The 57671-nt window shown below is 38.8% G+C and carries 53 protein-coding genes and 1 pseudogene (2 of these 54 running past the window's edge); 24 read left to right on the top strand and 30 right to left on the bottom strand.

Features of this window, described 5'->3' with window-relative positions:
- The 3 genes from AC1M86_RS01685 to AC1M86_RS01675 form a co-directional block, all read left to right on the top strand.
- Positions 1-1053 carry the 3' end of a fimbria/pilus outer membrane usher protein gene (locus AC1M86_RS01685; protein ID WP_481607137.1) on the top strand. It extends 1461 nt beyond the left edge of the window, so the window shows 1053 of its 2514 coding nt (coding positions 1462-2514); its start codon lies off the left edge, out of view; its stop codon occupies positions 1051-1053.
- A complete protein-coding gene (locus AC1M86_RS01680; protein ID WP_481607100.1) occupies positions 1050-2057 on the top strand; it encodes a fimbrial protein in 1008 nt (335 codons plus the stop codon). Before AC1M86_RS01685 ends, AC1M86_RS01680 begins: the two co-directional genes overlap by 4 nt.
- Before the next feature lie 102 nt (positions 2058-2159).
- Positions 2160-2432: a hypothetical protein gene (locus AC1M86_RS01675; protein ID WP_481607099.1), complete on the top strand. Its 273-nt coding sequence runs from the start codon at positions 2160-2162 to the stop codon at positions 2430-2432.
- A gap of 89 nt (positions 2433-2521) precedes the next feature.
- Here the strand turns inward: AC1M86_RS01675 and AC1M86_RS01670 are convergent, their stop codons facing one another.
- Genes AC1M86_RS01670 through AC1M86_RS01650 form a run of 5 tightly spaced genes read right to left on the bottom strand, consistent with a single transcriptional unit; the run spans position 2522 to position 7161 of the window.
- The gene (locus tag AC1M86_RS01670; RefSeq protein WP_481607098.1) at positions 2522-3310 is read right to left on the bottom strand and encodes an ABC transporter ATP-binding protein; all 789 of its coding nucleotides are present in this window, start codon (positions 3308-3310) and stop codon (positions 2522-2524) included.
- A complete protein-coding gene (locus AC1M86_RS01665) occupies positions 3307-4323 on the bottom strand; it encodes a FecCD family ABC transporter permease (RefSeq protein WP_481607097.1) in 1017 nt (338 codons plus the stop codon). The genes AC1M86_RS01670 and AC1M86_RS01665 overlap by 4 nt, the downstream gene beginning before the upstream one ends.
- 1 nt (position 4324) lies before the next feature.
- Positions 4325-5362 (bottom strand): FecCD family ABC transporter permease, encoded by a 1038-nt coding sequence (locus AC1M86_RS01660; RefSeq protein ID WP_481607096.1) that lies wholly within the window; start codon positions 5360-5362, stop codon positions 4325-4327.
- A 1-nt stretch (position 5363) separates the two neighbouring features.
- A complete protein-coding gene (locus AC1M86_RS01655; RefSeq protein ID WP_481607095.1) occupies positions 5364-6314 on the bottom strand; it encodes an ABC transporter substrate-binding protein in 951 nt (316 codons plus the stop codon).
- A 37-nt stretch (positions 6315-6351) separates the two neighbouring features.
- A complete protein-coding gene (locus AC1M86_RS01650; RefSeq protein ID WP_481607094.1) occupies positions 6352-7161 on the bottom strand; it encodes a siderophore-interacting protein in 810 nt (269 codons plus the stop codon).
- Positions 7162-7393: 232 nt separating this feature from the next.
- Here AC1M86_RS01650 and AC1M86_RS01645 point away from each other — a divergent pair, with 232 nt between their 5' ends.
- Complete coding sequence (locus AC1M86_RS01645; protein WP_481607093.1) at positions 7394-8716, top strand: condensation domain-containing protein; 1323 nt, start codon at positions 7394-7396, stop codon at positions 8714-8716.
- A 37-nt stretch (positions 8717-8753) separates the two neighbouring features.
- Here AC1M86_RS01645 and AC1M86_RS01640 read toward each other — a convergent pair whose 3' ends face one another.
- Positions 8754-9524, bottom strand: a complete 771-nt coding sequence (locus AC1M86_RS01640) for an SDR family oxidoreductase (RefSeq protein WP_481607092.1) — start codon at positions 9522-9524, stop codon at positions 8754-8756.
- A 160-nt stretch (positions 9525-9684) separates the two neighbouring features.
- Between AC1M86_RS01640 and AC1M86_RS01635 the strand changes: the two genes are divergently transcribed.
- From AC1M86_RS01635 to epmA, 7 genes are all read left to right on the top strand, one after another.
- On the top strand, positions 9685-10920 hold the full coding sequence (locus AC1M86_RS01635) for an isochorismate synthase (protein WP_481607091.1): 1236 nt from the start codon (positions 9685-9687) through the stop codon (positions 10918-10920).
- Positions 10917-12581, top strand: a complete 1665-nt coding sequence (locus AC1M86_RS01630; protein ID WP_481607090.1) for a (2,3-dihydroxybenzoyl)adenylate synthase — start codon at positions 10917-10919, stop codon at positions 12579-12581. Before AC1M86_RS01635 ends, AC1M86_RS01630 begins: the two co-directional genes overlap by 4 nt.
- Before the next feature lie 15 nt (positions 12582-12596).
- A complete protein-coding gene (locus AC1M86_RS01625) occupies positions 12597-13241 on the top strand; it encodes an isochorismatase family protein (RefSeq protein WP_481607089.1) in 645 nt (214 codons plus the stop codon).
- 2 nt (positions 13242-13243) lie between these two features.
- Complete coding sequence (locus tag AC1M86_RS01620; protein WP_481607088.1) at positions 13244-13477, top strand: phosphopantetheine-binding protein; 234 nt, start codon at positions 13244-13246, stop codon at positions 13475-13477.
- A 119-nt stretch (positions 13478-13596) separates the two neighbouring features.
- A complete protein-coding gene (locus AC1M86_RS01615; protein ID WP_481607087.1) occupies positions 13597-14763 on the top strand; it encodes a type III PLP-dependent enzyme in 1167 nt (388 codons plus the stop codon).
- 110 nt (positions 14764-14873) lie between these two features.
- Positions 14874-15941: a 4-phosphoerythronate dehydrogenase gene (locus AC1M86_RS01610; protein ID WP_481607086.1), complete on the top strand. Its 1068-nt coding sequence runs from the start codon at positions 14874-14876 to the stop codon at positions 15939-15941.
- Positions 15938-16918 (top strand): EF-P lysine aminoacylase EpmA, encoded by a 981-nt coding sequence (epmA, locus tag AC1M86_RS01605; protein WP_481607085.1) that lies wholly within the window; start codon positions 15938-15940, stop codon positions 16916-16918. The genes AC1M86_RS01610 and epmA overlap by 4 nt, the downstream gene beginning before the upstream one ends.
- Positions 16919-16930: 12 nt before the next feature.
- On the opposite strand, the gene AC1M86_RS01600 is transcribed toward epmA, so the two are convergent.
- Positions 16931-17392, bottom strand: coding sequence for a GNAT family N-acetyltransferase (locus AC1M86_RS01600; protein WP_481607084.1), 462 nt, complete (start codon positions 17390-17392; stop codon positions 16931-16933).
- A gap of 159 nt (positions 17393-17551) precedes the next feature.
- Here AC1M86_RS01600 and AC1M86_RS01595 point away from each other — a divergent pair, with 159 nt between their 5' ends.
- Positions 17552-18178: a LysE family translocator gene (locus AC1M86_RS01595; RefSeq protein ID WP_481607083.1), complete on the top strand. Its 627-nt coding sequence runs from the start codon at positions 17552-17554 to the stop codon at positions 18176-18178.
- Positions 18179-18213: 35 nt separating this feature from the next.
- Here AC1M86_RS01595 and AC1M86_RS01590 read toward each other — a convergent pair whose 3' ends face one another.
- From AC1M86_RS01590 to AC1M86_RS01555, 8 genes are all read right to left on the bottom strand, one after another.
- On the bottom strand, positions 18214-19452 hold the full coding sequence (locus AC1M86_RS01590) for a multifunctional CCA addition/repair protein (RefSeq protein WP_481607082.1): 1239 nt from the start codon (positions 19450-19452) through the stop codon (positions 18214-18216).
- A gap of 79 nt (positions 19453-19531) precedes the next feature.
- Positions 19532-21811, bottom strand: coding sequence for an NADP-dependent malic enzyme (locus AC1M86_RS01585; protein WP_481591306.1), 2280 nt, complete (start codon positions 21809-21811; stop codon positions 19532-19534).
- A gap of 133 nt (positions 21812-21944) precedes the next feature.
- Entirely contained in the window at positions 21945-24809 is a 2865-nt protein-coding gene (locus AC1M86_RS01580) for an EAL domain-containing protein (RefSeq protein WP_481607081.1), read from the bottom strand.
- Positions 24810-24977: 168 nt separating this feature from the next.
- Complete coding sequence (locus AC1M86_RS01575) at positions 24978-25688, bottom strand: 16S rRNA (uracil(1498)-N(3))-methyltransferase (protein ID WP_481589727.1); 711 nt, start codon at positions 25686-25688, stop codon at positions 24978-24980.
- A 100-nt stretch (positions 25689-25788) separates the two neighbouring features.
- Positions 25789-26625 carry a methylenetetrahydrofolate reductase [NAD(P)H] gene (gene metF, locus AC1M86_RS01570; protein ID WP_035266512.1) on the bottom strand — a complete coding sequence of 279 codons (837 nt, stop codon included), beginning with the start codon at positions 26623-26625 and terminating at the stop codon, positions 25789-25791.
- A gap of 76 nt (positions 26626-26701) precedes the next feature.
- Positions 26702-28084: an adenosylhomocysteinase gene (ahcY, locus tag AC1M86_RS01565; RefSeq protein ID WP_481588499.1), complete on the bottom strand. Its 1383-nt coding sequence runs from the start codon at positions 28082-28084 to the stop codon at positions 26702-26704.
- A gap of 212 nt (positions 28085-28296) precedes the next feature.
- Positions 28297-28530, bottom strand: a complete 234-nt coding sequence (locus tag AC1M86_RS01560) for a DUF6500 family protein (protein ID WP_092766004.1) — start codon at positions 28528-28530, stop codon at positions 28297-28299.
- Between the two features lie 60 nt (positions 28531-28590).
- Positions 28591-29085, bottom strand: coding sequence for a DUF2938 family protein (locus tag AC1M86_RS01555; protein ID WP_481607080.1), 495 nt, complete (start codon positions 29083-29085; stop codon positions 28591-28593).
- Between the two features lie 71 nt (positions 29086-29156).
- Between AC1M86_RS01555 and AC1M86_RS01550 the strand changes: the two genes are divergently transcribed.
- Both AC1M86_RS01550 and AC1M86_RS01545 read left to right on the top strand, forming a co-directional pair.
- Positions 29157-29534, top strand: a complete 378-nt coding sequence (locus tag AC1M86_RS01550) for a MerR family transcriptional regulator (protein ID WP_481607079.1) — start codon at positions 29157-29159, stop codon at positions 29532-29534.
- Positions 29535-29618: 84 nt separating this feature from the next.
- On the top strand, positions 29619-30122 hold the full coding sequence (locus AC1M86_RS01545) for a cysteine peptidase family C39 domain-containing protein (RefSeq protein WP_481607078.1): 504 nt from the start codon (positions 29619-29621) through the stop codon (positions 30120-30122).
- 133 nt (positions 30123-30255) lie between these two features.
- On the opposite strand, the gene AC1M86_RS01540 is transcribed toward AC1M86_RS01545, so the two are convergent.
- Positions 30256-30768, bottom strand: coding sequence for a tetratricopeptide repeat protein (locus AC1M86_RS01540; RefSeq protein ID WP_481607077.1), 513 nt, complete (start codon positions 30766-30768; stop codon positions 30256-30258).
- A 292-nt stretch (positions 30769-31060) separates the two neighbouring features.
- Between AC1M86_RS01540 and AC1M86_RS01535 the strand changes: the two genes are divergently transcribed.
- On the top strand, positions 31061-32659 hold the full coding sequence (locus AC1M86_RS01535) for a bifunctional 3-(3-hydroxy-phenyl)propionate/3-hydroxycinnamic acid hydroxylase (RefSeq protein WP_481607076.1): 1599 nt from the start codon (positions 31061-31063) through the stop codon (positions 32657-32659).
- Positions 32660-32736: 77 nt separating this feature from the next.
- On the opposite strand, the gene AC1M86_RS01530 is transcribed toward AC1M86_RS01535, so the two are convergent.
- The 4 genes from AC1M86_RS01530 to AC1M86_RS01515 form a co-directional block, all read right to left on the bottom strand.
- Positions 32737-33630 (bottom strand): LysR substrate-binding domain-containing protein, encoded by an 894-nt coding sequence (locus AC1M86_RS01530; protein ID WP_481607075.1) that lies wholly within the window; start codon positions 33628-33630, stop codon positions 32737-32739.
- 156 nt (positions 33631-33786) lie between these two features.
- The gene (locus AC1M86_RS01525) at positions 33787-34125 is read right to left on the bottom strand and encodes a DUF3325 domain-containing protein (RefSeq protein WP_481588494.1); all 339 of its coding nucleotides are present in this window, start codon (positions 34123-34125) and stop codon (positions 33787-33789) included.
- 5 nt (positions 34126-34130) lie between these two features.
- Entirely contained in the window at positions 34131-35909 is a 1779-nt protein-coding gene (locus AC1M86_RS01520) for a PepSY-associated TM helix domain-containing protein (protein WP_481607074.1), read from the bottom strand.
- A 3-nt stretch (positions 35910-35912) separates the two neighbouring features.
- Positions 35913-36266, bottom strand: coding sequence for a hypothetical protein (locus AC1M86_RS01515; protein ID WP_481607073.1), 354 nt, complete (start codon positions 36264-36266; stop codon positions 35913-35915).
- A 163-nt stretch (positions 36267-36429) separates the two neighbouring features.
- Here AC1M86_RS01515 and rutD point away from each other — a divergent pair, with 163 nt between their 5' ends.
- From rutD to AC1M86_RS01480, 7 genes and pseudogenes are all read left to right on the top strand, one after another.
- Positions 36430-37224 carry a pyrimidine utilization protein D gene (gene rutD, locus AC1M86_RS01510; protein ID WP_481607072.1) on the top strand — a complete coding sequence of 265 codons (795 nt, stop codon included), beginning with the start codon at positions 36430-36432 and terminating at the stop codon, positions 37222-37224.
- Between the two features lie 300 nt (positions 37225-37524).
- On the top strand, positions 37525-38637 hold the full coding sequence (gene rutA, locus AC1M86_RS01505) for a pyrimidine utilization protein A (RefSeq protein WP_481607071.1): 1113 nt from the start codon (positions 37525-37527) through the stop codon (positions 38635-38637).
- Complete coding sequence (gene rutB, locus AC1M86_RS01500; protein ID WP_481607070.1) at positions 38634-39383, top strand: pyrimidine utilization protein B; 750 nt, start codon at positions 38634-38636, stop codon at positions 39381-39383. Before rutA ends, rutB begins: the two co-directional genes overlap by 4 nt.
- Positions 39384-39416: 33 nt before the next feature.
- Entirely contained in the window at positions 39417-39797 is a 381-nt protein-coding gene (gene rutC, locus AC1M86_RS01495; protein ID WP_035265663.1) for a pyrimidine utilization protein C, read from the top strand.
- A 70-nt stretch (positions 39798-39867) separates the two neighbouring features.
- On the top strand, positions 39868-40407 hold the full coding sequence (gene rutF, locus AC1M86_RS01490) for an NADH-dependent FMN reductase RutF (RefSeq protein ID WP_481607069.1): 540 nt from the start codon (positions 39868-39870) through the stop codon (positions 40405-40407).
- A gap of 28 nt (positions 40408-40435) precedes the next feature.
- Positions 40436-41806 (top strand): annotated as a pseudogene (gene rutG / locus AC1M86_RS01485) (pyrimidine utilization transport protein G).
- Between the two features lie 13 nt (positions 41807-41819).
- Complete coding sequence (locus AC1M86_RS01480; RefSeq protein ID WP_481595591.1) at positions 41820-42686, top strand: NAD(P)-dependent oxidoreductase; 867 nt, start codon at positions 41820-41822, stop codon at positions 42684-42686.
- Between the two features lie 71 nt (positions 42687-42757).
- Here the strand turns inward: AC1M86_RS01480 and AC1M86_RS01475 are convergent, their stop codons facing one another.
- From AC1M86_RS01475 to lipA, 4 genes are all read right to left on the bottom strand, one after another.
- Entirely contained in the window at positions 42758-43141 is a 384-nt protein-coding gene (locus AC1M86_RS01475) for a carboxymuconolactone decarboxylase family protein (protein ID WP_179998434.1), read from the bottom strand.
- Positions 43142-43190: 49 nt separating this feature from the next.
- Positions 43191-44372 (bottom strand): thiolase family protein, encoded by a 1182-nt coding sequence (locus tag AC1M86_RS01470; protein ID WP_481607068.1) that lies wholly within the window; start codon positions 44370-44372, stop codon positions 43191-43193.
- 258 nt (positions 44373-44630) lie between these two features.
- Entirely contained in the window at positions 44631-47105 is a 2475-nt protein-coding gene (locus AC1M86_RS01465) for an acyl-CoA dehydrogenase (protein WP_481607067.1), read from the bottom strand.
- A gap of 282 nt (positions 47106-47387) precedes the next feature.
- Positions 47388-48401 (bottom strand): lipoyl synthase, encoded by a 1014-nt coding sequence (gene lipA / locus AC1M86_RS01460; protein ID WP_035265671.1) that lies wholly within the window; start codon positions 48399-48401, stop codon positions 47388-47390.
- 210 nt (positions 48402-48611) lie between these two features.
- Here lipA and sthA point away from each other — a divergent pair, with 210 nt between their 5' ends.
- On the top strand, positions 48612-50027 hold the full coding sequence (sthA, locus tag AC1M86_RS01455; RefSeq protein WP_035265673.1) for a Si-specific NAD(P)(+) transhydrogenase: 1416 nt from the start codon (positions 48612-48614) through the stop codon (positions 50025-50027).
- A gap of 71 nt (positions 50028-50098) precedes the next feature.
- On the opposite strand, the gene chrA is transcribed toward sthA, so the two are convergent.
- Together chrA and AC1M86_RS01445 are read right to left on the bottom strand one after the other, a co-directional pair.
- Positions 50099-51304: a chromate efflux transporter gene (gene chrA / locus AC1M86_RS01450; protein WP_481607066.1), complete on the bottom strand. Its 1206-nt coding sequence runs from the start codon at positions 51302-51304 to the stop codon at positions 50099-50101.
- 124 nt (positions 51305-51428) lie between these two features.
- Entirely contained in the window at positions 51429-52292 is an 864-nt protein-coding gene (locus tag AC1M86_RS01445; protein WP_481607065.1) for a pirin family protein, read from the bottom strand.
- Between the two features lie 99 nt (positions 52293-52391).
- On the opposite strand from AC1M86_RS01445, the gene AC1M86_RS01440 reads away from it, so the two are divergent.
- Positions 52392-53318 (top strand): LysR substrate-binding domain-containing protein, encoded by a 927-nt coding sequence (locus tag AC1M86_RS01440; protein WP_481591323.1) that lies wholly within the window; start codon positions 52392-52394, stop codon positions 53316-53318.
- Positions 53319-53446: 128 nt separating this feature from the next.
- On the opposite strand, the gene AC1M86_RS01435 is transcribed toward AC1M86_RS01440, so the two are convergent.
- The 4 genes from AC1M86_RS01435 to AC1M86_RS01420 form a co-directional block, all read right to left on the bottom strand.
- Positions 53447-54661, bottom strand: coding sequence for an MFS transporter (locus AC1M86_RS01435; protein WP_481588481.1), 1215 nt, complete (start codon positions 54659-54661; stop codon positions 53447-53449).
- A 140-nt stretch (positions 54662-54801) separates the two neighbouring features.
- The gene (locus AC1M86_RS01430; RefSeq protein WP_092766024.1) at positions 54802-55953 is read right to left on the bottom strand and encodes an OmpW/AlkL family protein; all 1152 of its coding nucleotides are present in this window, start codon (positions 55951-55953) and stop codon (positions 54802-54804) included.
- 163 nt (positions 55954-56116) lie between these two features.
- Complete coding sequence (locus AC1M86_RS01425) at positions 56117-57187, bottom strand: OmpW/AlkL family protein (RefSeq protein WP_092766025.1); 1071 nt, start codon at positions 57185-57187, stop codon at positions 56117-56119.
- A gap of 233 nt (positions 57188-57420) precedes the next feature.
- Positions 57421-57671, bottom strand: the end of a protein-coding gene (locus AC1M86_RS01420) for an OmpW/AlkL family protein (protein ID WP_481607064.1). The gene runs 838 nt beyond the window's last position; 251 of the gene's 1089 nt are visible here — the last part of the coding sequence; its start codon lies beyond the right edge, outside the window; it ends in the stop codon at positions 57421-57423.

The raw sequence follows: 57671 nt of genomic DNA, 5'->3' as shown, positions 1-57671 counted from the left end.
AAGGGGGTAAGCTCAGGTCATGTAGGTAAGCAGAGAAGTGAGTTTACCATCACGTTAAACCAAGGATTACCAAATAATCTAGGCAATTTCTATGCTACAGGTTCTTGGAGTGATTATTGGAACACCAACCAAAAGTCTAAACAATATCAAGTTGGCTACAGTAATACTTATAATTTGCTGACGTATGGTTTATCTGCCATTAAACGAGAATTAGAAAATAATAATACGAATATTCGTAGCAGCGATACGGAGTATATGCTGACGCTTTCTTTGCCGCTCACATTTAAAAAGAGTGCTTTAAATCTAAGTTCAATTACCACGCAAGATCGTATTAATGTAGGTGCGAGTGGTACAGTGGGCGAAAAATTCAATTACGGATTTTCGACTTCTGCGGATTATGGCAATAATCCAAGTTTTAACACTAACGTACAATATCGAACAAATTATTCAACTCTTGGTGCGTCTTATAGTTTGGCGGATCAATATCAACAAATGTTAGTCACAGCCCGAGGCAATGTAGTTGTACACCGTGATGGCGTACATTTTGGACCAGATCAGGGGCAAACGATGGTCTTAGTCTATGCCCCTGAAGCCTCAGGTGCAAAAGTAAATAATTCGACAGGTTTAGAAATTAATAAATCTGGTTATGCGATTATTCCTTATGTCACACCATATCGTCTGAATGACATTAGCTTGAACCCTGAAGAGATGTCGACAGATGTAGAATTAATGCAAACAAGTCAAAGAATTGCACCTTATTCAGGCGCGATAACGAAAGTGAATTTTGCGACTAAATCAGGGAAGGCAATTTATATCAAAAGTGCGCTAAAAGATGGACAGTCTTTACCATTTGCAGCAGAAGTATTCAATTCTAATCAAGAAAGCATTGGTTTAGTTGCTCAAGGTGGTTTGGTTTATGTCAGAACCGCAGCACTCAAAGATACTTTAAACATTGTTTGGGGTGATGAGCCAGATGATCGTTGCCAAATCCAATATGATGTCACTGCGCATCAGTCTGAAAATATGATTACGACAGAGGCACTATGTCAATGAAAACTAAGATTTTAATAGGTGCTGTTGTACTCTCAGGTTTTGCCATAACTTCTGTTCAAGCAGCTTGTACACCTCAAGCTAACTTTAGAACAGTTGATATTAGCATGGCTGTTGGCAGAGTCGTAGTCAGACCATCTGATCCAGTAGGCCGAGTTTTAACCAAAAAAACGTTTCCAATTTCACCGAATGGTTCAAGTATTCGGTGTGATCGAAATCCTGTAAATATTAATGCAAGACTGATTCAAAATGGTCAGTTGAGTCCCGCTGGGGATTCAGTTTATGAAACCAATATTCCAGGTATTGGGATTAGGCTTTATCGTGAAGCCGCAAATAATCAAAATTTTTCAGGTTATTATCCATACTCTCGTAGGTTAACGGCTAATACAACTTATAACTTAGATAATGGTTTTTTTGTTGTCGAAATTATCAAAACTGCAGTGAATACGGGTTCAGGTGTAATAGCACCGGGACGTTATAGTACTTATTATGTAGAGGGCTATCCTCAGCAAGCTTTTTTAACCAGTACAGTATACGGTAATGCGATTACGATTGCTTCAAGTTCATGTGAGATCCAAGGAAATATCAATAAAACGGTGAATTTACCTACAGTAAATAAATCTGATTTTAAAGGTGTTGGATCTACAGCGGGTGAGCAGGCATTTGATATGAATATCTTATGTAATGGTGGAGATAATCCGACGAGTGTGACAGAAACAAACCGAATTAGCCTAAGCTTTGATTACACTTCAAATGGAAATAATTCAATCGTAAATGATGCAGCGTCAAATGTCAGAGCCAAAGGTGTAAATACACAATTAATTTCCAATTATCAAAATCAAGATAAAGTTATTACTCAAGGTGAGCCAATACAACTTGGCACCGTGAGCTCGAATCAAACGGTTCAATATAACTTGCCATTGAAAGCACGCTATATCCAAGTTGAAAACCAAGTAGAACCTGGTCGTGTGAGAGGTCAGGCAACGGTCACAATCCAATATCAATAGTGATATGTAGTTCACATTAACAAAAAATATTTAATTTATAATATTGTTTTAACTATATTTTTATGTAAATTTAAAGATCGTATGCTTTATTGGGGAAAGGCAATGCGATCATTATTTATACTTATTCTAAATATGGTCATTTCGGTGCACGTCGTGCATGCTCAAAATATTGAATTTCAAGGTTCAGTCATTGAAAATTATAGCTGTTCTGAAAGTTCTTTAGAAAAATATTGTATTGAATTACATGAACTCATTCAGCAGTTAAAAGATCATCAAGTGACTCAAGATGATCGTTTAAGTTTAGATCATTATGTGGTTCAAGTAAGCAATGTAAATGGGCAAGATAAGAAAATGATTTCAGTTTATTACCACTAATTAATCTCAAAAGCTTGCAATGGAATAATGCTCTTCCATAAGAAATCTACGTTGTCATTAATGGAGATGGATTGAATTGGTATTGAAGATTAATCACCAAACTTATTTGGGATGACCAGTAACCTTTTTTTGAGTTGATCATCTTCAACCAGTCTGACTTCAGCATCTAAGTTATAGAGTTGATGGACTAATTGCTTTGTTAGAACATCTTCTGATTTTCCTTGTGCAATGATTTGACCATTTTTCATGGCAACTAGAAAATCGGCACAGCGTGCAGCAGTGGCTAATTCATGTAGAACCATCACTATGGTTTTACCTTGTGAGGCTAGAGAGCGGACTAAATTTAAAATATCGGCTTGATGACCGATATCGAGCATACTGATTGGTTCATCTAAAAGAATTAAAGGAGTTTGTTGTGCGAGTACCATTGCGATCCATGCACGTTGACGTTGACCTCCTGATAGATTACTTAAATTTTGATTTTTTAATTCGCTTAAATGGGTCGCAGACAAAGCGTCATCAATCGCTTTTTGGTCCTCGATGTTGAGTCGTTTAAACCAACCTTGATGTGGAAAACGACCGAAGCTTACTAACTGCTCAACTGTCATGCCGTTGGGTGCAGTTACATGCTGTGGAAGTAATGCAAGTTGTTTAGCGAGCAACTTTTTACTGAGTATATTCAGTTGATTTTTTTCCCAAATGACTTCGCCTTGATCATATGGATGAATTTGAGCAATACATTTTAACAAGGTCGATTTTCCACAGCCATTTGGACCAATGAGGACGATGACTTGACCCTGCTGAAATTCAGCATTGATACCCTTCAAAACTTGATGATGATTATATCCAGCACTTAATTGATTGATGATTAAACTCATGTACGACTCATACTTCTAGAATGACGATATAACAACCACAACAACAGTGGACCACCAACCATGCCACTAATAATGCCTGCGGGAATTTCGACAGGGGCAAGCAAATTTTTTCCTAGTAAATCGGCACATAAAACCATTAATGCACCAATACACATGGTTGGAAAAATCGGAAATAAATGATGAGAAAATGATTTAAATGCGATGATTGGTGCGGCAATAGCCACGAATCCAATGGGGCCTGCAATACTGACAGCGGTCCCAGCGAGAAACGCAGCAATAATAATGAGCATCAGTCTAATTATAGGTAAGGGTTCTCCTAGACTATCAATGACAGAATCAGGGAGAACCATTGCACTAAATAGTCGCCGCCACAGCACAATAATACTGACAAGCAGCATGATAAAAATCGAAGTTGGTAGCAAGATGCTGTAGCTTCGACCAATCAAACTACCACTACTAAAAATTAAAATATTACTGGTGTGCATTACTGGCAGTGTCGCAAGGATAAGGTCAAAACTGGCTTTCATGAGTGTTGCAATTCCGACCCCGATGACCAAAATACGATACCCCTGTGTTCCTACGCCGCCTGAAGCAATTAAAATAAAAAAAACACAGAAGATCGCACCCACTAATGCTTGCCACCATTGACCTAACATACTAGAACTTGAGAGGAGAATGGTGAATGCCAAAGCAAGCACTGCACTGTCACTGATACCAAAAACATCTGGGCTCGCAAGAGGATTTTTGGTGATAATTTGAAGAATGAGACCAGATAAGGCGAGTGCAGCACCAATCAATAAGGCTGCCAAAAGTCGTGGTAATCTAATCTTTTCAACGAGAAGTTGATGTGGAGCTGACGCATTGCCTGTCAATACATTCCATAGCGTATTCAAATTTAATGTGATTTCACCGTACATCAGGCTAAATAAACTAAGTGATATCAGTAGAATTGCAATGATTATCCAAGCCTTTATCACTGATTTTTGTTTTAAACGACTCAAGAGAGAAGACATATTATTTCTCCGCTTGAATGATATTTTGTAGGTTATTTTGACGTACCATCCATATTAAAATAGGTGCGCCTAATAAGGCTAAAAGAATACTGACAGGGGCTTCGAAGGGTTGCACGACTGCACGTGCAATGATATCCGCGATCAGCAACAGCAACATGCCAAATAGTCCGCTATAGATGAATTGTTTCTGAATACTCTGAGCACCAATAGCTCGTGCAAAGTAAGGTGCAATCAAGCCTAAAAAGGCAATTGGCCCTGTTAATGCAACGGCACTTCCAGTTAATAAAACCACAGCTAAAATGCAGAATGCATCAAGTAGTTTCGTATTTAAGCCTAAGCTATTCGCCAATTGATCACCAACTAAACTAAGACCTAGAGGGCGTGTTACCAATATAGCGATGATGAGTCCGATCGCCATTAAAATCAGTGCAAGACCGAGATATTGAATATCAACGCGATTGAGCGAACCTAAAACCCAAAAACGATAGTCATCTAAACCATTTTGGAAACTCAGAAGAATGGCAGCCATAAAACCTTGGAATGTACTGGTGATTGCCAGTCCAGCCAAGACTAAACGTGTAAGTGAGCTTTGATCTGTCATTTGACGAGGGGTGATGGCAAAGACCAATAAGGCACTCACTAATGCACCAATCAGCGCCCAAAAAAATAGTCCGAAGGTATCCATTTGAAGAACAATGGCCAAAACAATGGCAAGAGATGCGCCACTATTAATTCCGATTAATCCACTATCAGCCAAAGGGTTTTTAAGCAAGTTTTGAAGGATGACGCCTGAGATCGCTAAAGCTAATCCGACACTCACCGCCGCAATAGTACGTGGAATTCTAATTTCCAATAGGGGAGTGATTGGTTCTAAGGACCATTGACTTAGTGCCTGAAGAATAAGTTGCAAACTGTCTGTAAAGTAGGGCTGACCAGCGCCGTACGCGATCGACAAAACAGCGCAACATAAAATAATCAAGCTAAGCACGATTCCCATCAGCGGGAATCGGTCAAGTACAGTTGTAGCATTCGTCAGCATGTTAATTATGGAGATGCTTCATTACATCATCAATGGCATGTCGAGCAGCATGTGGTCCACCTATGCCAGTCCACATAGATGCATCAACCACGAAATAATGCTTGTTTTTTGCAGCATTAAGACGTTGGAATTCTGGTAATTTTTCTAGTTCTGCCAGTTGCTTTTCCGAGTTTAGATGACTGCCAATGATGAGCCAGTCTGCATCAATTTGATCAAAACGCTCTCGACTGATTGGAGGCGTATGGCTTGCACCTGGTTGTTGCTGATGTTGAGGTCGTGTTAAGCCAATATCTTTTAAAATTTGGCTCGCAAATGAATCATTTAACATATACACAGGTCCATTGGCTGTCCAACGAATGACACTGACTGATTGACTTTGTTGAGCATGTAATTTCTGTTGAGCTTCTTGCGCATATTGATCGTACGCTTCTAGAGCTTTTTGGGCTTGTTGTTCTTTGTTTAATAAATGAGCTACCTTTTTGAAACTGTCTTTCCATGGCTCTCCGCGTGCAAAACTGACTGCAGTGGGTGCAATCTGCTGCAATTGATTAATCATTTGTGTATCAATCATGCTTCCAGCAATAATTAAGTCAGGTTGTAACGTGAGAATTTGTTCCATGCTCGGTTGTCCAAAGTTACCGACGGAGGCGATCTGTTGTGTTTCATTTTTGAGGTAATCTGGAAAATTACTTTGACCTCGAACATAACTACTGCCTATAGGTTTTATTCCAAGCGCAATAGCACTATCCAAATCAAGTTCACTTAAAACCACAACACGTTGTGGCTGAACAGGAATCGTAACTTGACGACCTAAAGCATCTTCAATTTGTCGTGTCGTATTTATTTGAGATTCAACCGTCGCTTTACTGTCTCGTGAAGAAGGTTCATTCGACTGAGAACATGCTGTGAAGAGAGTGATAGCACTCAATATAATTGCAATTTTATATTTCATATCTTTCTACATATTTCATTAAAATAATTCTATTCACTTATTCAACGGCATCCATCACTTGATGGCGTTCCTCATGATAAGCCTCTTCGTTGTGACCTTGCTTCCAATAAGGCACAGCATATAAATTGCTTTTGGGTAGCTGAAAGTTCTGTCTCAGTATTTTACGAAGTTCAACCACCGTTGAATTTTCACCCGCCAGTGATACTGAAATATCTTTATTTTTCCAGTCTAAGTTTTGCAAAGAATGACGGATGGTATTATTCAATTCATGAGGGCCTTTGCACCAATGAAGCTTAATGTGTTCAGGTTTATTCAGATGTATTTGGTCTGAATCATCTTCGATTTCGATCCAAACTTCACCATAAGCGTCTTTTGGTAATTGTTCAAGCGAGGCAGCGATCATCGGGATTGCTGAAAGATCTCCAACAAAAATCCAATATTCTACATCGATTTTAAAACGTGCTGGTCCTCCTGGACCGGCTAGACCTAACAGATCACCTGGACTCGCATGCTTTGCCCAATCAGCCGCTATACCAAAATCTTCATGTCTTACAAAATCGATGACTAAAAGTTGCTGTTCTTCATCGAAATCTCGAACAGTATATGTCCGCGTAATTGGTTTCTTTCCATTTGGCCACGTAATTTTGCCTAAAGAATTTCGAAACGGGAGGTCAGGTGCTTGTTGATCAGGGTTCGGAAAAAACAATTTGATGTGCGCACCACCATCACATTTTGCATAACCTGTGAAATCTTCACTTTTAAACTTAATACGCTGTAAATGAGTGGAAATTTGTTCTGTTGAATGGACAGAAATATGTCGAGCTAGAGGAGGAGATTGTGTCGTCATTATTTAATCTTCTGTACTTATCAATGGAGTGAAGATCGTCGATACCGTAATACGTGCGTCAGTCGACAGATTTGAATGGTTATTAATCTAAATCAAACAAATTTAATTTGCAAATGATAATCATTATATTTAATAATCTTTTTGTGCCAAAGTGTAATCACAAAATATGAAGGTTTAAATATTTTGTAAAACTTTGATTTTATAATGAAAATTAAATTTATGCGGTTGTCTTATGCAAATCAATGAATCCCATGATCTATTAACTTGTGCACAACACAGTATGTGGAAAGGACATCATTATCATGGCAGTTATCCTTTTCATACGGCGGAGTGGTTGGTTATTGAGGGACCATTAGATCGAGAGCTTTTTCAAAAAGCAGTTTATCTCACATTAAAGGAAGCTAAATCGCTTCATTGGCGAGCTTTAGTTCAGGGTGAACACGTCTATCGAGTAGATGATGTGACGATACGGAAACCTAGCTTCGTTGATTTATCTCAGCTTGATGAGGAGGAAATTTTAGCGTGGGCTGAAAAAGAAGTAGAACCAGCATTTAATTTAGAATCGGGTCATTTATATGACTATGTATTTGCACACTTAGGTGAGCAAAAGTATGGATTATTTTTTAAAGCGCATCACGTTGCATTAGATGGCTACGCTTACGGACTGATGATTAGCCGATTTATTGATTATTATCAATCTCTCAAAAATGGTACTGAATTAAAAATTAAACGGTTCGATCATTATGAAAAGTTTATTGTAGAAGAACAGCATTACCTTCACTCTGAAAAAGCTAAAAAAGATTTAGACTTTTGGAAGGCTAATTTTTCGTATGAGAAAGCCCCTAAGAAACGACTTAAACGAAAATTAAAAGAACCATTTTCACAAGGGCCACGTTATGAAGAGGTAATAGACTGGTCTACACAGCTACAATTAAATGCATTAGCAACTGAATTAAAATTGCCCAGTGCTCTTATCGTTATGGCGGTGATGATGAGTTATTTAATGAAACAGTCTAAAGATCCTCAACAATGCTTTGGGATACCTTTTATGTCTCGGTTGGGTACTTCATCTATGCGTATCCCGTGCTTAGTCATGAATATCCTGCCATTAAGGTTGGGCATTACTGGACAGGAAAACTTAAAAGAAATCATTTTATTATTAACGAAAAGGTTTGCCGAAATTCGACCGCATCAGCAAAGCTATTTTGAGCAAATGCGATTTGTATTAGAAGATTTTGATCCCTATGAAAATATCTTATTTGGACCTATTGTGAATTGGATTCCTTATCCTTTACCTGAACATTTCGAAGGGTGTAAGTTAACAAAAACAACCATATCCGCTGGCCCAATTGAAGACTTTGATACCGCGATTACCAATAAGTTTGTTAATGGTATTGAGCGTTTGTATCTCGCTGTTGACGGCCATAAAGAACTTTATGATGTGCCAAGTCTCAAAGCTTATTGGTATGATTTTATGGGGATGATGAAAACTTGGTTAGCTCAACCAGAACTTGTTTTTGAACAACTTCAAATTCACAAACCACTGCCAGAATAGTCTGGCAGTTTATCCTTTGAATGAGGCAATAGGGCTGTTACACGCCTAGAGTTGCTCCACCATCAACCACTAATTCGTGCATTGTGATTTGGCGTGCTTGCTCTGAAAGTAAGAATATCACTGCATTGGCAATATCTTCAGCCTCAGCAATTTTTTGTAATGGAATACCATTTCGGAATTGTTCTAGATTTCCGTTGACAATGCCTGCTGGAGGGCGATCCTCAGTCCATAGTTGTTTTTGCATTTGTGTAAGGGTTGAGCCAGGTAAAACTAAGTTACAGCGAATATTGTGAGGCGCGAGTTCCAACGCGAGATTTTTAAAATAGTGACTCACTGTAGCTTTGGTCGTGGCATACAGACCCATATTCATTCTTGGAATGAGGGCTGCATTTGAACTGATGCTCACAATCGCACCTTCTCTTTGCGGAATCATTTGGTGAGCGACCCAACGACTAAGTTCGGCAGGGCCAATGAAATTTATCGACAAATTTTCATGCCATTGTTCAACAGATGTATTTAATAAAGATCCCATTTCTAAGACCCCCACAGCATTCACTAACCCCGTGATCGTGCCTTTAAAAAGTATCGAATTTTCAATGTGCTGAATAATCTCATTGGTCTTACGAATGTCACAGCTGATGTGGTCTAGATGGTTGAGTGATGCTTCAGGAATTAATTTAAAAAGTTCCCATTGATTGATGTCATCAATCCGATCAATTGCGATGACTTGATGATCCTTCTGCAATAGTTGACGACAAATTTCAGCACCAATTCCTCTGGCTGCACCCGTCACGATATATAAACCCATTTAAGTATCCTTTAATTTTATTAACAAATTGAAACGATAATCATTTTCAATTGGGAATAATAATTATTATATTGGTTGCGTTCAACTCCTAGAGGTTGTCCTTTTGTGAATGTTGAAAGTTTGATGCACGCAGTGTGAACAGATAATCGTGAGAACAAATATGTTGCCAATAGAACCGTCAGTTTTTCAAAATATGATAGGCATAAAAAAGGAAGAGTTAATTGAGGAAGATCAACCTGGTTTCGTGTTCGCAACGCCAACGGGGACCATTTCAAGTAAAAAGTTAGTTGAACATATCGAATTTGATCGAGCTTCTCATTTAAATTTTAATCAGCAGCAAGCACAGTGGCTCGAACAAGCAAAATCTGCACTACAAAAAAAAATCGAATTAACAGCGAATAAAGATCTTATTTTGGTCGGGAGCTTGCCTTTTGATCATCGAGATTTACCAGAAATCTCGATTGCGGAAGCAAAAAACACATTTGTAAATGAGCGCATTGATCAATCGGCTCAGTCTTCTCTTAATGATCAAGTGCAAGCGACTCTCATCCCAGCACAAGAGGAATACATTGCTGGTGTCGTTAAATTGGTTGAATTGATGAAGTCATCACCGCTAGAAAAAGCAGTATTGGCTCGGGCAATTGATCTTAAAACCCAACACAAAATTAATATTATTGATTTATTTTACCAGTTGTTGGCCTCTAATCCTGATGGCTACACATTTGCGTTGGCCCAAAACCCAAAACAATCTGGTTGGTTTATGGGGGCAAGTCCAGAACTTCTCGTTGCGAAGCAAAATGAATATTTGTTTAGCCATCCAGTTGCAGGAACATTAGCACGTCATTCAGATCCAACACTGGATCAACAACAAGCTGAAAAATTGCTTGCTTCGCAAAAAGATCAGCATGAACACGCCGTGGTCATCGAAGCCATTGCAGATCAACTCTCTCCCTTGTGCAAAACGCTCAATATCCCAAAATCACCTTCACTGATTAAAACAGAGGCGGTTTGGCACTTGGCGACCAAAATTCAGGGAACGTTGAAAGATCCAGAGCAACATATCTTTGATGTGGTCTCAATTTTACATCCAACGCCAGCAGTCTGTGGACAACCAGCCCCTATGGCTCGCCAGTTGATTTCGGAACTAGAGCCTTTTAACCGTAACCTATTCGCAGGAACTATGGGGTGGTGTGATGCCCGAGGGAATGGTGCTTGGGCAGTGAATGTACGTTGTGGGCGTATCTTTGACCATTATGCGCGTCTTTATGCGGGTGCAGGAATTGTCGAAGCTTCACAGCCGACCAGTGAACTGTCAGAAACCATCGTGAAATTTAAAACGATGTTAAATGCATTGGGTTTAGATTCTCAGCACTTAAATCATGGGGGAATAAAATGAATGCGAATGTAAATGACGAGTCTTTACTCTGGGATGGCATCGTTCCATATCCAGAAGAATTCGTAGAGCGGTACATTCAAAAGGGATATTGGAAAGGTCAAACCATTTCAGAGTTTTTTCAAGAATCAGCCCAGAAATTTGCCAATCAGGTGGCATTGATTTGTGGTGATCGCCAGTATTCTTATCAAGAGCTGAATCAAAATATTGAACAATTTGCAGTCTTCTTGACTAAACAAGGCTATGGGCTGGCAGATGCTGTTGTGATTCAAATGCCAAATATAGCAGAGTTTTTTATTGCTTATTTTGCAGCTTTGCGGATAGGGATGCGACCAGTGATGAGTTTACCAGCACACCGTCATGCCGAAGTAAGTCATTTTATTCAGCAAACAGATGCCAAATTGTATATCTGTGCAGATAAGCATCTAGGCTTTGATTACAGATCCTTAGCGCAAGAGTGCCAGCGCAGATGTCCGACTTTACAGCAAGTGATTGTCGTTGGTGATGCAGGCGATTTTGATCCTTGGCCGAATCTTACATCGTTTAAAAATCATATGGTTTCAAAGCCCAAAATAACGGCTCGCCATGTGGCTTTTTTTCAACTTTCAGGGGGCAGTACTGGCACACCGAAACTTATACCACGAACACATGATGACTATTTGTATAGTGTTCGTGCCAGTGCAGATATTTGTGAACTTGATACAGAAAGCCGTATGCTTATGGTGCTTCCAGTAGCACATAATTTCAGTATGAGTTCGGCTGGTTCATTGGGTCTATTTTATGCAGGTGGAACACTTGTTTTAGCGAAAGATCCTTCTCCCCAAACTGCATTTCCACTCATTGAAGCGCACCATATTACGTATGTTGCTCTTGTCCCTGCATTAGCAGCAACATGGTCGGAAGCAGTTCAAAACGGCGCAACAAATATTTTTAAGAAATTAACGGCTTTACAGGTCGGTGGGGCAAGGTTGCCAGATGCTTTAGCTGAAAAATTGATCGATCAATACCAATGCCGATTACAACAAGTATTTGGTATGGCAGAAGGCTTGGTGAATTACACGCGTTACGATGATCCGAAAGAAGTCATTATAGGTACCCAAGGTTCCCGTATAAGTCCAGATGATGAAATTAAAATCGTCGATGAAGATGATCACGAGCTGCCGTTGGGTGAGGTGGGGCATCTTATAACTCGCGGCCCTTATACCATTAGAGGGTATTATCGGGCTTCAGAACATAACCGAAGTGCTTTTACCTTAGATGGATTTTATCGCACTGGTGATTTAGTTCGATTAACGCCAGAAGGCAATATTATTGTTGAAGGGCGAAGTAAGGAACAAATTAATCGTGGCGGTGAAAAAATCGCGACGGAAGAAGTCGAACAGGTTTTAAATCAACACCAACAAATCATCTTGTCCGCCTTGGTTGCACAACCAGATCCAATGTTAGGAGAAAAAAGTTGTGCATTTATTCAATGGCGACCTAACAACCAAGATGCATCAGAAACAAGGCTGAAACTACAAATTAGACAATTCATTCAAGCATACGGTCTGGCGACCTATAAGATCCCAGATCGCATCGAATTTATTGAAGAAATGCCTTATACGGCATTGGGCAAAATCGACAAGAAACAACTCAGAAAACGCCTCACCGAAGACACGATTTAACGAAGGAAATAAAATATGGCAATCCCACGTATTGCAAGTTATCCCATGCCATCTGCTCAAGATTTTCCAGTTAACAAAGTTGATTGGACTTTAGATGCGTCACGGTCGGTTTTATTGGTACATGATGTTCAGCAATATTTTTTAGATTTTTACGATCAGACCCAAGCGCCCATTCCCACATTAATCCGAAATTGTAAAGCCCTTATTGATCAGGCACATGCACTAGGAATTCCAGTCTATTACACGGCACAACCTGGAGATCAGACGCAAGAACATCGTCAACTATTAACGGATTTTTGGGGTAAAGGTTTGTCAGCTGATCCAGCATTGACCAAAATTATTGATCCACTTCAACCAAAAAGTGAAGACACCGTGCTGACAAAATGGCGCTATAGCGCATTTAAAAAAAGTGATTTTGAGCAGCAAATCAAACAAGCTAATCGCGATCAATTAGTGATTTGTGGAGTATATGCCCATATTGGTTGCTTATTAACAGCTGCGGAAGCATTTATGCTGGATATTCAAGCATTTATGGTGGGTGATGCCTTGGCGGATTTTAGCCGAGAAGAACATGATCTTGCACTAAAATATGCGACTGGACGCTGTGCAAAAGTCATGGATACTCAGACTGTGATTAATGACTTAGGTCAGGGGCAATGATCATGAATGAATTAAGCATGCTTGAGTTAAAAAATATGGTCGCTCATCAATTAAATTTACCTGCAAATGAAATTCAGCAGGAGGATAATTTATTTATGTTAGGACTTGATTCAGTCAGTCTTATGACGCTGGTTGGATTGCTACGTGAAAAAGGCTTTCAAATTGAATTTCAAGATCTGGTGGAGGAGCCAACGTTGAATGAATGGAGTGATCGTCTTAAATTGGATAGAGATTGATGTAAGACTAATGTGCATACCTTGAAAATCAACACATGCACAATCAACGGCCCTAGCCAAAGTACTTATAGCCAAAGGCCATTTTCGTTAAATTATTCGCTAACGTGAGTGGATCTTACATGCAATTAGAAAAATACTATTCTGATCAACAATGGAAAAAAATCCAAAATTTTGCCGAAACAAAGCAAAGCCCTTTTTTAGTTGTTGATTTAGATCAAGTGCAAACTCAATTTATTGAGTTGCAAAATAGCTTTCCAAAAGCCCATATTTATTATGCAGTGAAAGCAAATCCAGGTCGTGAAATTATTCATAAACTTGATCAACTTGGCTCATATTTTGATATTGCATCAATTTATGAGTTAGACAAAGCGCTTGAATGTGGAATTCATCCAGATCGTATTTCATACGGTAATACTATTAAAAAAGCTTCAGACGTTGAATACGCTTACCGAAAAGGAATCCGTTTATTTGTTACCGATGCGGAAGCAGATCTCGCCCAAATAGCCGAATTCGCACCGAACTCTAAAGTCTTTGTCAGGGCAATGGTAGAGTCGGGAGGTACAGCAGATTGGCCACTGTCACGTAAATTTGGATGCCATCCAGATATGGCGGTTGATTTAATGGTGAAAGCTAGACAATTGGGTTTAATACCCTTTGGCGTGTCATTCCATGTCGGTAGTCAGCAACGTGATGTCACTGTATGGCGTTCAGCTTTAACGATAGTGAAGCAAATATTTAATACTTTGAAAGACCAATACGGTATCAGTTTACAATTAATCAATTTGGGTGGTGGTTTCCCAGCACATTACTTAGCTGAAGTTGACAGTATCCAAAGTTATGCGCACGAGATTCAACGCTATCTCGATGAACACTTTGATGATCAGGTAATATTATTTTTGGAGCCAGGCAGATCATTGGTGGGTAATGCTGGAGTGATTGTTTCAGAGATTGTTCTTATCGCCAATAAATCAGCACATGATGATAAACGATGGGTCTACACGGATGTGGGCGTCTTTAATGGACTAATTGAAACTTTAGGTGAGATGATCAAATATCCTATATACACACCTAAAATGCATTCAGCACCTGAGCATTCAAGTGTTGTGCTTGCAGGCCCGACCTGTGATTCAACTGATATCATGTATGAAAAAGTGCCTTATCAGTTACCTAAAAACTTGAGCATTGGAGATCGACTCTATTGGTTAAGTACTGGAGCTTATACAACCTCTTATGCTTCGGTCGAATTTAATGGTTATCCACCTTTAAAAACGTTCTATTTAGATTGATTTAAGGAATGGTGCTATGTGGTTGGTAGTCAGTCGCTCAAGCTGCGAGCCACATAGCCTAACCCTCCTAGAAGCGTTATCATAATGCTAAAATCTTGATGGGTAGGCTCATGAAAATCGTTGCAGATGAAAATCTCGCATTCACAGATTATTTCTTTTCAGAATTTGGCGATATTGATAATAAAGCTGGTCGTACCTTAAAGCATGAAGATGTGGTCGATGCTGAAGCCTTATTAGTACGTTCTGTGACGAAAGTGAATTCTGCGCTCATTCAAAATACTGCATTAACCTTTGTGGGTAGTGCAACGATCGGAACAGATCATTTGGACATTCCAGCAATTGAACAGCAAAATATTCAATGGTCAAATGCTGCAGGATGTAATGCCCAAGCTGTTTCTGAATATGTTATTACTGCGTTATTAGCTCTAAATCCTCATTTGCTAGATGCAGAACAAGATTTCACTTTAGCCATTATTGGACTGGGTAATGTCGGTTCACGACTCGCACATATGGCGAAATTATTGGGATGGAACGTCATCGGGGTTGATCCTTTTGTACAAAGAGAAAATATTCAGCAAGTCACTTTAGATGAAGTTTTTTCAAAAGCAGATGCAATTTCTATCCATGTGCCATTAACCACTTCAGGGATGCATGCAACCCGACATATGTTTAATGCTGAGACCTTAAAAAAGCTTAAACCATCTACAATTTTAATTAATTCTGCCCGTGGGTCAGTCATTGAAGAACAAGCTTTGATTGCAGATATTCGAGCAACAGGTCGTAAAGTTGTACTAGATGTCTTTGAGCATGAACCAGTCATTACGGAAGAGTTACTGGATCTTGTGCAATTGGTGACACCGCATATTGCGGGGTATAGTCTTGAGGGTAAAGCGCGTGGTACCCAGATGATTTATGATGCTTTCTGTCAGCATTTCGGCCATAAATCTTCAAAACAGTTCGAAACCCAATTGCCTACATGTGAACAATATTTTAACAATAGTGATTTCAAGCACACGCTGAAAACTCAATTAAACCATATCTACGATATCTTTAGAGATGATCAGAACTTAAGAGCATGCCTCAAAGATGGGAAAGTAGATCAAGCCTCATTTGATCAATTACGCAAAACATATCCATTACGCCGTGAATGGGCTGCTCATGGAGGGCCTCAGGCATGACTGACTCTCTGAGCTATCTACCAACTTGCGATTTTGCTGCCATGAAAGCCAGAGTGAGGATGTATCAACAGATTCGCCAATTTTTTTTAGAACGTGATGTTTTGGAAGTTGAAACTCCAATTTTATCTCATGCTGGAGTAACTGATGTCCACTTGGCGTCAGTTGAGGCAAGCCGTCATGTACATGGTCATTTGAAAAAGCACTATCTTCAAACTTCACCAGAATTTGCCATGAAACGACTGTTGGCAGCAGGAGTAGGGCCAATTTATCAAATCTGTAAAGTTTTTCGTGATGATGAACATGGCCGTAAACATAACAGTGAATTTACCATGCTTGAGTGGTATAGACCTGATTTTAGTCTCAAAGACTTGATGTTTGAAGTTACAGATTTACTCAATGTCACTTTGGCACATCGTTTTGGCGAAGTGCGACCTACGATTTTAAGTTATAAACATGCATTTATAGATCGCTTAGATTTTAATCCACTTAAATCCACATTAGAGGAATTAAAGGATTGTTGTAATCGTGTTGGGTTAAATCTAGATCTGGGTGATGATCGTCTAGGATATATCGACCTGTTATTTTCGCATATGGTGGAACCGAGCTTAGGTTTTGATACACCTGTATTTTTAACGGATTTTCCACCAGAACTTGCTTCTCTTGCAAAAACTCGAGTTGATGAAGATGGGGAATTGGTTGCAGCACGTTTTGAGCTTTACATTGAGGGCTTAGAGTTAGCAAATGCTTATGATGAGTTGATTGATGCAGATGTATTGCGTTCCCGTTTTGAAGCTGATAATGCTGAACGCGAAAAATTAGGCTTAGATGTTATGCCAATAGATGAAAATCTCTTAGCCGCATTGCCTAAAATGCCAGAATGCTCAGGTATCGCATTAGGAATCGATCGTTTACTGATGGTGGCAACAGAGAAAATGAAATTAGAGCAAGTGATTACATTTCCTGCTGATCGCTCATAAGATTTTTTATCCTCAGGATAAAGGACGATCTTGAGGAGCTAATATTTTGACAAATGTCGTGCTATACGCTTTAAAACCGTGATTTAAATAAAACTGATGTGCAGGTAATCGTTCAGCACGATTACCACTACTGACCACAATTTTTTGAATACCTTGTTGACTGGCTATATGTTCAACGTGAGCCAACAGTTTTTGACCAATCCCTTTATCGCGATGCGCCTGATCTACAATGAGTACTAGAATGCGAAAATACGGATCAGCACATTCACATGATATTTCTTCAACAAAACCAATATATGCGACAACTTGTCCATGATCGATAAATACTAGGGTTGTATAACGCTCCTGGGCTTGCAACCTCATCAAACGTTCTTTCATAACTTCTGTTTGAGTTGGATAGCCGAGTTGGGTAGTCAATTCAGCGATCGCTGCAACATCATGGTTTAAATTTACAGGTTTAATCAGTATTGTCATGGCTATTGAAACATGATTTATAAGTATGAATTGAACTATGTTTAAATAATTTAATCTTTCATGTATTTTGTTTAGATAAATTTAATATTTTATCTTTTAATATTGGATTTAATTCATTTTTCAACGTGAAGATTTAAAACAATAATCATAGGCGACTATATGTCTTTTTCTATATTTTTATCTTTTGTAATTTATACAATTGTGACATCCATAACACCTGGACCTAACAATTTGATGGTCGCAACCTCAGGAGTGAACTTTGGACTCCGTGCGACTTATGGACACATTTTAGGTGTAGCGATCGGTTTTGGGGTCATGGTGATTTTGGTTGGTTTAGGAATTGGTACATTACTGAGTCAAAATCAATTGGTATACGAAATTCTAAAGTTGATCGGTATTGCTTATTTAATCTATTTAGCTATTAAGATTGCTCAATCAGGCTCAGTTGAATTAGATAAAACTCAAGCGAAACCCATTACTTTTTTGCAAGCTGCATTATTTCAATGGGTCAATCCAAAAGCTTGGATTATGGCAATGGGCGCGGTGACGACTTATTTAGCTGCAGGCAGTGAATTTTATTGGTATATCATTTTGGGTGTTGTGTTTGGGTTAGTCTGTATTCCATGCACGGGAGCTTGGGGAATACTCGGAGAAAAATTACAAACTTTGGTGCGTACGCCACAGCATCTAAGAATTTTCAATTACAGTATGGCGCTACTATTAGTGGCTTCAATCATTAAACCAATGATTGATTCTTTTAAATATTTTCAACAATCATTTTTTTAAAATACGATTACCTCCTGAGTTTCAGGAGGTAAATATTATGCGTTTACCAAGGATTGATGTTTTTCTCGGTGCGTTGCCAAAGCCTCGATTCTTTTTTGTATCAGCATTTCACCAATATCAGGGCCTTTGATCTCAGGCGGTAAATCAGATGCTTTAATTGAACGAACAATCTGTACCGCATCTAATACATATTTTGCTTGAGGATATTCACGGTCTTCGAGACCTAAGCGACCTTTGGCATCACATTCACATGCTTGTACAAAAGCCTCAACACGTTCAGGACGGCGTAATACATCTAAACGTTGTAATAGACGCCAAAGTGTTCCTGGTTTTAATGTAAACGCCTGATGGCATTTAAGATGTTCTTTGCACACCGCAATTGCCAATTGTTTGGTTTGGGTCGGAACTTTAAGACGTTCACATAAATCAGTCACGGGCTGAACACCACGTTCCTCATGCATGATATGGCGAGGTAACTCATCTTTAGGCGTGAGTGCTTTACCCAGATCATGCACTAATACTGCGAAGCGTACATCCATCGAGTAGTCTGCTTTACAAGCTTGTTGTAATGACATCAAGGTATGAATACCACAGTCAATTTCAGGATGGTATTCAGGACGTTGTGGTACACCAAATAATGCTTCGATTTCTGGAAAGAGGATTTTGAGAGAATCACACTGACGAAGGACTTCAAAGTAAATATCAGCATCACGTTCCATTAAAGCACGAGAAGTTTCTTTCCAAACACGTTCAGGTGTAAGTGCTTGCAATTCACCAGAATCAGCCAAATTTTTCATTAAGGCTATGGTTTCTTCAGCTACTTTAAAACCATACTGATGATAGCGAGCTGCAAAACGGGCAACACGCAATACTCGTAGTGGATCCTCTGCAAATGCATCAGAAACGTGACGTAAAATGCGTTGATTCAAATCTTGATAACCATGATAAGGGTCGAACAACTCACCATCGTCATTCATGGCCATTGCATTTATGGTCAAATCACGACGAATTAAATCATCTTCAAGGGTTACCGAGGGATCGGTAAAAAATTCAAAGCCATGATAACCATGCCCAGATTTACGCTCAGTACGAGCGAGGGCGTATTCATCTTTAGTTTCGGGATGTAGAAATACAGGAAAATCTTTACCAACAGGTTGGAACCCTTGGTTTAAAAGTTGTTCTGGTGTTGCACCGACAACGACATAATCTTTTTCGTGATAGGGGTGTCCGAGCAACTGATCTCGTACTGCGCCGCCTACTAAATAAACTTGCATAAAAAACCTCTATTCTTAGCACCATCATGCATCAGAATAGAGGTTTTCTCAAGTCACAAAACGTGCCCTAAATAAAGGATTAGAGCGCGTTTTTTTCCTCTTCTTGAATTTCTGCAACAGTTAATGCAGTCATATTCACAACACGGCGCGTAGTTGCTGTTGGTGTTAAGATATGAACTGGCTTAGCCGCACCTAATAAGATTGGACCAATTGTTACATTATTTCCTGAAGTTGACTTCAACAGGTTGAATGAAATATTTGCAGCATCTAAATTCGGCATAATCAATAGATTCGCAGAACCTTTGAAGCGCGAGTTCGGGAATGCAAAGCTACGGATATTTTCATCAAGCGCTGCATCTGCATGCATTTCACCTTCAACTTCAAGTTCAGGTGCGATTTCAGAAAGAATTTCATACACTTTACGCATTTTTTGAGCGCTAGGATCAGTCTGGTCAGAACCAAAACTTGAGTGCGACAACAATGCTACACGTGGAGTAATACCGAAACGACGGACTTCTTCTGCTGCTAAAATAGTCATTTCAGCAAGCTGTTCAGCCGTAGGATTACGATTGATGTATGTATCTGCAATGAACAAGTTACGATCTTCGAGCATCAACGCATTTAAGGTAAAGAAAGTGTTATGACCTTCTTTTAAACCAATGACATTACTCACGAAATCTAAATGAATATCGTAGCTAGAATACGTACCACATAGCATACCATCTGCTAAGCCGTGGCGTACTAACATCGCTGCAATCAGGGTCGAACGACGACGTGATTCACGTTGTGCATACTCAGGTGTTACCCCTTTACGCATCATCAGATTATAGTAATCATCAGCAAACTTTTCGTAATCAGGATTTGTTTCTTGATCAACGATAGTGATATTCACACCATTTTCTAAACGTAAACCTAATTTCTTAATATTCGCTTCGATCACAGCAGTACGACCCACCAAGATCGGTTTTGCCAGGCCTTCGTCTACTGCAATTTGAACAGCACGAAGAACACGAAGATCTTCACCTTCCGCATAAGCAATACGTTTAGGATCAGTTTTCGCTTGAGCAAAAATTGGTTTCATCATAAATGCTGAGTTGTAAACGAACTCAGAAAGACGCTGATGATACACGGAGAAATCTTGGATTGGACGAGTCGCTACACCAGAATCCATCGCAGCTTTTGCAACAGCAGGCGCAATTTCAAGAATCAAGCGTTGATCTAGTGGGCGTGGAATTAGGTAATCACGTCCAAATGATGCAGATTTTTCACCATAAGATGCAGCATCAGCTTCTACATGTGCCATACGAGCAATTGCGTGTACACATGCAATCTTCATTTCTTCGTTAATGGTTGTTGCACCTACATCAAGTGCACCACGGAAGATATATGGGAAGCAAAGCGCATTATTCACTTGGTTCGGATAGTCTGAACGACCCGTCGCCATGATGACATCATCACGAACTTCATGTGCATGTTCAGGCAGAATTTCAGGATCTGGATTAGCAAGCGCGAAGATAATTGGATCCTTCGCCATGACTTTGACCATTTCTTTAGTCAAAATACCCGCAGCTGATAGACCAAGGAACATATCTGCACCAGCAATTACGTCGCCAATCTGAGAACCTTCGATATCTTGAACATAGCGTTTTTTAGACTCGTCTAAACCTTCACGTTTTTTTGTTAAGAGTCCACGAGAGTCAGCAACAATGATATTTTCTTTTTTAGCACCAAGCGCACAAAGAAGATCTAGACATGATAGTGCCGCAGCACCTGCTCCAGAAGCGACGATCTTGATATCTTCAATTTTTTTGCCGTTCAATTGCAAAGCATTTAAAAGCGCTGAACCTACAATAATTGATGTTCCATGCTGATCATCATGAAAAACTGGGATATTCATACGCTCGCGAAGTTTCTGTTCAATATAGAAACATTCTGGAGCTTTAATGTCCTCGAGGTTAATACCGCCGAAAGTCGGTTCAAGAGCAGCAACAATATCTACGATTTTATCTGGATCATTTTCTGCAATTTCGATATCGAAAACATCAACGCCTGCAAACTTTTTAAACAGGACGCCTTTACCTTCCATCACTGGTTTAGAGGCGAGGGGACCAATATTACCCAAACCGAGTACTGCAGTACCATTACTGACGACTGCGACTAAGTTACCACGTGCAGTATAAAGCGCTGCTTTAGAAGGGTCTTTTTCAATTTCCAAACATGGCACTGCAACACCTGGGGAATATGCTAATGCTAGATCATGTTGGTTGACGAGTTGCTTACTCGGAGTAACGCTGATTTTTCCTGGCGTTGGAAATTCGTGGTAATAGAGTGCTTGCTGTTTTAAAGATTGATCGTCCATCTGAATCCCAGTTATTACAATGTTCCAGCCTTGCTGGTTTTTTGGTTATATCGGTTCGAATATACCACTAGTTGCACATTGATCACAGTTAAAAGTCGAAATTTCATACATATTTAGGACTTTGGTCTAGCCTTTATTTGATTTTTGAGAATTGATATTCATTTTGCAGAAATTGAGTGCTATCAGCGCTATTTAATGGTCTCGAAAAATAATAACCTTGGAAATAATCACAACCTTGTTTTTTTAAATATTCAATTTGCTCGATATCCTCAACACCTTCAGCAACTAATTTCATCCCCATCGTTTTACCCATTGAAATAATTGCATCGACAATAGCATTATTTTTACGAGTGCCAATCTTTGAAATAAAGGCGCGATCAATCTTGAGTGTATCAATAGGATAGTCGGCAAGATATGCAAGTGAAGAATAGCCTGTTCCAAAGTCATCTAAGGCGATTAAGAAATTTTTATCCTTAATTTCGTCTAACAAATCAAAAACATGAGATGATTTATCTAATAATGATGACTCGGTAAGTTCAAACTCTATAAACTCGGGTTTGAGTGAGTATTTGAGCACGGCTTGATCAATAAAATTGAGAAATTCCCCACGATGGATCTGTTGCGCCACGACATTAATAGAAATTTGTAACTTATCAAATCCTAATTCATGCCATATTTTAAGTTGCTTACATGTCTGGAAAATAACAAATTTTCCGATATCTGAGATCAGACTAGTCATTTCAGCAATCGGTATAAAACGATCTGGCATGATGATGCCATACTTTGGATGATTCCAGCGGATTAATGCTTCAAAGCCGCTCACTTGCATCGTTTTACTTTCTATCTTAGGTTGATAGTAAATTTCTAAGTCCTGATTTTTTATAGCAAGTCGTAAATCTCTTTCGAGCTCAATGTCACTGCCAAAAATGGATTCAGGCTTGTTGTCATAATAATAGGCTGTGCTGCCCCCTAGTTTTTTTGCTTCTGTTAAAGCGCTTTCCGCGTGACTATTTAAGCTACCAATTTGTCTACCATGATTGGGGTAAATTGCGATACCCAGTGAGACATGAATCATGTGTTCTTGCCCATCGATGATAAAGGGTATTTCAAAGGCCTCAAGGATCTGATCGACGACTTGTTGGATCGTGTAATGACTATGATTTAAGTTGTAAATCATAGCAAAGTCATCATTATTTAAATATGAAATCAGAACAGCTTTAGAACAGGTATATTTCAGTCTTCGGGAAACTTCTTTGAGAACTTCATCTCCAGTTTGATGATTAATAAACTCATTAAAATGTCTAAATCGATCAATGTTAAGACGAATAATAGAAAAATGGCTCAGAATTTTAGATTTACTAATTAGATACTGGTGTAACTGTAAATTAAAATAAACACGGTTAGGTAAATCTGTAAGTAGATCGTAATTCTCTAAGTAGGCCATTCTTTCAAGATTTTGTTTCCGTTCAGTCAAATCTGAAATGATGCCTACATAATTTAAAATTCTATTTTTATCATCACGAACTGCATTGATATGCAGCCACAAGGTTAATATCTTTCCTGAAATAAATTCTTCTGTGACCTCAGCATCATATTGTCCGGTGAGTAACACCGTTTGAGTTATATCGGCGTGATGTTGGCTGAGTTGGGATGTGGAAGATTTGGTAATATCAAAGATGTGTTTTGAGATAATATCCTGCGGTGGGATGTTGACCAATTCACTAAAATAAGGATTAACTTCTAAAAAACACAAGTTATTGTCTAAAACGAAAACTCCTTGGGCCACTTGATTAAATACATTCGAAGCTAATTTCAATTTTTCTTGTGCTTTTTTTTCACTCTCAATGTCTTGGAAAATACCCACCATTTTAAGAGGTTTATTATTTTTAGGATCACGTGTAATAACTCGACCAATATCTTTAATCCAGAACCACTGATCTTTTACTTTAGTTCTATAATGTGCTTCAAAACGTTCAGTATTTCCTCTTAAATGTCTACGGAGCTCTTTACGATAATTTTCTTGATCTTCTGGGTGAATAAAATCGTTAATTTGATCAGTAGCACTTTGGTAGTGTAAAACCTGATTACCATATTTAATTCCTGAAATTTCAATGGTTCTTTTCTCAATATTCCATAGCCAAGATGAAATTCCAGCAGTTTCATGCGCAAAATCGAGATTAGCTTGATGGTGCTGCAGTCGATCGTTGATCTTATTAATATCGTAGGTTCGTTCAATTACTTTTTGTTCGAGTAATTGATTATGCATTTGTAATTGGCTTTCAATTTCTTTGGATTTTTCAATCTCATTTTTTAGCTTGTCTTGGAGAAGTGATGACTCCATAAGATGTTTTCTAGATTCAGATAGATAGAATTTATTGTGATTATTTAATATTCCAAGACGGCGGTACATCTTATGGGTAAGGAGTGCACAAATAAGTAATACACCAAACCAAATATTAAAGATTAAACTAAAAACATCAGGAGTATTATCTAAAAAAAGGAAATTGGAAAGGACTATGGCCGAAGCTGAAGGCAAAAAAACATAAAGGAAGTATCGTAAACGCTGTGATAAAAATACAATAGCAAAAGTATAAACAATAGATAACATTAACCCAGCTAAAGTCAACATATGTATATCTTTGACTTCTGGATTATGTTCGGGCATAAGCTGTAATACGGTATAAATACCAATAGCTAGACCAGCTCCAGTAATTAAGCAAACCAATTGTGCCCACATGTCTAAGTTAAAAATACTAATTTGATTAGATTTTTTAAAAAAGAGGGTAAAGCAAATACAGATTAAAAGAATGGCGGTAAATATAATGAGCCAAATGGTATAAGGTATTGAAAAGCTTTTGAAATAAAAGAAGTAAATAAGTTGATTATAGATACAGGCAAAGAGCACCCACGCTAAAAAAAAATGCAAATTAGAAGTCGCACTTTTGATCTGGCTATCGAGTACAGAGTTGGAAACATGCTCTCCCTGAACTTCACTCATAACTGGCAATACCTTAATTTTCTTTCTACTTTATTTGAATTATTTTTGAGTACGAACTTAAAAAATATAAATTTAGCGCGACAACTCTTTTCTCATTAAAGTACTGTCTAATTGGATGAAAATCAATTCTATTGTGAGTTAAATCACGGAATTTTGAGAAAATATTTATTAAAATTTGTAATTTAAGATCGATAAAGCAACCACTGGTGCGGTTTCTGTACGTAGAACACGTTCACCAATACACCAATTGATAAATCCATGCTGATTTGCAGATTGGATTTCAGCTTCACTTAATCCACCTTCTGGACCAATGAGTAGCGCTATATTTGAGGAGGCATCATTTAACACATCGACCTCATCTTTATTGGGGGCTAAGACTAATTTCGTTTCAGGGAGTGTGCTATTTAACCATTGTGCTAAAGGGAGTGGAGCTAATATTTTTGGAACAATATTCATTCCACACTGCTCGCAAGCTGCAATTGCTACACCTTGCCAATGATCAAGTTTTTTCTGATCACGGTCGTACTTTAAACGCATTTCGCAACGTTCAGAGGTGAGAAGTTGAATTTCAGATACGCCTAACTCAACCGCTTTTTGAATAGCATAATCCATGCGGTCACCTTTACTCATTACTTGACCAAGTAAGGCATTAAAGTTGGGTGTGCGATTGGTTGGGTTAAATTCTTGAACTAGAACCGAGCCTGTTTTTTTATTGGCTTCAGTTAATTCAACTTGATATTCGCCACCTTGACCATTAAACAGGGTCGCTTTTTCACCGACTTGTGCACGTAAAACTTTGACCCAATGATGAAATACAGTTTCAGTCAGTTCAACTGTTGTATTTACATTAAGGTCTGCTTCAATAAAAAAACGAGGCATCTGCATTACTCTAAAATCGGTAAAATAAAAACTTCTTTTATCTTCAGTCCCTACATCAAATAAGGTGAACCTAAGCTGTCGATAAAAGAAGTCAGGAGACTTATGCTAGACCGAGGTCTTTTACAAGTTGACGAGTTGGATCAGTGGTGTTCATCGTATAAAAGTGTAAGCTTGGCGCACCACCAGCAATGAGGCGTTCACATAGCTTCACAATCACTTCATGACCAAAGGCTTTAATTGAAGCAGTGTCATCACCATAAGCCGCAAGTTGCTTACGAATCCAACGAGGGATTTCGGCACCGGTACCATCCGCAAAACGAATGAGATTGCTTGCATTGGTAATTGGCATAATGCCCGGCGCAACAGGAATATTCACACCTTCTTTTTGAATGCGCTCTACAAAGTAAAAATACGCATCTGGATTAAAGAAGAATTGAGTTAAGGCTGCATTTGCACCTGCATTGGCTTTCTCACAAAAGCGTTTGATGTCTAAATCAAAGCTATCTGCTTGTGGATGCATTTCAGGGTAAGCTGCAACTTCAATTTGGAAGTGGTCACCCGAATGTTCACGGATAAAGCGTACTAAATCCTGGGCATACGGTAATTCACCTAAGCCAACTTGACCGGAAGGTAAGTCACCACGTAGTGCAACTATACGGTCAATCCCTTGAGATTTGTATAAATCTAAAAGTTCAGCGATCCGTTCTTTGCTATCACCAATACAAGAGAGGTGAGGAGCAACAGGCGTGCCTTTGCCATTAAAATCAGCTAAAGTCGAAAGTGTACGTTCACGTGTAGAACCACCTGCACCATAAGTCACAGAGAAAAACTCTGGATTCAGCAACTGCAGTTCTTGGTGAACAACCTTAAGTTTTTCCGCACCTGCATCAGTTTTGGTTGGGAAAAACTCAAAAGAAATTGGAATCTGTTTAGACATGTTCAAATCCTTTGTACTTATTTCAGCAAAATAGAATTCAAAGAAAAGCAGGCTGTTCAGCCTGCTTGTTCAAAGATTAGTATTTATAAGCGTCAGATTTGAATGGACCTTCAACAGCAACCCCAAGGTAGTCCGCTTGTTCTTGAGTTAATTGAGTCAGAACACCACCGAAACCTGCAACCATTGCTGCAGCAACTTCTTCATCTAATTTCTTAGGAAGAAGTTCAACACGAATCGCTGCTTGTTTTTGATCTTCAGGAAGATCAGCAAATTTCTCTGCGAACAAGTGCATTTGACCTAAAACTTGGTTCGCAAAAGAACCGTCCATCACGCGTGATGGGTGACCAGTTGCATTGCCAAGATTTACTAAGCGACCTTCAGAAAGAAGAATGAGGTAATCATTTTCATTTTCTGAACGATATACTTGGTGAACTTGTGGTTTAACTTCAACCCATTTATAACCACGTAAGTAGTTGGTATCGATTTCAGTGTCAAAGTGACCGATATTACAAACTACTGCACCTGCTTTTAATGTATCAAGCATTGCAGCGTCACAAACGTGGTAGTTACCAGTCGTTGTTACGATTAAGTCAGTATTTTGAAGAAGGTCAGCGTTAACGTCTTCTTTTTTACCTGTTTGTACGCCATTTTTGTATGGAGAAACTACTTCGTAACCGTCCATGCAGGCTTGCATTGCACAGATTGGATCGATTTCAGAAACACGTACGATCATGCCTTCTTGACGAAGTGATTGTGCAGAGCCTTTACCTACGTCACCGTAACCAATTACAAGCGCACGACGACCAGATAACAGCATGTCAGTTGCACGTTTGATCGCATCGTTTAGAGAGTGACGGCAACCGTATTTGTTGTCATTTTTAGATTTAGTTACTGAGTCATTTACGTTGATCGCAGGTACTTTCAATGAACCGTCTTTCCACATTTCGAGAAGACGTTGAACACCTGTTGTTGTTTCTTCAGTAATACCATGGATTTTTGCGAGTACTTCTGGGTATTTTTCATGAACAAGCGCAGTTAAGTCACCGCCGTCGTCCAAAATCATGTTGGCATCCCAAGGCGTACCATTTACATTAATTTGTTGTTCAAGACACCACATGTATTCTTCTTCAGTTTCGCCTTTCCAAGCAAATACAGGAACACCTGAAGCTGCAATAGCTGCCGCAGCGTGGTCTTGAGTAGAGAAAATGTTGCAAGATGTCCAACGAACTTCAGCACCAAGCTCTACCAAAGTTTCGATAAGAACAGCTGTTTGGATTGTCATGTGGATACAACCCAAAATTTTAGCACCAGCAAGTGGTTTAGCCGCAGAGTAACGCTTACGCAGACCCATAAGGGCTGGCATTTCAGCTTCTGCAAGTTTGATTTCTTTACGGCCGTAGTCAGCAAGTGAAATATCGGCAACTTTATAATCTGTAAATGAAGCATTAACCGCGTTCATCACGATCTCCTTATAAAAAACAAAAATTGATCATTATGTTCGCGGATGCCGTTGTTGGTCCATCTGAGCAGATTGACCGATCGTCGAGCCTGGCGCTTTTACATTTTTTACTTGTAAAACGTCGCAGCATCCCTCGACTAGGGCAGTATTGTACTTCTAAACTTGCGAATTTCCAATGTTAAGTTGGTTATTGGTGATTCAAAGTATTTCAATTAAATCGCGTCAACTTCAGATTCCGATGATATTAGAGATTTTATTTTCTGTGCTTTTTCAAAGTGGTCAAGTTTATGTTTCATGATCCACCAATGAGCTACTTCCATGAGTGCATCGGGGTCATTATTTTTATTTGAAAAGAAAGCATAAAATGACAAACCTACAGATTCTCCCTTCCGATCGATTTTTTCATCACAAATTCGAATAATTTTGTCTTTGATTGATTTATTCATTTTGGCAACGTATTAGAAATTTAATTTAAAATTTTTATCATTCAATCTATCAAGCTTTCATTAGTGTAATGTTGAGAAAATGTAGGATTGAATAATTTGGGCTATAAATAAACCGATTCCGAAGTTTAAGTGTGCCACTAAGCTATTTTTTATGCTGATCCATTGATTGGGCGTTTTACTCGCAAAGAAACCAAATCCAAGAATAGGTTGCATCACCAAAAATGGGATAATAGCAGTTGAAAGTCCAAATAAAATAGAAGATATAAAAGCTTCCAAAGTAGTATGTGAATTATCGATATAAGTATAAATTAAAGCGAAAAAAATACCGGTTATATAATGAAATACCCAACCCGTAATGTATTCAAATTTGTGTACAGGGGCTTCGGTAATATTTCTGTATACGTATTTTTTATTTTTAACTAAAAAGAAAAACCTACCCAAATAAGCATAGTTAAATGAGGGGATTTTAAAAATCATCGCTCTTACCCAACCTAAAAAATTCATAATTAAAGTAGCGCTTAGGCCTAAGGCTAAAATGTAAATTAAAATATTCATGAAAGGATGACTCTCTAATTTAAGTCATGTTAGTGTGCAACTTAAAGCTAACTTGAAGTCAAGGTGCATTAATGGAAATAGATATAGGTGATCTAGTTGATCGGACAAATACTTCAACTGCCACGATTAGGTTTTATGAATCAAAAGGACTTATTCGATCTATTGGAAGGAAAGGGCTTAGAAGACAGTATTCATCCCGAGCAATACAGAATATCTCATTAATCAAGATCTTCCAGAATGGTGGTATGACGCTGAGCCAAATTAAAAATATGGCAATTGATCATGAAAAAATTAAAATTAAACGAGATCAAGTTAGGGAAGCAAAAAACGAAATCAAAGATAAAATTGAGACTTTAAATAACTTACTCTTAATTTTAACACACGTTGAAAAATGTCCATACGATGACCATTTACAATGTCCAGACTTTTTGAAACTTTTAGATGAGTGAGCTTGAATTTTGTATTTAATTTCTTAAATTTTGAAGAAGATTATTTGTTATAATTGATAGCTCAATAAATAATATATATTTTTGATGGAAATTCCCGAAGAACTAGCTAACCTCGAAGCTAATGCTGGCATTTACGCCGTATGGATGCTCTTTCAACATCTTGGGTTAGACCCAGATATTGAACAACTAAAAGAAGTCTGTGGTTATGTAGAGGGTGATGGAACGACCACGATCGGTCTAGCTGTGGGACTTAAAAAATTTGGCTTAGATGTGGAATTTACCACAGATGAAGACAATGCACTTCAAGAGCAAGAAAAGCGAAGTTATTTAGAAGCTGAAAAACTTGCGCTAAAAATATCCCCCGCAATCAGCTATCAAGATATTCAAATCGCATTTGATGCCAATAAGTTTGTGATCGTGTATTACGATACTTTAGAAGGCATTGGTAATCATTCATTGGTATATGACATCAATGAAGAAGAAATCTGCTTTTTTGATAGCTTTGAAGCAATGCCGAAAAAAGTATTTGAACAGCAAAGGGCAGTAGATGGGATTTGTAGACAAGCCATCATCGCTGAAGTTAATTAATATCTAAAAGTATGTCACTATCTTAAAGTATGTTGCTATGTTAAGGTATGTTATAGTTAAAAAGATCTAAAGTAGCTCAATAAAAAGCCTTCAATCATGAAGGCTTTTTGATGCAAAGAAAACGTGATTTCTCTTAAGTGCTTGATTGAGCCTTTTCCTGCCAATAATCAGCTTTTTCCTCGTTTATATCCACACCTAAACCATGTGCAAAGATGGCAGATAAATCACGCATTGCTTGAGTATCACCAAGTTCAGCGGCTTGAGTCACCAATTCAACAGATTTTTGTACATCTTTTTCGACCACATTACCACGACGGTAATAACCTGCGAGCTCTAAAATCGCAGCAGCATGTTGATGTTTACTTGCTTGCGTGAGCCAGTTAAAACCGTACTCAAAGTTTAGTTTTGCATCTTCAGGATCTTCTTCTAAAACTTCTTTTGCATAATGGGTATAACCTTCCCCTAACCAGTACATCGCTTCGACATGACCCAATTGACCAGCACGTAAAGCCCATTCTTCTGCAAGCGCAATGTCTTCATCGTGTTCACTCGTCATATAAAGTTCAGCAAGTTCAAATTGAGCAGCGGCATTACCTGCATGAGCACGATTTTCGAGAGCAATCGGGACGGTAACACGTTTCGTCATAGTGGGATTCCATGGCTTCAAAGCGAAGCAAAAAATATTAAAGTTGTTACCTTATTATACTGTAAAACTGATTCAAAGCTTGAGTAGTACGGTTTGAGCAGATTTACTGAGATATTTTGTAGATGAATTACAAATCCAAGCATAGGTAAAAACTATAGATGTGCGACGTAAATTAAGGTTTTTTGATGGAATTGAAGTAAACGTGACAGTTTTTTAAATTTCATAAGACCTTAGCATAACTTTTTCCTATGCTGAAAATCCTCTCTAATGCGAATATTAGAGGAGATTGACCATGTCACAGACCAACACTTATTCAGCAGATGTGATCGTACTTGGTGCAGGCCCAGTCGGTTTAACGATGGCGAACGGCCTTGGCCTTGCGGGCTTAAAAGTAAAAGTGATTGAACAGCTCGATCAATTGATTGATTATCCTCGTGCAATTGGTATTGATGATGAATCTCTAAGAACAATGCAATCGATTGGCTTGATCAACAAAGTATTGCCGCATACCACTCCCGATCATGCGATGCGTTTTCTTACGCCTTCAGGCCGTTGTTTTGCAGATATTCAACCTAAAACACGTGAGTTTGGTTTCCCTCGTCGTAACGCATTCGTACAACCTTATGTTGATGCAGAATTATTGGAAGGTTTAGAACGTTTTGATGATGTGGAAGTACTTTTTTCTCGTCAACTTCAAAGTTTTAAGCAGACTGCAGATCAAGTTGAAGTTCAAATCCAAAATAAAGATAAAACAATTGAATATATAACTGCAAAGTATCTTGTGGCATGTGATGGAGGTAATAGCTACGTTCGCCGTATGTTGAATATTCCTTTTGAGGGTAAAACTGCACCTAACCAATGGATTGTTGTCGATATTGCAAACGATCCATTGGCGATACCACATATTTACTTATGTTGTGATCCAGTACGTCCATATGTGTCAGCGGCTTTACCACATGGTATCCGTCGTTTTGAATTTATGGTGATGCCAGGGGAGACGCAAGAGCAACTGAGTCAACCTGAAAACATGGCTAAACTTTTATCCAAAGTATTACCAAACACTGAAAATATCGATGTGATCCGAAATCGTGTTTATACCCATAATGCACGTATAGCCAGTAGATTTAAAGAAGGGCGTATCTTACTTGCGGGAGATGCAGCGCACATTATGCCAGTATGGCAGGGACAGGGTTATAACAGTGGAATGCGTGATGCGTTCAATTTATCTTGGAAACTGGCTATGGTCGTACAAGGTAAAGTAGATGCTAAAGTTCTAGATTCTTATCAAGAAGAGCGTCATGATCATGCCAAAGCGATGATTGATTTATCTGTTACAGCAGGCCATGTGCTAGCTCCGCCTAAAAAATGGCAAGGTACTGCGCGTGATGCTATTTCATATGTTCTAAATTACATTAAACCAGTTAAACAATATTTGTTGGAAATGCGCTTTAAGCCAATGCCACAATATAAATCTGGTATTTTGGTTGGACAGGTCAATAAGACATCACCAATCGGTAAAATGTTTATTCAACCTAAAATGCAAGATAGCACAGGTCATGTGAAATTACTGGATGATTTTATTGGTCAAGGCTTTGCTATTATTGCTTGGGGAGTAGATCCGACTTGGGGACTCACACCAACAAGTATTCAAAAATGGAAAGCCTTGGGTGTGAAATTTATTAAAGTCGTTCCACCTGAACAATTGAAAACTGATGCTCATGATGATGAAATATTGACACTTGGGGATACAGAGCATGCGATTCGTGCGTGGTTTGGTCGCACTCAATACTCGATGGCATTTTTAAGACCAGATAAATTTGTGGCGGGCTTAAGTATTCCTCAGACGAGCGAAGAGCTCAGTCAAAAGCTGTTTGATAAACTTGGCGTTTAATCAAAAAGTTTAAGACTAATCTAAAAGAAAACCTGCAAATTTGCAGGTTTTTTATTTTTAAAATAGCGTTCAAATTTTTAAAAAATATGACAATGAAAGTGTTGGCTTAGAATATTTTTGACAGTTTGCAAATGCTTACTTTGATCTTGTTTTCTGAAACTCAAATATAAGCTGATATTCGGTAAATCGATTTCAGTTGATTTAATTAAGACATTTTCACTGAGCAAGCTTTCAACATATTTTGGAACAATGGTCCAACCGACTTGCATCGCTACAAGATTAATATTCATTAAAATGTTACTCGAGTATTGAGCAACTTGAATAGATGTATTTAGAGCTTCAAAAATGTTTTGAATTTTTTGGAATAAGATCGGTGAGGCAGTTTCCTCGCTCATGATAAATTTTTGGGCAATTAAATCCTGTTTTGAAATACAGTCTAAATGCGCATGGGCTGAATGACGAGGAATCAGCAAGATCAGAGGCTCACTAAACAATTCAATAGAGGCAATATGCTCATCATCGATACATTGGCGAGTGAATGCGACATCAATTTTTTGATCACGAAGTGCTTGGATTTGATGTACACAGCTCAAACTATGAAATTGAATATCTAAATCAGGCTGTTGTGCACGAATAATAGGCATGACATAGGGAAAAATTTTCATTTCTGCCACAGGTAAAAAGCCAATATTTAATTTATTTTTCTTGGTATTCGCCATGATTTGAATCTTGTGTTTGGCGTCTTGAGCAAGTTTCAAAATATGTCGAGCATCTTTTAAAAAAGTTTCTCCTTCCTCTGTGAGCGATAAGCTTCTGCTTTTACGAATCAGCAGGGATGTACCTAATTCCGCTTCAAGATCTTTAATTTGCTGACTTAAAGAGGGCTGCGCTATAAAGAGTTTTTCTGCAGCACGCGTAAAATTAAGTTCTTCGGCAACTGAGACGAAATATTTCAAATGTCGAAGTTCCATGCGTACCGATCCTTAATCGCCATAATAAATGAGGTTGATTATACGTTTGAATTGCTAGAACTACAGCGTGATTCACGTTTAAAGCTAATTTAAGAAGAAAAAAACCGACCCATATTGAAATGAAATATTGGTCGGTTTTTTTATCAAGTAGAGTATTTAAATGATGAGGAAGATCAAGCTGATGAATCCAATAAAGGATACGCCCAAAATGATTTTTTTCATTTGTGACTCAAAATAGGTCAGACAAAGTGCAACAAAAAGCGCAGCGAATGTCAGTACACCAATCCAATAACTCATCATATTACTGACTTGTCCTTTGCTCATGCAGAGGATAAGCCCTAACGACAGGAATCCCCATCCAACCATTGAGGCTATTTTCTGGTGTTTAGCACTCAATGTTTGACCAAAAATTTGTTTTTGATGCTTTTGCATTGCACTGGCTAAACCTATAAAACCTAAAGTACAAACTGCCCAAATGAGGAGAAAAAAGCTCATGGTGATTACCCCTCTACCTTAGGTAAAACTTGACTCATTTTTAATGGAGTTCCTTGATGATTTTGAACTTTGTAAAGAGCAAAATAAAAAACCACTGCTAAAACTAGCATCGCCAGATCGAACGAAGCGATAACCCATTGACCGTGAGCTATAGAACGCCATAAAGGTTGACCACCTGTGATAAAGTTTACAAGCGGAAGTAAAGCGAAAAGCAGGGTAGCGAGACCCAGTAATTCAAGCCAAGCTTGGCGATGGGTGCGAAAAACAGCATAAACAAGTGTGAAGAGCCACACAATAAAGAATGTACGGATTTCCCAGTTTAAACGCATTTCCATGTTGGCAGGGATAAAACGGTTTGCATAAAAATAAGCTGCACAAGCAATAGGTAAGCCGATAATCGCAGCGATGTTGGTAATCTCGACCGTACGATACCCAAAGGATTTATAACCTTGTTTCGCTTGTTGAGGTGCACGTTTGACGCACCATAAAATTAATCCTGTTGCGACCATTAGCGTGCCAACGATACCAGAAAAAAAGAGTATCCAACGTAAGGCTAAATCAACTCCTCGTGCTTCATGTAGAACAGTGGCAACATTGTAAATGCCATTGGGAATAGAAGGATTTTTGAGTTGAGTGGAATCATCTGTAATGTTTTGACCTGTCACACCATTGAAGTCTAAAGTTTCATATACGCCACGATGAGCGATACTTGCGCCGTGTAAAGCACGTAACTCAATGGTCGCCTTCGATGTATTTGGTGCTTTAATTGTGATCGAACCAATCGGATTGTTTTTCCACTTCGCTTCAGCTTGAGTGAGGATCGGAGCAATATCTGTAAGTGGTGCAGGTTCAGCTTTTCGATCTTGGTTGCGCGTACGTCGACTTTCACCTCGATTCTTTCTCTCACCATCCATTTTGTTAGTATGTTCATTTGATGCTGACTGCGTACCACGAGCCTCAATTTCTGTACGCGCATTCATCATCGAGCGCTGATTTCCTTGCGGTTGATCAGTACGAGTCTGCCCTTGTGGTTCTGCTGGATTTTGAATTAAGGATTTTCGTTGGTCTTGTAGAAAGGCGCCACGATTGTCATAAATTTGCTGTACCCCCCACGGCATGATGGTAAACAATAATAAAAGTAAACCACTAAAAGTGATCATGATATGAAAGGGAAGTGCGAATACAGCTGTTGCATTATGTGCGTCTAACCAAGAACGCTGTCCTTTACCTGTTCTAAAGGTAAAGAAATCTTTAAAGATTTTCTTATGGGTGATGATGCCACTAATAATTGCAACAAGCATAAACATAGTTGCTATGCCCACAATCCAACGTGACCATATACGTGGCATTCCGTATAATTCAAAATGGAAACGATACAGAAAGCTACCACCACGGGTTTCACGGGCTTCTAATACTTTACCTGTGGCACTGTCAATCGTCACACGTTCACCACCGCGACGAGCATTGGGATCTTCTCCGACACTCCGGATATTCAGTGTGGTGTAATTTTGACGAGCATTGGGTAATTGAATTCCCCAGCTCCCTGCATCAGCATGATTATTCTGCAAATATTGCAGAGCCACTTGCGTCTGCTCAAGTTGAGATCGGCTTGGAATCGATTGGTGATACTCGGGTTTCATCCATGTGCTGATTTCTGCTTGGAAAAAACTCAAAGTACCGGTTACAAAGATGGCATACAGCAACCATCCTAGTATCAAACTAGCCCAAGTATGTAACCATGACATAGACTGGCGTGGGCCTTCAGCTTTGGCATCACTTCTCATGAATTAGTTCCCCATGATTTTATAGATGAGAAATAAAGCAAGGCTAGGTAAGACGATGCCCAATGTAGCTTTTCTGGTTTTGTGAACCATAAAAACCCAAATAAACGCTGCACACTGTAAACAGAAAGCAATGAGCGTTGCTGACATCGCTGCGCTAGATTGATATGTGCTAAATGTTTGTGCAATCACGATAGCAGAGAGGGATGCAAGCAAATAACCTCCAATACCCGCCAATAAAAAACGATAGAGCACCATCAGGCGATAACTGATAGAAACTGATTTAGTAGTCCTACGAGTTTTTTTTACTTGATTCCCAAGTGTTAACTCGCCTGGTAGTTCGAATTCTGTACTGTTCATAAAAGTAAGAAAGTGTGAGTGTATGTAATTATTGTAAATGATAACAATTATTGTTTATCTTTAGAATTATAAATTTAGCATTTTAGAAATAAATTTTTAATTGAATTAGCTTGGGCATGTTAATTGCAGCGTTGTAGTTATTTTTTATCGATAGGTAAAATTTATGACGTATCAAGTTTTTTACTGCAAAGCTAATCCTAATGCTCAATTTGTGTTGTTATCTTCAGGGTTAGGAGGGCATGGACATTTTTGGCATCCTCAATTAGATATATTGACTCGATTTTTTCATGTCATTACATATGATCAACAAGGATGTCATGCAGATGCTGCATTACTAGCACCAACTTATTCAATGACCGATATGGCAATACAAGTGATACAGATTTTAGAGGATCTAAAGATCGATGAATTCCATTTTATCGGTCATGCTTTAGGTGGGCATATTGGAGCGGAGTTAGCCGTTTTAATTCAAAATACAAAATTGGAAATGTTGAGTTTGACCAGTATTAATGCGTGGGACTCACTAGATCCACATACGCTCAAATGTTTTGAAGCTCGAGAATCGTTATTACAAAATGCTGGTGCAGAGGCATATGTTAGAGCTCAAGCATTATTTCTTTATCCACCTGTATGGATCTCTGTTAATATCGATCAAATACAACAAGCAGAAAATAATCAACTCCGAAACTTTCCACCAAAAGAGAATGTATTGAGACGTCTGAAGGCTTTAAAGGAATTTAAAATAACGAATGAACATATCACCGCACTTCAACGAACTCCAATTCACTTGATTGCAAATCGTGATGATTTCTTGGTTCCAGTACATAAGACTCTTGATCTTCAGAAAAATTTTGTACATGCACAATGCTCAATTTTTGATGTAGGTGCACATGCTTCTACTGTGACTGAGCCAGATATCACTAATCAGGCAATTATTCAATTTCTTCGATCACTCTAGCATTTGAAACTTTTCAATTGCATATAAAAAACCACGATTGAGATCGTGGTTTTTTTAATTATTTTACCAAATGGTATTTTTTGGAACATCTTGTGCACTTTTATATGACGTTATTTAGGAGTAATGGGTATTGGGATTATGTGATTAATTTATCATAAGGTAAAATATAAAATTATTAAGTTGTTGTAATATATAATAAAATAATAATTGGCACATCATTTGCTAAATATCTAATACAAGCTCTAAGGCTTAATCCTACTAAATAAAATTTAACTGATCGTTAAATTAGGAGTGTTAGATATGAAAATTGGTGTCTTTTGTCCGATCGGAAATAATGGCTGGTTACTCTCAGAAAATGCTCCTCAATACAAACCAAGTTTTGAGTTAAATAAAAAAATTGTCCAACGCGCAGAGCATTACGGTTTTGACTTTGCATTGTCTATGATCAAGCTGCGTGGTTTCGGGGGTAAAACTGAGTTTTGGGATCACAACTTAGAAACTTTTACGCTTATGGCGGGTCTTGCTGCAGTCACCAGCAAAATAAAAATTTTTGCAACAGCTGCGACGCTAGTGATGCCGCCTGCCATAGTTGCACGCATGGCATCTACGATTGATTCAATTTCGAATGGTCGTTTCGGCCTAAATGTCGTCACAGGTTGGCAAGCGCCAGAATATACCCAAATGGGCATGTGGCCCGGTGATGAATATTTCGGAAAGCGTTACGAATACTTATCTGAATACGTACAAATTCTGCGTGAATTATGGGCAACAGGTAAATCTGATTTTAAAGGTGACCATTTCCAAATGGATGATTGCCGAGTTAGCCCACGCCCGCAAGCAGAGATGAAAATTATCTGCGCTGGTCAATCGGATACAGGTTTGGAACTTTCTGCTAAACACGCTGATTACAATTTTGTTTTTGGTAAAGGGCTTAATACACCAACAGCATATGCAGAAATCAACGATCGTTTAAAAGCAAAAACAGATATTACGGGTCGTGATGTTCAAACCTACGTTTTGTTCATGATTATCGCTGCTGAAACAGACGAAGAAGCGATGGCGAAGTGGCAACATTACAACGATGGCGCTGATATTGAAGCGATCAACTGGTTAATGAATCAAGGCGGAAAAGATACTAAATCTGGTGCAGATACTAATATTCGTCAAATGGCTTCATCAGTATCACCAGTCAACATCAATATGGGAACGTTGGTGGGTTCTTACGAAACTATCGCAAAAATGCTAGATGAGATTAGTGAGGTGAAAGGAACTGAAGGCATTTTACTGACATTTGATGATTTTGTTGAAGGTGTTGAAAGTTTTGGACAACGGATTCAGCCGCTTATGAAATGTCGTGAACATGTTGTGGTTGAAGGAATGAGTTCAGAAACTGTGTTGGAGAAAATCGCATGAGTCATTTAGAAAATACCGTTGAAGCTGGATTTACTGTACAAGCGGGTACGGGTGTAAAACTCAAAGCCGAACCGGAAAATATTGTGCTTGCACCAGAGCAAACAGCACTAATCGTGATTGATATGCAAAATGCGTATACGTCAAAAGGTGGTTATTTAGATCTTGCTGGGTTTGATGTGTCGACGACAAAACCTGTGGTTGAAAATATTAAAAAGGCAGTTTCTGTAGCACATGATGCTGGTATTCAAGTGATCTATTTCAAAAACGGTTGGGATAATCAATATCGTGAAGCAGGTGGTATTGATTCACCAAACTTTCATAAATCAAATGCACTGAAGACCATGCGTAAGCGTCCTGAGCTACAAGGAAAATTGTTAGCAAAAGGGGATTGGGATTTTGAGTTGATTGATGAGTTGGTGCCAGCTCCGCAAGATATTGTGATTGAAAAGCCTCGTTATAGTGGATTCTTTAACACAGCGCTAGACAGCATGCTCAGAGTGCGTGGAATTCGTAATTTGGTTTTTGTCGGTATCGCGACCAATGTATGTGTTGAATCGACGCTCAGAGATGGCTTCTTTCTAGAATATTTTGGCGTGGCTTTAGACGATGCCTGTCATCAAGCAGGGCCAAAAGAAGCCCATGTCGCAAGTATGTACAACATAAAAACCTTCTTTGGATGGGTGTCGGATACAGAAAGTTTTGTCAGTAGTTTTGCAGATCAACCAACACTCGCTGAAAGCGCATAGATATTTATAAATTCTAAAATTAGGAAATAAGTCATGTCAAAAGAAGTCATTATTCCAGTGGGTTCAGGTAAGCCACTCGCACCGTATTCGCCAGCAACTAAAGCAGACAACATTGTCTATGTTTCAGGCACTTTGCCTTTTGATGAAAACAACAATGTAGTTCATGTTGGAGACGTAGCAGCACAGACACGCCATGTCCTTGAAACAATAAAGAAGGTCATCGAAACTGCTGGCGGAACAATGTCGGACATTACTTTCAACCATATTTTTCTGACAGATTGGGCAAACTACGCTGCAATGAATGAAGTATATGCCGAATATTTTCCGAATGCAGAACCAGCTCGTTACTGTGTTCAAACAGGATTAGTCAAACCTGATGCACTCATCGAAATTGCTTCAATTGCTCATGTTTAATTTGAAAGCTTTCATCACCCTATTATGAGTCCCTCACTGACTGCTTAGGCGATGAGGGATGGAGAACACTATGAATGCAAATGTGCAATCAATCAATTTACCCGAGGCAGTGAGTGCCACACTCAACATTGACCAACAGGTTTTTAGACAAGGAATGTCGAATTTAGGTGCAGCTGTCAATGTCATTACTACAGCTGGTCTAGCAGGAAAAGCTGGCTTCACAGCTTCAGCTGTATGTAGTGTGACAGATACGCCACCAACATTGCTGGTATGTCTAAATCGATCAGCATCTGTATTTGAAACATTTAAAAGTAATCAGGTTTTGTGTGTCAATACTTTAAGCAGTAGTCAAAAGCATTTATCGAATGTGTTTGGGGGTAAAACTCCAATGGCAGAACGTTTCGAAAAGGGGGACTGGTCAACATTAGTCACAGGTGCACCTATTTTAGAAGGTGCGCTAGTGAGTTTTGATTGTGAAGTCGTACAAAGTTTATCGGTAGGCAGTCATGAAGTTTTGTTCTGCCATGTAAAGGGGATGAAACAGCAAGCGGGTGAAAAAGCCCTCATGTATTTTAACCGCGTATATTGCGAGCCAGTTCCAATGGTCTAAAACAGCATGCTTGATCAGGAGAAGGTCGATGAGCACAAAAGAAACATGGTTTCCAAAATTTAAACCTTTCCAAGGAAATCTAGACACGACCGCAGTTCAAGTAGATGAGTACTTGCCGCCAGGTAAAAGTATGGTATTGGGGCTGCAGCATGCATTTGCAATGTTTGGAGCAACAGTACTTGCCCCATTACTGATGGGTTTCGATCCGAATCTTACAATGTTTATTACGGGTATTGGGACAATATTATTTTTCCTAATGACTGGGGGGCGTATGCCGAGCTATTTAGGTTCGAGCTTCGCTTTCATTGGAGCAGTCATTGCAGTCACTGGTTATACCGGTGTTGGCTTAAATCCAAACTTAGGCTTAGCACTTGGCGGTACCATTGCATGCGGTATTTTGTACGCCTTGATCGGTTTGATCGTGATGAAAACTGGCACAGCATGGATTGAAAAGTTGATGCCACCAATTGTGACTGGAGCAATTGTGATGATCATTGGTTTGCATTTAGCGCCAGTGGCGATCAAAAGTGTCTCTGCTAATCAGTTTGATTCATGGATGGCTCTAATCACGATTATTTGTATTAGTGTAATCGCCGTATTTACTAAGGGCATGATCCGTAGATTGTTATTGCTCATTGGCTTAGTGGCTTCTTACTTTATTTATTTTTTACTCACCAATGTTTTGGGTTTTGGTACAGCGATCGATTTTACTGAAGTCAGTGAGGCAGCTTGATTCGGTTTACCTACTTTTCATGCGCCAGTGTTTGAATTTAATGCCATGCTGCTTATTGCTCCCATAGCGATCATCTTAGTTGCAGAGAATCTAGGACATTTTAAAGCGGTATCTGCAATGACTGGACGTAATCTATCACCATATATGGGAAGAGGTTTCTTTGCAGATGGTGTATGTACGACCTTGTCTGCATCAATCGGTGGAACAGGAATGACAACATATGCTGAGAACATTGGTGTTATGGCGGTAACCAAAATTTACGCAACCACCATATTTTTATTTGCTGGCGTATTTGCAATTTTGCTAGGTCTATCACCAAAATTTGGCGCGGTTATTAGTACGATTCCTGTCGCATTATTAGGGGGAGCTTCGATTGTTGTTTTTGGTCTGATTACAGTGGCCGGTGCTAAAATTTGGGTGGACAACCGCGTAGATTTTACCAAAAACAGTACTCTGTTGATTGCTGCTGTCACCTTAATTATGGGGACAGGCAATTATAGTTTACAAATTGGCCATTTTGATTTGGGTGGAATAGGGACTGCAACATTAGCGGCTATTTTATTGAATCTTTTCTTAAATCGAGAAGATAAGAATGCGCAAACAGTAGAGCTCGAAAACGAACCGCATTCAGCAGAAGCAACGGCACTCCCTAACACTCAAATTTAAGGTGAAATTAAAAATGAAAATTGCATTTATCGGTTTAGGTGCTATGGGATGGCACATGGCGAGCCATTTACCAAAACTAGGATTTGAAGTTTTAGTTTGGAACCGTAATTTTGAAAAAGCAGAAGCACATGCACAAACATTTGGTACTAAAGCGACTTCTGTCGATCAAGCAGTGAAAGCAGATTTTATTTTCAGTTGCTTACCCACCAGTGCAGATGTCGAACAGCTTATTGCTCAAAATCCTCCGGTCAAGGGGAGCGTATGGATCGACTGTACCAGTGGTGTACCTGTAAGTGCTTTAAAACTTGCAAATCAGTTGAAATTTAATGGTGTTGAATATTTAGATGCCCCCGTTTCTGGGCAAACTATAGGCGCTGAAAAAGGGACATTGACGGTAATGGTTGGGGGGGATGTCGATGCTTATAAGCGTGCAAAACCGATTATTCAGGCATTTGCAGGATTAATTGAATATGTCGGGGAGAGTGGTTCTGGATTTGCTGTTAAAGCAGTGAATAACACGTTGATGGCAACCCATCTATGGGCACTCGCAGAAGGATTGACGGTATTAAAGTCAAAAGGAGTAGATTTGAATAGTGCATTGAATTGTATTAATCATTCTAGTGGTAAAAGTTCAATGTCTGAAAATATTATGGCGCAACGTGTTCTGAGTCGTGCGTTTCCAAAAACCTTTGCCTTAGCTCTTTTACAAAAGGATATAGGAATTGCGACTGATCTAATTCAAGAGCAAGCGTTGAATTTGCCAGCGATGCAACTTATACAAAATCAGTATATGCAAATTGAAAAAGTGAAAGCTCAAGATTCTGATTTTTCAGCTGTGGTTCAGGTGCTTGAACATCAATCTAAAATTGAATTAAGTTAAATCTAGCGTCCAAATACCTTAAATACCGCTTAATGTAGATTAAGCGGTTCATCTATGAATGCTCAATGAGATTAGCTTTGTTGATATTCATTAATGACTTCTAACGCGGCTCTAAATGCTTCTTGTGTAGCTGGAGCACCACAGTACGGCAAGCTGTGCAAAAGAACCTCTTGGATTTCCTCAACAGTTGCGCCGTTATTTAAAGCACCACGTACATGACCTTTAAGTTCTGTTGGGCTTTTTTGGGCTGTTAAAAATGCAATCGTGATTAACGAACGATACTTGCGTGGTAAAACGCCTTCACGTTGCCAAGTTGAACCCCATGCATGCTCATTAATCCAATCTTGAAGTGGTTGAGTAAATGGAACTGTATTGTCTTGTGCACGTTTGACAAAAGTTTCTCCCATCACTTCTGTACGAACTTTTAAACCATTTTCATAATCTTGTTTTGACATTTTTTTCCTCATAAAAAAGCGCATCTTGAGATGCGCTATAGCATAAATATTAAGCTGGGATTTCAATCGCAATCGCAGTTGCTTCTCCACCACCAATGCAAAGTGCGGCAACACCTTTTGTTTTACCTAAGCGTTTTAGTGCATGGATGAGAGTCAAAATAATTCGTGAACCTGATGACCCCAATGGATGTCCGAGTGCACAAGCTCCACCGTGGATATTCACTTTTTCAGGATCTAAATGAAAAGCATCGATCGCTGCCATGGTCACCATCGCAAACGCTTCATTAATTTCCCACAAATCCACGTCTTCAACAGTCCAACCCGCTTTGTTTAATACTTTTTCTATTGCACCAACAGGTGCGATGGTAAATTCTGATGGGTGTTGAGAGTGCGTTGCGTAAGCTTTAATCGTTGCTAAAGTTGAAAGTCCCTTTGCTGTTGCGAGTTCAGCAGAAGTCACTAAAAATGCTGATGCACCATCACTAATTGAACTGGCATTGGCTGCAGTAATTGTACCGTCTTTAGCAAATGCTGGGCGTAGCGTAGGAATTTTATCAATTTTTGCTGTAAATGGATTTTCATCTTGGGCAACGATGACATCGCCTTTACGTGAACTTACTGTAACAGGGGTGATTTCATCTTTGAAATAATTATTTTGAATCGCATTCTGAGCACGAGTTAAGGAGCGAATCGCGAAATCGTCTTGTTGTTCACGTGTGTAGTTTTTCTTATCTGCCATTTCTTGAGCAAGAATACCCATTGAATAGCCAGTTTCAGCATCTTCCAAACCTTCTTGGAACATGTGATCAATCACTTTGCCATGTCCCATACGGTAACCTGCGCGTGCTTTGTCCATGAGATAAGGTGCATTCGACATGGATTCCATTCCGCCAGCGACGATAATATTTACCGAGCCAGCTTTAATGGCATCTGCAGCTTGCATCACGGCTTTCATGCCAGACCCACAGATTTTATTGATCGTTGTTGCACCTACATGATCTGGTACACCTGCAATTCGCATCGCTTGACGAGCAGGACCTTGTTTTAATCCCGCAGGTAAAACACAGCCCATAATCACTTCATCTAATTGGTCTGCAGCAAGCTTAGATTGGTCAAGTACGGCTTTAATGACTTCAGCACCAAGTTGCGGGGCTGTTAAGCTTGAAAGTCCTCCCTGAAAGCTACCCATAGCGGTACGGCTACCTGCAACTAATACGATTTCTTGACTCATAGCGTTGATCCTTGTCCTGTAGTTTATATGATTCAAATGCGTGTCAATTTCATATGTTTAAAATTTAATGACAGCTATTTTATTAGTTGTAATCACATTATCATAAAAAATGAATAAAGATTCATTATTTTGTTTTCATTTAATTTCGCTGATTTTGATGTTGTTTTCTATAACACCATAGTGGAATGAAATATAAAAAGTGGAATGAAAAATAAAAAACGACCCTTTAGGATCGTTTTTTCAGAAGCAATTGAGTGACTAGTATTGTGTAGAATTTGACAGAGCCTGAGCGTGAGGGTTCTCAAGTTCTAAACTCTGGTTAAGTTCAGTATCGAAAACATCAGTCAACATACTGTCAAAACGTTTAGCGTTATACGTAAGCAACTGATCAGCTTCAGCTTGAGTGATGAAATTCTCCTTAAGAGCAGATTCAATATGCTCTTCGAAAGTCAGACCTCTAAATTGGCCTTTAGATTCAGCCTTTTTAAACTTATTCCATAAATCCTCAATTTGAAACAACATTTGGAATGTAGACTCCATGCGTCCATTGACATCATCGGGATCAGTGCTATAGAAGACATGTTTTTTTAATTCATCGCGGAAAGCATTTTCCTGAAGAATTAGTTCACCTAATTTAAGTTTCAAGGCATCCGATGGTTGAGTAATAGGACGACCAAAAGGGAAACAAATAAGTTTGACTAAACTTGCGGCAATTTTTACAGGGAAGTTATCAAACAGACCATAGAACGCTTCTTGAGATGCATATAATGCTTTCTCAAGTGCGAGTTTAGCATGCAGTTGTTCAGCTTCAGTACGTTGACCATTTTCATAAAATTTAAGAATTGCAGTCGCAATAAATAAGTGTGAATGCATATCTGCTAATCGTCCAGACAGCATTTCTTTGCGTTTGATATCACCTGCAAGGAGGCCTAAGCACATATCTGCGACTAAGGCAAAATTAGCACTCAAACGATTAATGGTTTTGTAGTAAGGGCGACTGAAATCATCAGCCTTTACTGAGCCTTCTGTTGATCCGCCTATAAAACCATAAGCAAATGATTTAGCGGTTCGATTAAATGTATACCCCAAATGCTTATAAAGAATGTCATTAAAATCTTTTAATGCTGCATCTTTATTTTCGGCTTGTAAAAGTTGTAATTCTTCAAATAAATAGGGATGACAACGCATCGAACCTTGACCAAAAATCATCAGTGAACGACTCAGAATATTGGCACCCTCAACAGTAATCGAAACAGGGATCGCTTGGTACATGAGCGCCAAGAAGTTACGAGGACCCATTTGAATAGCACGCCCGCCCACAATGTCCATACTATGATTAACAATCTTACGCATGGTCTCTGTTGCGTAGTATTTTGCCATTGCAGTCATGACTGCAGGTTTACCCCCTTGGTTTAGGCCACAAGTGACGAGGTAACGGAATGCTTCAAGCATATAGGTATCGCTAGCGATATCACTTGAAACCTCTTGAACACCTTCGAATTTACCGACTGAAATTTTGAATTGTTGACGGACACGAGCAAAGGCGCCGACATTTAAATAACACATTTCACCAGCAGCTGTTGATAATGCTGGAAGAGAAATACCGCGGCCAACTGCCAGACATTCCATTAGCATACGCCAGCCTTTACCTGCATTTTCTACACCACCAATAATCCAATCCAGCGGAATGAAGACATCTTTACCATCCACGGTACCATTCATAAATGGTGAACCTGGATTATGGCGTGCTCCTACAATCACACCTTCATGATCAGCTGGTAATAGGGCACATGTGATTCCGTATTCAGTTTTGTTTTTATCACCTAGTAAACCTTCAGGGTCATATAATTTGAAAGCTAAACCGACCACCGTAGCAACAGGGGCAAGTGTAATCCAACGTTTGGAAAAATTCATTTTTAGGCCAAGAACTTCTTGTCCTTCAAATTGACCATAACAAACCACACCTGTGTCAGGAATTGCACCTGCATCTGAACCTGCTTCAGGGCTTGTTAAACCAAAACAAGGAATTTCTTCACCTTTTGCTAAACCTGGTAAATAACGATTCTTTTGATCTTCAGTACCGTAGTGTAAGAGTAATTCTCCTGGACCTAAAGAGTTAGGCACCATACAACTGACAGCAGTGGTAAGTGAGCGCGAGGCAATCTTACTCATGATACGGCTTTGCGCAAATGAGCTGAATTGTTTACCGCCGTATTCTTTAGGGATAATTAAACCCAGAAAACCTTTGGATTTAATAAATGACCAGACTTCTTCAGGGAGGTCTTTACGATGATGGTGAATATCCCATTCATCCAGCATCTGGCAGAGCTGTTCGACTTCATGATCGATAAATGATTGTTCTTCTTCAGACAGTGTGGGGTACGGATACTGATCAAATTTCTTCCAGTCTGGTGCCCCCATAAATAATTCTTTTTCCCACCAACTGGTTCCTGCATCTAATGCTTCACGCTCGGTACTACTCATTGTTGGCATTGCATTGGCTAGAGCTTTATAGGCAGGTTGTGTAATAAATTTCATCCTTAACGTATCAATACTGACAATCAATGAAATTAGGATAAAAGGAATACCGAGTATCAGCGACCAAGGGCTGATCAACGCAACTAAAATAGATACGACTGTGAGTGTGATAGCCCCAGAAGTTCTTGAGAATTCGAAATAAAAAATAGCCCAGAGTGTTATAAATAGAATAATTAAACTGAGTATAAAAAACATTATGAACTGCTCCATTTATGATTTGGTCATGGAGCCAATACCCACAGTAAATTTAATCAAAGCACAAACATCAGATCTACAGCGATATTGGATCATGAAATGTGAAACGAAAGCGTTGAGTTCTAAAACGGACGCATATTAATACTTATATTGGATAAGATTGTTTGAAAAATATTCAAAATTCAAGCAGAAGAGAGATAAGAAATGTGTCAATAAGTAATTGAGAATTATAAAAACCACAAACAAAAAAGCCCTCATACGAGGGCTTTAAAGTAAGAAGAATTATGCTTCGATTGTTTGAACAGTAATTTTCTTTGCAGGATCAGCTTTACGACGAACTGCTGGTACTGGTTCGCCATAGTATTGACGATCAGCAAAATAACTTGAACGTACCATTGGTGCAGCCCAAATATTTTTAAAGCCTAATTTTTGCCCATGTGCTGTATAGCGTTCGAACTCTTCAGGTGTGACGAAGCGATCAATTGGTGCATGTTCTTTCGATGGTTGTAAATATTGACCAATTGTTACGTAGTCAACATCGTGTGCTTTGAGGTCATCAAGAAGTGCGAGAACTTCTTCTTCAGTTTCGCCAATACCTACCATCAAGCCACATTTAGTTGGAATATCTGGGCAGTATTCTTTAAACATTTTAAGAAGATTTAAGGAATGTTGATAGTCTGAACCTGGACGCATTGCTTTGTATAAACGTGGTACGGTTTCAATGTTGTGGTTAAACACATCTGGAGGACATTCCGTCATGATGCGTAATGCAACATCCATACGACCACGGAAATCAGGTACTAAAATTTCCAATAATGTATTAGGACTTAAAGCACGCGCTTCTTTAATACAATCAACAAAGTGTTGCGCTCCACCATCGAGTAGATCATCACGGTCTACAGATGTTATGACAGCGTATTTCAAACCTAAGTTTGCAATTGTCTCAGCCATGTGGCGTGGTTCATCTGGGTCTAATGCATTCGGACGACCATGTGCCACATCACAAAATGGGCAACGACGTGTACAAATGTCACCCATAATCATGAAAGTTGCTGTACCACCACCAAAACATTCAGGAAGATTTGGACATGCAGCTTCTTCACACACTGTATGTAATTTTTGTTCACGTAAAGTTGATTTAATGCGTTGAACCTCTTCTGGTGCAGCCATTTTGACGCGAATCCAGTCTGGTTTACGAGGTGCTTCAACCGTAGGAATCACTTTTACAGGAATACGTGCAACTTTCTCAGCGCCACGAAGTTTTTCACCCTGTACTGGTTTACGGTTTTCTGACATATTCAACGATTCCACTAATGTGTGACGGGAGGAAATATTAAAAATAGGTCTCTTATTATAGCGAATTTATGCATAAATTGGGCAAAAACGATATTCATAAAATAAATGTGGCTATCAAGCAATATATGGTATTGAAATACAGCAAATGTATGCATTTTCAGTCATAATATAAGTTAGATAAATGAAGAGATAATTGTATAGGAGCATTGAATGCCGCGTAAGAAAGAGGTCGTGAGTGGAACCTTTGTCAAATATGATGCAGTCGTTTTAGGTTCAGGCCCTGCTGGTGAAGGTGCGGCAATGAAACTTGCCAAATCAGGCAAGCGCGTTGCAGTAGTTGATATGCGTGAACAACTTGGTGGTAACTGTACGCATGTAGGAACCATTCCAAGTAAAGCTTTACGTCAAACGGTTTCTAGCATTATCCGTTATCAACGTGATCCAATGTTCCAAAAAGTGGGTGATTGGAAACAATTCACCATGAAGCAAGTGCTTCGTAATGCGCATAAAGTGATCCAACAGCAAGTGGATACACACTCGCGTTTTTATGACCGTAACCGCATTGATATTTTCCACGGTCGTGCTTATATCCAAGATCAAAATACGGTGGTGATTTTCACGCCTGAAGGTGTGAAAGAAACGATTATTTTTAAACAGTTGGTGATTGCGACAGGTAGTCGTCCATATCGTCCTTCAATTTTAGATTTTAATCACCCACGTGTGTTTGATTCTGACAAAATCTTAGATCTAGATTTTTCAATTCAAAAAATCATTATTTATGGCGCTGGTGTCATTGGCTGTGAATATGCATCTATCTTTATTGGCTTAGATCACAAAGTTGATTTGATTAATACTCAGCATAAATTATTGAGCTATTTAGATGACGAAATTGCAGATGCATTGTCATATCACTTACGTGAACAAGGTGTATTGATTCGCCACAATGAGCAGATTGATCACTTAGAAACATTTGATGATCATGTGGTGTTGCATCTTGAAAGTGGCAAGAAAATTAAAGCTGATGCAATTCTATGGTGTAATGGTCGATCTGGTAATACAGATGGTCTTGGCTTGGAAAATGTCGGTATCAAACCAAACAGCCGTGGACAACTATCAGTGAACGAGCAGTATCAAACTGAGGTTGAAAATATTTATGCTGCGGGTGACGTAATTGGTTGGCCGTCTCTAGCTTCAGCTGCATATGACCAAGGTCGCTGTGCTGGCGCGATTATGAGTGGTGAACAAGGTATCCAACCCGTGGTTGATATCCCTACTGGTATTTATACCATTCCAGAGATTTCATCAATTGGTAAAACTGAGCAGGAATTAACTGAAGAAAAAATTCCTTATGAAGTTGGTCAGGCGTCTTTCCGTCACCTTGCTCGTGCACAAATCACGGGAGATACAGTGGGTGAGTTAAAGATTTTGTTCCATCGCGAAACCTTAGAAATTTTAGGTGTGCATTGCTTCGGTAATAATGCTTCTGAAATTATTCATATTGGTCAAGCCGTGATGAATAGTCCGAACAACACGATCAAGTATTTTGTTGAGACAACGTTTAACTACCCAACGATGGCTGAAGCTTATCGCGTAGCAACGTTAAACGGGATGAATCGCTTGTTCTAAGGCAACGTGATGACAAAAAACTCGCAAGTTCAGGCTTGCGAGTTTTTTATTTTTGCATTTAAGTTTGATCTTTAAATCACAAAATACAATAAAGCTCCATAGCTAACAAAGCTCGCTAATAAAGAGATGATGACAGGGATTTTTGATCTCAGTAAAAGAATGACAATGCCGATAAAAATAAAATCATAAATTGAGTGTAGATGTTTTTCAGCCATTTGAGCAATTAAACAGAGTAATAATCCGATGACCGCTGCATTAATAGCAGCGACGGCTGCTGCAATCTTTTTGTTTTTGACCCATTTTGACCAATAAGGGAGCGTGCCGAAAATAAGCAGAAATGAGGGCAGGAAAATTATACTGGTTGCAATCGCAGCGTTCAGTAAAGGCGATGCGCTAAATCCTAAATATGTGCCAACGTATCCTGCAAAGCTAAATAAAGGGCCTGGAATAAGTTGAGCAAATGCATAGCCTAAGTCAAATTGTTCCGCAGTGATGTGTTGAGTAAGCACAAAATCTTCATACATGAGTGGCAGGATGATATGACCGCCCCCAAAAACCATTGAAGCAGTGTGATAAAAGCTTTCTATATTTCTAAGCAAGCTTGATGAATAGATAAATTGCAGCGCAGGAAAAAAAATAAATAAAGCGACAAACAGGATGAGCCAGAGATAATGATATTTTGAAGATGTCTGAGTGGTTTTTAAGCGAGGTGATGGCTGAGATTTTCCTTTTTTTGTAAAAGCTAAGCCAATGAATCCAGACACTAAAATTAAGAAAATTTGACTATAGCTCCACTGTGTAAAATAAATAAAAAAAGCAGAACTCAGCATCAGGACATACTGCCACATTTCAGTACAGAAGCTTTTGAACATTTGTAAAAAAGCCCAAATGACGACGGCTATTACAATCAAATGGATGACGTGAAAGAGTTCAAGAGGTACATCGGAAAAAAAATATTGACCAAAAATAGCAAATGAAGTCATTAGAATGAAGGCAGGTAATGTAAATCCTAACCAAGCAATAAAGCCCCCCCAATATCCTTTGGATAAATATCCTATCGATAGCCCCACTTGACTACTGGTCGGACCTGGCAACAATTGCGCTAATGCGACCAATTGTCCATATTCATGAGAGCTTAACCATTTGAGTTGATCAACAAAAGTGCGATGAAATAACACTAAATGCGCTGCAGGACCGCCAAATGAAATACATCCTAATTTAAGAAAAATAAAAAATAGTGCTGATAAGCTAACTTTAGGAAAATTATCTGATTTCATTTAGTAATCGTACGATGTTTTTGAACTAAGTCTAATAGGCGATTATGACAAGTATTTGAAATTAATGAAGGAGTGAGGAGGGGTAAGCCTTATCTTGAAAATGATAAGGCTTGTGGATGTTAAATTAAGCAAAATTTCCATTTCTGAAATCATCAAATGCTTGCACGATTTCTTCCTGAGTATTCATGACGAAAGGACCGTGGGCAACAATGGGTTCATTCAATGGTTCACCACTTAAGCAAAGAATTTTCGCCGTACGATGAGCAAATATTTCGACTTGTGTTGATTTTGGGTCAAGATAAAGCGTTTGCATGGCTGTATAGATCTGACCATCAATCTCAACTTCTCCATCAAGGATGAAAATCAGATGATTCCAGTTTGGCATAAGATTTAATGGAAGGCGTGCTCCATGATTAAGTCTAATGTCATAAACATTCATGTTGCTAAATGTTTGAGCTGGTCCTTGATAAACAGTTGAGCCGATTTGATATTGACCAGCAATAACACGAATCTTGGTTTGCTCATCGTGAGATAAAACTTCAGGAATATTTTGCTCAGTCAATTCCTGATATCTCGGCTCAGTCATCTTGGCATGCTCTGGTAGATTTACCCAAAGTTGAACCATATCCAAAACTCCGCCAGTTTTTGCAAAAGCTTCCGAATGGTGTTCTTCATGCAGAATACCTTTACCTGCGGTCATCCATTGCACTTCGTTTGGACCAATTTTTCCATGATTGCCTTTTGAGTCACGATGCTCTAATTCGCCGTCATAGACAATCGTCACCGTTTCAAAACCACGGTGGGGGTGTAAACCAACACCGCGTTGGTGGTGACTTGGAGAAAATCGATATTGACCTGTATAACCCATTACCAAGAATGGGCTGGTATGATTTCCTATTTCATGCATGGGTAACATGGAGTTTGTTGGAAAACCATCACCCACCCATGTGCTTCGATCGCTGGTATAGACTTTCTGAACTTGTGTCATTTGTATTCCTCTATATATCGTTCTAATCATGATATTGAGGTATATTGATGAGATTACAGGGCGATTCTCTCAACAGATAATTCCAAAAATGAAACAATTATGCAAAATTTAAATGATTACTACTATTTTGTGCAAGTCGTTAAATATCAAGGTTTTACTAAGGCAAGTGAAGCTTTAGGTATTACAAAATCTAAGTTATCTCGTCATATTTCAGATTTGGAAAACCGTTTACACGTAAGATTATTGCAACGAAATACACGAAAGTTTGCCGTAACCGCAGTTGGTCAAGAATTTTTTGAATATTGTATTAAGATTTTGGATCAAGTGGAGGCGGCAGAAAATTTTGTAGAGCAAAGTTTGTCGAGCGAGCCTTCAGGTTTAATTCGAATCTCGTGTCCAATTGGTTTGGTTGAGTTTCCATTGGGGAATATGATTGCTAAATTCATGCAACATTACCCACGTGTTCAAGTTCATCTGGTCGCAACAAATCGTAAAATTGATCTCATAGAAGAGGGGATTGATTTGGCTGTTAGGGTGAGAAATTTACCACTTGAAGATAGCGACTTGATTGTACGAGAGCTTGATGCTTGGCAACATGTGTTAGTGGCAACGCCTGAATTAATTCAACAGATTCATGAGCCTATCCATTTGGATAACCTTGAACAACTTCCGAGTATAGGTTTTCATGTCCCAAAATCGATTTGGAGATTTCAATCCAAATTTGACACAGTTAATAAGTTTCAAGAAGTAGAATTCTTTCCAAGACTCAAAACTGATAATTTTGCTGCCATGAAATCTGCAGTGTTGAACAGTGTTGGAATAGCATCATTACCTAGAGTGTTTGTTTATGAAGAGCTTAATCAAGGCACTCTTGTAGAATTAGTCCCTGAATGGGAGTTGCCACGTGGCGTTATTCATGTTGCCTATACATCACGACAAGGCATGATGCCTGCCGTGAGATGTTTATTAGATTATTTGATTGAGGAATTTAAAAAACTGAGCTGTCAAAACCATGAAATTATATGAATTAATGTGCGCAAAAAGCTTGATTAAAATATGTAAATAAATCAGGAGTGTTCATCCACAAAGTAATCGATAGACTAAGCAGAAGGATGACTCCGATGAATATGCTGATGTTGAGCAGATTGAAGCGATTAGTCATTGACGACATTCTCCTCATTAACAAATAAATGAATGAATACACCGAAGATACTGAGCGCAATACACATCATCCAAATAATATTGTAATTGCCTGTCATATCATGATTTAAGCCACCCAACCATCCTCCAAAAAATGAACCGACTTGGTGAGTAAAAAATACAATTCCACTTAGCATGGTGAGATACTTAACCCCAAACATATTGGCAACAATACCATTGGTAAGAGGAACGGTTGATAACCATAACAACCCCATAATGATGGCAAAACTATAAATCGTAAAGATCGAGAGTGGCAATGCGAGGAATAAAATGATGGCGATGCCACGTAGTCCATATAACCACATGAGCAATTTAGGTTTGGAATATTTATCACCCAGCCAACCAGCAGTGTAAGTTCCAACAATATTAAATAGCCCAACCAAGGCTAAAAACATAGTACCAGTGGTGGTGCTAAAACCATGGTCAGTTAAATAACCCGGCAAATGAATGCCCAAAAATACGACCTGAAATCCACAAACTAAAAATCCTAATGCCAACCAGATAAAAGGTTTGTGGTTTTTAGCAACAATGAGTATTTGTTTAAAACTTAAAGAAGGTTTAGCAATCGCATCAACTGCTTGAGGCGCTTGATACATTGGAGCTTTTAGCATCCAAGCCAAGGGTACAATTAATGCAATTAAAATCGCTGTGATGAGTAGCGCCGATGACCAACCAAAATTTTGTAAGAGTAAAAGTGTGGTTGGCAACATAATAAATTGCCCAAAAGAGCCTGCTGCGCTGGCAATACCCATAGCCATACTACGTCGACTTGGGTGCGCTGCACGTCCGACAGCAGAGAGCAAAACAGAAAATGAAGTAGCTGATAAAGCCAAACCAATGATTAGACCTAGACTAAGATTGATGAGAAGCCCTGTTGAGCTAAATGCCATCATCACAAGTCCAATCGCATATAAAGCGCCGCCTACGGCAACGACTTTTTTACTCCCATATTTATCTGCTAGCGCTCCCGTAAAGGGTTGAACAGCACCCCATAATAAATTTTGAAAGGCAATTGCTAAACTGAAAACTTGATGATTCCAATTAAACTCATGACTCATTGGAACTAAATACAAGCCAAATCCATGTCTGACACCTAAGGAGAGTGCCAAAATAAAAGCACTCCCAATGAGCATAAAGATGAGGGGTTTTGAAAATTTGGTTTCTGACATGGTCAATCCGCTTAGCATTTTTTGTAATTTTAAAAGATCAGTAGCATCATGACGACAGAATAAAAATTTATCAATCAATAAAATTTAGTTATTAGAATGAATAAAGCGGCACTTGGCCGCTTTATGAAGACTGATGGAAATTAGAATCGATAACCAATACCGGCATATCCCAGAATCGGATTAATTTCGATATCTGATTTTGCATTGATTAATTCACCAAGTTCAGCATCGTTTACGGTAATTGTTGTTTCACCTTTAAGATGCGCATAGGAAATTGATCCGACTGCAAACCAACGATCATTGAAATCATAAGTAAAACCAGCAGTAGCTACAGGGGCGAAAGCATCTTTAGCTTCGAGTTTAACTTTAGGATTCGCAGTACTTTCAATTCCATCAAGTGCTTTCCCAGCTTCACCTAATTTGATGTTCGCAATTTTATGACCTGCAGCGACTAGATCAGCTTCAAGGTTGGAGTTCATTTCCAATTCATTGAAGTATGCATACATCAAACCAAGCCCTACATAAGGTCTAAATTTATTTACGCCTGTTTTACCAAAATGGTATTGGAATTCGAATGCTGGCGTCCATGCACGAGCTTCTGCGACTTTACCGTGGGCTCCAAGATTTGTTACTTGGATATCTTGTTTGAGTGGAATATTGCCGCCAATAATACTCCCTGCATCTATATCTGCAATAATGATATTGACGTTTCCAGGATCTACTGAGCCTGTGAGAGGTGCTGATATATTCCCTTTACCTTTAATATCAACCTTAGGTGGAATTCCTGCTTTGACTTCTAAAGAAATATTATCTGTAAAGAAGTAATTAGTCATGATTCCGAGGGTAGTGACATCATCAGCTTCTAATCCTGTCCCTTGAGCAGTCCATGATGATAATCCATCAATTTCGGCAGTGCCACCAACTGATGGCTTAAGATATTTTACGCCATCGATTTCATCAAGGATTAATGGGCTAACAAGACCTGAGTTTATAAGTGTCTCTAATTTACGTTTTTTATCAACACCATCTGCTGTCGAAGTATCAATAGCACCTAGTACAGAAGATGTTGAAATTCGTCCAACTTCAGACTTGGTACCCTCTGGTACAGCGGTGTTAATATTAATCGGTTGAGCTTTACCCTGAGGCATTACATGTAATGCACCCACTGAAACCGAAAAACGTTTAAAGCCATCGCCATCTTTTAAACTAAAATAAGGTGAATCTGCATAACTGAAGACTGGAAAACTTAACGCGCTGATAGATGCAACTAAGTAAGCTAGTTTTTTTTTCATTATGGAACTCCATGTCCAAAACTGTAAATAAAGAGTGATTATTTTTGTATTTTTATTATCAAATTTATTTTTAGACACATTGTAGTAATAATTTGCCAATTATGTTTGGTTTTTGTTTGATTACAAAAAAAAGAGGCAATTGCCTCTTTTCTTACTCTATGCGTTAGAAACGCATGCCAACCCCAGCATAGCCCAATATCGGGTTAATCTCGATATCAGCTTTTGAGTTGATTAACTCTTGTCCAGTATTTTCATTGACGACTGTGATCTTCGTTTCATTCTGCAAGTGAGCGTAACTAATAGATGCTACTGCATACCATGTATCATTAAAGTCGTAGGTGAATCCAACTGTAGCTATAGGTGCAAAAACATCAGTTGCTTCTAAATTAACTTTCATTTTTCCATTGGTATCTTTCTTATCGAGTGCTGCACCAGCATTTTGATTAATAATATTTTGGATCATATGCCCAGCGGCGACTAAATCTTTTTCAATACCTGGATCCATTTTTAGCTCATTAAAATAAGCGTACATTAATCCAACGCCAATGTAAGGGCGGAATTTATTAATCCCGGTCTCACCAAAACGATATTGTAATTCAAAAGCAGGGGTCCATGCTCTAGCTTCAGCAGCTTTTGAAGATTGTTCTAGATTAGTAATATGAATATTATTTTTGAGGTCTAAGTTCCCCGCAATTCCACCTAACGGTGCTGCAGTAGCTGAGAAGGGGGCTTTAATATTTCCAATACCTTTGATATCCACTTTAGGTGGAATTCCACCTTTTATTTCCACAGACAAATTATCTGTAAAGTGATAACTACTCATGATGCCAACTGTTGTAACTTTATCAGCCTCCAAGCCAGTATTCGGATTATCCCATTCAGCTAATCCATTAATATAGGATTTTCCACTAATAGCCCCTGAGACATTGCCTTGAAAAGCAGAAATTAATTTAACAATACCTTCTACTAAATAATTTGGTTTACGATCTGGGTCAAGGTTATCGATTACTGTGGAAGCATTAATGTCCCCAACTTTAGATTCATAATTGTCATTTATGACTGTTTTTACATTAAAAGGTTGGGCCTTACCTTGCGGCATTACATGTAATGCACCCACTGAAATTGAAAAACGCTTAAACCCCTCATCAGAAAGGCTGAAATATCCTGACTCCGCATAACTCAGAGTAGATAAGAATGAACTTGCGAATAATGTAGGAACTAAAAACTTCTTCATTGTTTGAAGGACTCCATGTCCAATTTTTAGTTCATTTTATATTCATTAAATCATCTAAATGCAAAGCAGTTTGTTCACTTGAAATCAAATTTATTATCCTAATTTACAATTGTTAAATTATTGAAAAATATGATATAAGTTGGATTTTAAAGTGTGTGTTAATTGTCTTATTTTTTCTTTATTTGTGATAGGTTGGGCATATTGGGGTATGGCTTCAATATGCCTCAAGTGTTTTAGAAGCGATAGCCTACACCAGCATAACCAATGATAGGATTTACTTCTAAATCAACTTCCGATGAAAATAATGTTCCGAGTTTATCATCGTTGACTTCAATTGTGGTTTTACCTGTTAGATGTGCATAACTAATAGATGCAACTGCAAACCAGTTCTGATTGAAGTCGTAAGTAAACCCAAGCGTGGCTATTGGCGCAAAACTCAATTCGGACTCAAGTTTAACCTTGGGATTTGCTGTACTTTTTTTAC

The sequence above is a fragment of the Acinetobacter sp. ANC_7654 genome, from assembly GCF_056779855.1.
Note: the sequence above shows the minus strand (reverse complement) of the source record. Positions and strands in the feature narration are given on the sequence as shown.

What these genes read in the sequence shown, in the direction of transcription:
- AC1M86_RS01680 (WP_481607100.1), top strand. Translation starts at nt 1,050, where the DNA reads ATGAAAACTAAGATTTTAATAGGTGCTGTTGTACTCTCAGGTTTTGCC.
- AC1M86_RS01675 (WP_481607099.1), top strand. Translation starts at nt 2,160, where the DNA reads ATGCGATCATTATTTATACTTATTCTAAATATGGTCATTTCGGTGCAC.
- AC1M86_RS01670 (WP_481607098.1), bottom strand. Translation starts at nt 3,310, where the DNA reads ATGAGTTTAATCATCAATCAATTAAGTGCTGGATATAATCATCATCAA.
- AC1M86_RS01665 (WP_481607097.1), bottom strand. Translation starts at nt 4,323, where the DNA reads ATGTCTTCTCTCTTGAGTCGTTTAAAACAAAAATCAGTGATAAAGGCT.
- AC1M86_RS01660 (WP_481607096.1), bottom strand. Translation starts at nt 5,362, where the DNA reads ATGCTGACGAATGCTACAACTGTACTTGACCGATTCCCGCTGATGGGA.
- AC1M86_RS01655 (WP_481607095.1), bottom strand. Translation starts at nt 6,314, where the DNA reads ATGAAATATAAAATTGCAATTATATTGAGTGCTATCACTCTCTTCACA.
- AC1M86_RS01650 (WP_481607094.1), bottom strand. Translation starts at nt 7,161, where the DNA reads ATGACGACACAATCTCCTCCTCTAGCTCGACATATTTCTGTCCATTCA.
- AC1M86_RS01645 (WP_481607093.1), top strand. Translation starts at nt 7,394, where the DNA reads ATGCAAATCAATGAATCCCATGATCTATTAACTTGTGCACAACACAGT.
- AC1M86_RS01640 (WP_481607092.1), bottom strand. Translation starts at nt 9,524, where the DNA reads ATGGGTTTATATATCGTGACGGGTGCAGCCAGAGGAATTGGTGCTGAA.
- AC1M86_RS01635 (WP_481607091.1), top strand. Translation starts at nt 9,685, where the DNA reads ATGTTGCCAATAGAACCGTCAGTTTTTCAAAATATGATAGGCATAAAA.
- AC1M86_RS01630 (WP_481607090.1), top strand. Translation starts at nt 10,917, where the DNA reads ATGAATGCGAATGTAAATGACGAGTCTTTACTCTGGGATGGCATCGTT.
- AC1M86_RS01625 (WP_481607089.1), top strand. Translation starts at nt 12,597, where the DNA reads ATGGCAATCCCACGTATTGCAAGTTATCCCATGCCATCTGCTCAAGAT.
- AC1M86_RS01620 (WP_481607088.1), top strand. Translation starts at nt 13,244, where the DNA reads ATGAATGAATTAAGCATGCTTGAGTTAAAAAATATGGTCGCTCATCAA.
- AC1M86_RS01615 (WP_481607087.1), top strand. Translation starts at nt 13,597, where the DNA reads ATGCAATTAGAAAAATACTATTCTGATCAACAATGGAAAAAAATCCAA.
- AC1M86_RS01610 (WP_481607086.1), top strand. Translation starts at nt 14,874, where the DNA reads ATGAAAATCGTTGCAGATGAAAATCTCGCATTCACAGATTATTTCTTT.
- epmA (WP_481607085.1), top strand. Translation starts at nt 15,938, where the DNA reads ATGACTGACTCTCTGAGCTATCTACCAACTTGCGATTTTGCTGCCATG.
- AC1M86_RS01600 (WP_481607084.1), bottom strand. Translation starts at nt 17,392, where the DNA reads ATGACAATACTGATTAAACCTGTAAATTTAAACCATGATGTTGCAGCG.
- AC1M86_RS01595 (WP_481607083.1), top strand. Translation starts at nt 17,552, where the DNA reads ATGTCTTTTTCTATATTTTTATCTTTTGTAATTTATACAATTGTGACA.
- AC1M86_RS01590 (WP_481607082.1), bottom strand. Translation starts at nt 19,452, where the DNA reads ATGCAAGTTTATTTAGTAGGCGGCGCAGTACGAGATCAGTTGCTCGGA.
- AC1M86_RS01585 (WP_481591306.1), bottom strand. Translation starts at nt 21,811, where the DNA reads ATGGACGATCAATCTTTAAAACAGCAAGCACTCTATTACCACGAATTT.
- AC1M86_RS01580 (WP_481607081.1), bottom strand. Translation starts at nt 24,809, where the DNA reads ATGAGTGAAGTTCAGGGAGAGCATGTTTCCAACTCTGTACTCGATAGC.
- AC1M86_RS01575 (WP_481589727.1), bottom strand. Translation starts at nt 25,688, where the DNA reads ATGCCTCGTTTTTTTATTGAAGCAGACCTTAATGTAAATACAACAGTT.
- metF (WP_035266512.1), bottom strand. Translation starts at nt 26,625, where the DNA reads ATGTCTAAACAGATTCCAATTTCTTTTGAGTTTTTCCCAACCAAAACT.
- ahcY (WP_481588499.1), bottom strand. Translation starts at nt 28,084, where the DNA reads ATGAACGCGGTTAATGCTTCATTTACAGATTATAAAGTTGCCGATATT.
- AC1M86_RS01560 (WP_092766004.1), bottom strand. Translation starts at nt 28,530, where the DNA reads ATGAATAAATCAATCAAAGACAAAATTATTCGAATTTGTGATGAAAAA.
- AC1M86_RS01555 (WP_481607080.1), bottom strand. Translation starts at nt 29,085, where the DNA reads ATGAATATTTTAATTTACATTTTAGCCTTAGGCCTAAGCGCTACTTTA.
- AC1M86_RS01550 (WP_481607079.1), top strand. Translation starts at nt 29,157, where the DNA reads ATGGAAATAGATATAGGTGATCTAGTTGATCGGACAAATACTTCAACT.
- AC1M86_RS01545 (WP_481607078.1), top strand. Translation starts at nt 29,619, where the DNA reads ATGGAAATTCCCGAAGAACTAGCTAACCTCGAAGCTAATGCTGGCATT.
- AC1M86_RS01540 (WP_481607077.1), bottom strand. Translation starts at nt 30,768, where the DNA reads ATGACGAAACGTGTTACCGTCCCGATTGCTCTCGAAAATCGTGCTCAT.
- AC1M86_RS01535 (WP_481607076.1), top strand. Translation starts at nt 31,061, where the DNA reads ATGTCACAGACCAACACTTATTCAGCAGATGTGATCGTACTTGGTGCA.
- AC1M86_RS01530 (WP_481607075.1), bottom strand. Translation starts at nt 33,630, where the DNA reads ATGGAACTTCGACATTTGAAATATTTCGTCTCAGTTGCCGAAGAACTT.
- AC1M86_RS01525 (WP_481588494.1), bottom strand. Translation starts at nt 34,125, where the DNA reads ATGAGCTTTTTTCTCCTCATTTGGGCAGTTTGTACTTTAGGTTTTATA.
- AC1M86_RS01520 (WP_481607074.1), bottom strand. Translation starts at nt 35,909, where the DNA reads ATGAGAAGTGATGCCAAAGCTGAAGGCCCACGCCAGTCTATGTCATGG.
- AC1M86_RS01515 (WP_481607073.1), bottom strand. Translation starts at nt 36,266, where the DNA reads ATGAACAGTACAGAATTCGAACTACCAGGCGAGTTAACACTTGGGAAT.
- rutD (WP_481607072.1), top strand. Translation starts at nt 36,430, where the DNA reads ATGACGTATCAAGTTTTTTACTGCAAAGCTAATCCTAATGCTCAATTT.
- rutA (WP_481607071.1), top strand. Translation starts at nt 37,525, where the DNA reads ATGAAAATTGGTGTCTTTTGTCCGATCGGAAATAATGGCTGGTTACTC.
- rutB (WP_481607070.1), top strand. Translation starts at nt 38,634, where the DNA reads ATGAGTCATTTAGAAAATACCGTTGAAGCTGGATTTACTGTACAAGCG.
- rutC (WP_035265663.1), top strand. Translation starts at nt 39,417, where the DNA reads ATGTCAAAAGAAGTCATTATTCCAGTGGGTTCAGGTAAGCCACTCGCA.
- rutF (WP_481607069.1), top strand. Translation starts at nt 39,868, where the DNA reads ATGAATGCAAATGTGCAATCAATCAATTTACCCGAGGCAGTGAGTGCC.
- AC1M86_RS01480 (WP_481595591.1), top strand. Translation starts at nt 41,820, where the DNA reads ATGAAAATTGCATTTATCGGTTTAGGTGCTATGGGATGGCACATGGCG.
- AC1M86_RS01475 (WP_179998434.1), bottom strand. Translation starts at nt 43,141, where the DNA reads ATGTCAAAACAAGATTATGAAAATGGTTTAAAAGTTCGTACAGAAGTG.
- AC1M86_RS01470 (WP_481607068.1), bottom strand. Translation starts at nt 44,372, where the DNA reads ATGAGTCAAGAAATCGTATTAGTTGCAGGTAGCCGTACCGCTATGGGT.
- AC1M86_RS01465 (WP_481607067.1), bottom strand. Translation starts at nt 47,105, where the DNA reads ATGTTTTTTATACTCAGTTTAATTATTCTATTTATAACACTCTGGGCT.
- lipA (WP_035265671.1), bottom strand. Translation starts at nt 48,401, where the DNA reads ATGTCAGAAAACCGTAAACCAGTACAGGGTGAAAAACTTCGTGGCGCT.
- sthA (WP_035265673.1), top strand. Translation starts at nt 48,612, where the DNA reads ATGCCGCGTAAGAAAGAGGTCGTGAGTGGAACCTTTGTCAAATATGAT.
- chrA (WP_481607066.1), bottom strand. Translation starts at nt 51,304, where the DNA reads ATGAAATCAGATAATTTTCCTAAAGTTAGCTTATCAGCACTATTTTTT.
- AC1M86_RS01445 (WP_481607065.1), bottom strand. Translation starts at nt 52,292, where the DNA reads ATGACACAAGTTCAGAAAGTCTATACCAGCGATCGAAGCACATGGGTG.
- AC1M86_RS01440 (WP_481591323.1), top strand. Translation starts at nt 52,392, where the DNA reads ATGCAAAATTTAAATGATTACTACTATTTTGTGCAAGTCGTTAAATAT.
- AC1M86_RS01435 (WP_481588481.1), bottom strand. Translation starts at nt 54,661, where the DNA reads ATGTCAGAAACCAAATTTTCAAAACCCCTCATCTTTATGCTCATTGGG.
- AC1M86_RS01430 (WP_092766024.1), bottom strand. Translation starts at nt 55,953, where the DNA reads ATGAAAAAAAAACTAGCTTACTTAGTTGCATCTATCAGCGCGTTAAGT.
- AC1M86_RS01425 (WP_092766025.1), bottom strand. Translation starts at nt 57,187, where the DNA reads ATGAAGAAGTTTTTAGTTCCTACATTATTCGCAAGTTCATTCTTATCT.